Source organism: Priestia sp. ST2 (assembly GCF_055810735.1).
The window spans coordinates 288,357-346,027 of sequence record NZ_JBVVNT010000003.1; the positions used below are offsets into that span (position 1 = coordinate 288,357).

Here is a 57,671-nt window from a genome sequence, read left to right on the forward strand (position 1 = left end):
CAATTGACTTGCTAGATGAAGCAGGTTCAAAAATGAACTTACAGGCAGGCATTACAAATAAAGACGACGCGGCCGCTCGCTTAAAAGAAATTACAAAAGAAAAAGAGCAGGCGCTAAAGGATGAAAAATATGAAGTAGCGGCAAAACTGCGCGATGAAGAAGCTGCTCTTGAAAAACAACTAAACGAAGAACAGCAAAAAATGAATGTGGATATTGCTGACATTCAAGCAATTATTGAAAAGAAAACGGGTATCCCTGTTGGTAAACTTCAAGAAAATGAATCAGCAAAAATGAAGCATTTAGCAGAGCACTTAGCTCAAAAAGTAATCGGACAGCAGGAAGCTGTAGAAAAAGTAGCAAAAGCGATTCGACGTTCTCGCGCTGGATTAAAAGCGAAGCATCGCCCAATTGGTTCATTCTTATTTGTCGGCCCAACAGGTGTTGGTAAAACAGAGTTAACCAAAACATTAGCTGAAGAACTATTCGGCTCAAAAGATGCTATGGTTCGTCTAGATATGAGTGAATATATGGAAAAACACGCGGTGTCTAAATTAATCGGTTCACCTCCTGGCTACGTAGGTCACGAAGAGGCAGGACAATTAACAGAGAAAGTACGCCGTAATCCTTATTCCATCATCTTACTAGATGAAATTGAAAAAGCTCATCCAGACGTTCAGCATATGTTTCTACAAATTCTAGAAGACGGACGTCTAACAGATAGTCAAGGTCGCACAGTAAGCTTTAAAGACACAGTTATCATTATGACAAGTAACGCTGGTGTAGGTGAAAAGAAAATTACGGTTGGGTTTGACGCAGAAAATGACGCACTTAAACAGGCATCCGTTTTAGATTCACTTTCATCTTATTTCAAACCAGAGTTTTTAAACCGATTTGATACAATCATTGAATTTAATCACCTTGAAAAAGACAACTTAATTAAAATTGTGGACCTTATGCTTGCTGAATTAAAAGAAACATTACAAGAACAAAATATCACGCTGAGCGTAACAGATGAGGTAAAAGAAAAACTAGCTGAACTTGGCTATCACCCTGCATTCGGTGCTAGACCGCTCCGCCGAGCAATTCAAGAACAGCTTGAAGATCGAATTACAGACTTACTTTTAGATGACGCAGACGTATCGACATTGAACGTAACGTTAAATGAAGCAAGCGAAATCACCGTACAAAACTAATAGAAAAAGCGACTCTACTTGAGTCGCTTTTTTTTATAGAAATACTTACGTTTATTTACTTTCATCTGTTTTTTCGTCAGTACTATCCGTTGATTCTTCTTGATCATCAGATGCTTCATCCCCAGATGAATCATCTGCTTCGTCTTGCTTCATTGTTTCCTGTGAATCATCTGTAGTTGTGTCCTCCGCTTGAGTATCATCCGACTGTTCTGTTTGCTGTTCTGTGGCATCTTTTTCATCCGTTTGTGAGTTGCATGCTGTGATTAACATAATTGCTAGAAGTGATCCAAATAACTTGACTAATAAACTTTTGTTCATTTTACCGTCTCCTTTCGAATCATCTGAGCCTCTATGTAGTCACCATTCATATGGCTCTACTGGCAGTATAGCCTATCCAATTAGAAAAAAGTTCACTTTTACAAGGTTATCACAAAAGCTTTACATCCCCTTCATTTCGTTCATATTCCCCTCATATTTCCTTAATAGTTTATGACTAGCTGTATTCTAGATCTATCTTCCTTGGTCTAAGTGCTCAATTCAGCTATTCACACAGTTGTAACTATGCTAATATGAGTGATATATCACTACATCGTGCGACTAGCTGACTATAAAGTTATTCTCCTATGAAATTATTCACCATTTAAGAAAGGGATTTTTTATGGAATCACACAACCTCATAAAAAAACGAAATTTTATTCTTTTACTTATTTTTTGGCTGCTATATTTTGTCCACATTGTGTTATACCACTTTATTGCAGCTGATCCTCATATGATTGTTTTTATAAGCGGAGGAATTTTATTATTGGTAGTGACGGCTATGTACTACTTTCGTTTTCATCCTGCCATCATTATGTATTCTTTTTTTATATGCTATTATGCCTATATTGCGTACATGGCATCTATTGAACCTGCTGTTATTAATTATTTATTTTTGTTTCTTGGAATTATTGTTAGCTTTATTTATTATAGCTATGTCGCTATTGTAATTTCTACATTAATGTCCATAATAATTGTTTTGTACTTTTATGTAAGCAACACTCTTTTTACATCTGTGACTTTCGTGAAATTAGATATCGTTTATTTCATTTTGTTTACGCTGATCACAATGATTATTTTGTTGTATTGTGCTCATTTCTCTAAAAAACTGATTGCTATTACGAGGGTCAAAATGAACAAAACCGAAGATGAACTGTACTCAGCTCAAGAGTATTTGCAATCTTTTTTTACATACAATCGCGACGCCATTTCCGTGTTCAGTCTAGACGGCAAAGTGATTAAAGTAAACGATGCTTTTGAGCAAATATACGGATGGAAAGCGGAAGAAATTGTCGGAAAATCCATTCCATTCATTCCTGCTGGCTTAAAAGGCGACGCTGAAAGCCGATTAGAAAGGGTTAAAAAAGGAGAAAAGCTGGTAGCCTTTGAAACCCAAGATAAGCGAAAAGACGGAAAAATAATTGATGTAGAAATCACTGTTTCACCTATTTTTAATCGTGATCAGCAAGTCGTTGCGCTTTTTGGTATTTCACGCGATCTTACAGAAGAAAAGGAAACAGAAAAATTTCTTCGCCAAACCGATAAGTTATCTTTAGCGGGCGAAATGGCAGCGGGAATCGCTCATGAAATTCGAAATCCACTTACTTCTCTAAATGGATTTATTCAGCTTATTCATGAAGACAGCAGCCGCTATCATTCTTATACAACCATCATGCTGAGCGAACTGAATCGTATTAACTCAATCGTTGGAGAATTTTTATTGCTCGCTAAACCTCATGACACGGTTATGAAAAAGCACGCATTCTCTACTATTTTAAATGACGTTATTCTTTTGTATGAATCAGAATGTGTATTAAAAAATGTCGTAGTTAAAACGCAGGTGGAAGCCCCGCATACATACATCTGCTGTGATGCAAACCAAATTAAGCAAGTACTCATTAATTTGTTGAAAAATGCGCTCGAAGCTATGCCTAGTGGAGGAGAAATTCATTTAAACGTTACTCAGCATACTAAAGATCTTACTATTTTCATTAAAGATACAGGAGTCGGCATTCCTTCACATTTGCTTACGCACATTCAAAAGCCCTTTTTTACCACGAAGCCCTCAGGTACCGGTCTTGGACTTGTTGTGATTAAAAACATTTTGTATCAGCATAAAGGAACATTTGAGATTAAAAGCACTGTTGGCGAAGGAACCAGCGTTTCCCTTACGATTCCTTTATGGGAACAAGAAATTAATCATTAAAAAAAGAGGCTGGAACAAAAGTATGTTAGTTGAAGAAAGATTCGAACGAGTTTGTTCCTTGATTAAGAATCAAACTCATTCGAATTTTTTTATTATGAGGGTGAACGTAGATTTAATTTAGGTGCTTCTAGCTGTTGATTGGAGGGCAAGGCGAAGACTCCTGCGGGAAAAGCGGAATAGGTAAGACCCCGCAGGAGTATCAGCGCCGAGGAGGCTCACCGGCCGCCCGCGGAAAGCAAAGCCTTGCACGGAAATCAACGGCGGTGTAACAAGCGATTCATACTAGATTGTTTATCCCATTTGTTCGTCTTTACATTGGATTAATTTTGTTGTGTCTCAATCTCTTTTTTTATAGCTTTTTATCATCAATACTATTTAAATAGTTTTCAATTTCATCTACTACAGACTGCACGCAGCCCTCTTCGAATGGAGAGATCAAATTCGCTGCCTCTACTAATTCTAAAAACGGCTTACTTCCGCCAAGCTTACACAAATGAACGTAATCTTGCCATGCTTGTTCATGGTTTTCTCGATCTTTTTTCCAAAATTGAAATGCACAAATTTGAGCGAGCGTGTAATCAATATAATAAAACGGAGACGTGTAAATATGAAGCTGGCGCTGCCAGAAGCCCCCGCTTTCTAGATAGTGATGGCCGTCATAGTTTTTAGAAGGCATATATTTCTTTTCAATTTCTCGCCACGTTTGTTTTCGTTCCGAAGGCGTCATCTCAGGGCGTTCGTATACAGCATGCTGAAATTCATCTACCGCTACCCCGTAAGGCAAGAAAGTTAAGCCTGAGCTTAAATGAGAAAACTGGTATTTATCTTTGTCTTCTTTAAAGAACAACTCCATCCAAGGCCATGTAAAATACTCCATGCTCATCGAATGGATTTCAGCTCCTTCATGCGTAGGCCAGTGATACTCATTGGTTTCCATATCTCGGCTGGAATACACTTGAAAAGCATGCCCTGCTTCATGCGTTAACACATCAATATCCCCTGATGTTCCATTAAAATTCGAAAAAATAAACGGTGCTTTGTATTCTTCAATAAACGTACAGTAGCCTCCGCCTGCTTTGCCCTTTTTAGCGACTAAATCCATCAAATTATTTTCAAGCATAAATGAAAAAAATTCGTCCGTCTCTTTAGAAAGCTCTTTATACATAACCCGTCCATTTTCAATAATCCACTTTTCATCACCTTTTGGCACTGCGTTTCCTGTTTCAAACTGAAACGGTTCATCATAATAAGTTAAGCTCTCTACTTGAATTCTTTCCTGCTGACGCTTTTTTAGTTTTTCAGTAAGGGGAACAATATACTCTTTTACTTGTTTGCGAAAAGCGGCAACCATTTCAGCATCGTAGCCTATTCTAGACATACGAGCATAGCCCACTTCTACGAAATTTTTATAGCCTAATTTTTCAGCAAGCTTGGTCCGCACTTTTACAAGTTTGTCATAAATATCATCAAATTCCTCTTCATGATCGGTAAAAAATTGAAATTTCGCTTCTGCTGCTTTTTTTCTCATTTCTCGATCAGATGACTCCATAAACGGATCGAGCTGAGCTAACGTTCTTTCTTCTCCTTCAAATACAATTTTAGCTGACGCCACTAGTTTCGTATATTGAGACGATAGCTTATTTTCTTCCTGAAGCTCTTTTACTATTTCCGGAGAGAACGTTTTTAACTGCATTTCAGCAAGAGAGAACAGCTGCTTGCCCCACTTTTCTTCTAGTTGCTGTTTAAAAGGCGAAGAGATTAACGCTTTGTAAAATTTCTCTACATATCCTTCTAAAAGCGGCTGTGTTTCATCAAAATAGTCTTGTTCTTCCTTATAAAATTCATTCGCTGTGTCGATAGAATGACGAATATAGCAGATGTTCCCCATTGTGCTGTACTGGGAATACGCATCATTTGCTAGACGAATTGCCTCGTTTTGCTGACTGACTGACGCTGCTTCCGTAAAGTGTGTAATGGCCTTTTCAAACTGCTTTTCAATTTCATTCATATCAGGTCGCGTATATGTATAATTCTCAAATTTCATCATTTGTACCCCTTTCTCTATTGTCTGTATGTAACCTAATTCGTTTTTATCTAGCTGTATTCCTGTTAATTTCAATTTTTTGTAACTTTTTATTTTTTATGTCGATTGGTTATGAAAGAAGTCATAGAAAAAAACTCGTTTGTTCAACAGAAACAAACGAGCTTTCCTTAATTAATCAGTCGATTCCGGCAAAAATTCATCTGCATAGTGTCCTAATTTCTTAAGCATCGAAATAGCAACTTCTTTTTCTTCGCTAGACAGGACGGATAAAATATCATGAATTCTTTTTTCGTGACTCGGAAACATGCTTTCAATCATTTCCTTACCTTGCTTGGTGATAGCTGCATAGGTTACACGACGATCGTTCGGACAAGCAACGCGCTCTAAGAAGCCTTTTTTCTCAAGCTTGTCTACTACATACGTAATACTGCCGCTTGCGAGTAGAATTTTTCCGCCAATTTGCTGCAGAGGCTGCTGGCCTTTGTGGTACAATAACTCTAGGACAGCAAATTCGGTTGGATTCATTCCATGCTGTTGAATAAATTTATGCACATGATCATTAATTGAACGATTGGCACGAGATAGTACAATAAATAATTTAAGAGATTGGTCTAACTCTTCTCTAGTTACATCATTCGTCATTTTAATCAGTTCCTTTAATATTATCTTGATATCAAGATAATACTAAAATTTCCCTTCAAAGTCAATCAAAGCAGGCTTATTTCAGCGGTTATTCTCTCCGCTTGTACAATTTTTTTGATAAAAAATGTATATAAGTGGATTTATACATATGCTTTTAATACAATAAACATATGACCATTACATAAAAAGGTGAATGATTATGAAACCAACCCATTTATTATTTAATTCCGCGATTGGTTCACAAAAGCCTGAAACAATCGTTAACCGGCAAAATCCCTGTCCCTTTTGCGACGTAGAATCTCTTACAGGCATTATTGAAAAACAAGGACCTATCATTTGGCTGAAAAATAAGTTTCCCGTTCTGCAAGATGCTTATCAGACGGTTATTATTGAGACCGATGAATGTTCTTCGGAACTATCTATTTATCCAAAGGAACATCTGTACGCCTTGCTGAGCTTCGCTACTGAACGATGGATATCTATGATAAACAGCGGAGAATATGCTTCTGTTCTTTTCTTTAAAAACCACGGCCCCATGTCCGGAGGATCATTACGACATCCTCATATGCAAATTATTGGTTTAAATGAGATGGATGTAAATGAAAATGTGAAGCTAGAGCAGTTTGAAGGAGTCACAATTGCCCAAAATGAACACGTCACATTTAATTTATCTGCAAAACCTAGAATGGGCTTTTTTGAATTTAACGTGATAACGGATCAGCTTGACAAAGAGATGCATGCATTTGCAGATTATCTTCAAACGGCTGCTCACTATTTATTAAATCATTTTCATCGTAGCTGCACGAGCTACAACTTATTTTTTTATAATCTTAAAAACGGCAAAATTGCGGCGAAAATCATTCCTCGCTTTGCCACATCTCCTTTGTATGTAGGATATGGCATTCCTCAAGTTTCCAATAAGCTTGAGCACATTGCTAACCAAGTTCAGGAGCTGTACTTCACCTAAAAAGTTGAACCTTCACTGGTTCAACTTTTTTGTAAGGTTATTGCATAAAGCTATTCACTTTTAAAATAGTCATGCTCATAGAAACCCAAAAAACATACACTAAAAGAACGATGTGAATTGAGGATAAAAAGAAGAATACGTAAAAGGAGACGGTTTATGACTGAGGTACTAATTGGAAGCATTCTTTCTGCGCTATCGACTGGAGTAGGCGCTTTGCCTATTCTGTTTTTGAATCAAGAACTCACTCATCGCTGGAAAGATATACTTCTTGCGCTCACTGCAGGTATTATGACAGCAGCTTCTACTATGAGCTTGATTCCAGAATCTCTTCAAAGTGGCGGTTTTTTTTCCTTAGCCATTGGCTTACTACTTGGAGTTGTAACATTAACACTCTTGGAGCAGAATATTCCTCACATTGATCTTGAGCATTCTAAAACCGGCATTCAGTTTGATGAAAAAGCACTTTTAATTGTTTCCGCTATTACTTTGCATAACCTTCCTGAAGGACTGTCTGTTGGTGTTAGCTACGCTTCAAATGTTGAAAATACAGGGAACTTAATCGCCCTTGCAATCGGTCTTCAAAATGCACCTGAAGGACTGTTGGTCGCGCTATTTTTAGCTCAGCAAAATATCAGTAAAATAAAAGCATTTTTAATTGCTACCCTTACAGGCTCCGTTGAGATTGTAACGTCTTTACTCGGGTTTTATTTAACTAATTTTGTTGATTCTCTCGTTTCATATGGATTAGCTTTTGCTGCTGGAGCCATGCTTTTTATTATTTATAAAGAGTTGATTCCAGAAAGCCACGGCGATGGAAACGAAAGATTTGCTACTTATTCGTTTATTTTTGGTATTTTGTTTATGATCTTTTTAATTAACATTTTTTAAAGGTGAAGAGAGGCCACGGGCAGCATGATTGTTTTACTGCCCGATCCCGAATGCTTGTCCTGTATTACAGCTTTGAAAAAGATAAAAAGCGGCTAATCAGTGTGGCAAACGATGTCTTTTCTTCCTCTTCTTTTAAACGCTTCTTTTGATAAACGAGTAAGAGCTGATCAAGCTCTTGACTACAGGTAACGGTTTCTTCATTAGTCAAACCTTTTTCTTCTCCGAGCTGCACCATCTTTTGTCTTTTTTGGACGATTTCTACTAATAATCTCTCTGATTTCGTTCTATTTCTCACTCCAAACACAAAATCCTCTCCTATGACAAAGAAATTAGCTTATAACGCATTATTACAAATTCTACTAAATATGTAAATAGAGTCGCAATAATAGACATTTTTTTTGCAAAAAAATTATTTTGTCGGAATTTACAAACGCTTACATTACTATAGGAATACCATTTATCTTTTTTTTACAACTTGTTTTTCGACAAAAGATGCTGCTTGTCGAATCGAAAAAAGATTGAAACATAACGAAATCAATACAATCTAAAAACAAACAAATAGGATACATGAGCCGAACCGCTTGTCCCGCAGGAATTTTCGCCTTGCCCTCTAGTCAACAGCTAGAAGCAGCTAAATATATAAAACCTGCGTTCACCATCAGCATAAAAAAATCCGAATGAAGTTGATTCTTAATCAAGAATTACTTCGTTCGGATCTTCATACTTTTGTCACCGTATCTTTTTCTATTCAGCTTTCTGAGCAGCAATTTGTACAGCATCCCATACCGTAGCAAAAGGAGGAGCATACGAAAGATCTAGCATGGTTATTTCATCTGTTGTGAGGCGGCAAGTAATAGCTGTCGCAAATACATCGATTCGTTTTGCTACTCCTTCTTTCCCAATCATTTGAACCCCCAAAATCTCTTTTGTTTCAGGATGATAAACAAGTTTTATCACAATCTTTTCAGCTCCTGGATAGTAAGAAGCATGACTCGGAGCTTCGGCTGTGACGGCTTTGTATAAAAGAGAATTTTCCCTTGCTTCTCTTTCTGAAATGCCGGTTTTTCCGATTTCATAGTCCATCACTTTGACAATACTTGTACCTATAACACCCGGAAATTCTCGACTTTCTCCCCCTAATCGGTAACCAAGAACCCTTCCCTGCTTATTGGCAATGGTTCCAAGAGCAATATGAACATCTTTTTTTAATACGCGGTGATAGCTCGTTGCACAATCTCCTGCTGCGTAGATATGTGGCACGTTGGTTTCCAACTTCTCGTTTACTAAAATAGCTCCATTTTCAAGCATCCTTAGTCCGTTTCTTTCTAAGAATTGCGTATTCGGACGAACTCCTACATTTACAATCACTAAATCTGTTTGATACGTTTGACGGTTTGTTTGAACGTGAGTGACGGAACCATCTGAATGCAGCAATGCTTCCACTTCTTCTTCGAAATGAAATAAAATATCGTCATCTAGCTGCTTTTGTAAATGCTCTGCCATTTCTTGATCTAAAATAGATAGAATCTGCTTTCCCTGTTCAATAACCCGTACTTCTTTTCCCAAAGCCTTCATTGCTTCAGCTACTTCCATTCCGACATATCCTCCGCCGATAATGGTGACTTTCTCTACGGAGTGAGCCTGTAGATATGTATAGATTCTTTCGCTGTCTTCTAATGACTTTAATGTGCATACATTCGGCATGTGATCACTCATAAAATTGGGTTTAACAGCCCTTGTTCCAGTTGCAATGATGAGTTCATCATATGTTATCTCTTTTTCCGTTGACGTCTTTACATTTTGCACTACTATGTATTTTTTTGTATGATTTACTTCTTTAACTTCGTGGAAAAGATGGACGGAGATGTTCCGCTCTTCAAATTCTTGTTTCGTCCGAGCAATCAAATCGTCTTTTTCTTTTACAACTCCTGACAGATAGTAAGGCATGCCACATGCGCTGTAAGAGATATCTCCACCTTTTTCAAACACAAGGATTTCCACTTCTTCTTTTTCTTTCATCCGGCGAAGCTGTGAAGCTGCGCTCATTCCGGCGGCTACTCCTCCTATAATGACGACACGTTTCATCTATACTCCCTCTTTCTACATAAATAATAAGCTATACTATTGTTTTTCCTTATTCTTCCCGATTTCAAACGAAAAAAAACGGCTGTTTACACAGCCGTAGATGTTTGTTTCGAGCGGTAATATGTTAAAGCCAAGGCTCCTGCTAATACAGCTCCTTTAATAATGTCTTGCATATAATACGGAACATTTAGCATCGTTAACCCATTTAACAGCACACCAATTAAAATAGAGCCAATCAGTGTCCCGAATACATTCGGTTTCCCTGCTCCAAATACGGAAAAGCCAATGTATGTAGCAGCTACGGCATCCATTAAAAATGGTGAACCCGCGTTTACTTCTCCTACTCCAATACGGGCAGCTAAAACGACTCCTCCAATTCCAGCAAGCAAACCTGAAAACATATAGGCATACATACGGTAACGATTAACCGGTACGCCCGAAAGTCTTGCTGCTTCTATGTTCCCTCCTGTTACGTAGAAAAAACGCCCAAACTTCGTATAGGAAAAAACGATATGAACAAGCAGCACAGTCAGCAGCATAATGATAACAGGAACAGGAATACCTAGTAAGTGACCTTGCCCCAGCGCAAGGAAAGATGGAATAAAAATTCCCGGAGCTCTGTCTCCGCTTGGCAAAGGCATATTGGTATAAATAGCTGAGCCTTTTGTATACGTTAATAAAATCCCCTGTACGATGAACATCATGGAAAGAGTGGCTAAAATATCAGGAATCTTTACTTTCACTACTAAAAAAGCATTTATTAACCCGATAAGAAGCGATGCAATAATCGGAACAATGATAGCAACTGCAATTTCTTGTCTGTGTAAAACAAGCATAGAGGCTGATAAAATAGTGGCTAACCCAGCCGTAGACCCTACAGATAAATCGAGTCCGTTGACGGTTAACGATATCGTTACACCAAGCGCTATTAAGGTAACAATGGAAATAGAGCGCAGGATATCACTAATGTTTTCTCCTGTTAAAAAGTTAGGTGTGGCAATGGAGAAGATAATCATAATAACAAAAATCATTAAGACTGTCCCATATTTATAAAAAAAGTCGAAAACGCTTATTTTTCTCTTTGGTTTCGCTACAGGTTCTGTTACATACTCCGCACTCATCCTTTTACTCCTCCTGCTGTATAATAAAATAATTTTTCACTAGTTGCTTCTTCTTTGGATAATTCTTTCACGATTTTCCCGTTGTACATAACATAAATTCGATCCGCTACCCCTAGCAGTTCCTCGAATTCACAGGTTGCATAAACAACGCCTTTTTGCTGTGACACAAGATTTGTAATTAAGTCGAATATTTCTCGTTTGGAGCCCACATCGACCCCTTTAGTTGGTTCATCAAACAACAGCACGTCAGAGTCCGTAACAAGCCATTTTCCGATTGCTACTTTCTGCTGATTTCCACCGCTTAACGTTCCAACTGACTGCTCGATAGAATGAGACTTTATGCCAACTTGCCCAGTCGTTTTCTGCGCTTTTTCTTTGATCTTTCCTCGCTTTAAAAACGAATACTTTGTAAAGCGGGACAGACTTGGCAAAACTAAGTTATCGGCAATCGATTCATGAACAAAAATCCCTTCTTTTCTTCGTTCTTCAGGAACAAGAGAAAGACCTTGTGCAATATAATAATAAGGCTGTTTATTCAACTTTAGTTTCTTGTCTTTTAACCGCACTCTGCCGCTCACATATTGCTCTAAACCAAATAGACTTCGGCAAAGCTCCGTTTTTCCCGCTCCGACAAGCCCTGCAATACCGACTACTTCTCCTTCTTTCACATGAAAAGAGATATTAGAAAGGCGCCCTGGAAGAGATAATGCTTCTACATGTAAAAGTTCGTTTCCAAATTCTACTGATTTTTTGATCCACTGCTTTACAGAAGACGTTCCTAACATGAGCGTAATCACGTCTTCAATTGATGTATGTGCAGTTTCTTTTGTAGCTACATAGCGTCCGTCCTTTAAAACCGTTAAGCGGTCGCAAATATCAACCACTTCTTGAAGGCGATGTGAAATGTAAATAATGCCTACTCCGCTTTTCTTTAACTCTCTCATCACAGAAAACAATTGTTTCGTCTCTTCCACACTAAGAGGTGCGGTTGGTTCATCCAAAATTAAATAATCAACATTCTGTACAATTGCACGTGCAATAAGCACCTGCTGTTTTTCTGATAGAGTTAGGTCAACGACATTTTTTTTAACGGATAGAGAAGAGCCAAGTAAAGAAAGAGCTTCTTCCGCTTTCTTATAAATAGATTTCCAGTTTACAAATGTCTTACTTTTATTAGAAGTCTGCACGTCTAACACAATGTTTTCAGCCACTGACAGCGAAGGAATCAGCGCTACATCTACTTCTTGATGCACAATGCCGATGCCCTGGCGCTTAGCTTCTTTAGGAGAAGAAATGGAGATTTCTTCTCCGTCTTTGCAGATTTTCCCTTCGTACTCGTCGTAAGCTCCGCACAATATTTTCATCAGCGTACTTTTACCGGCACCATTGGCTCCCAATAAAGCATGGATTTCCCCTTTTCGAACAGTAAAATCAACTTTGTTCAGCGCTTGAAAAGAACCAAAGTTTTTTGTTATGTTCTTCATTGAAAGCTCGTTCGTCATATCTGTCCCTCCACTTCTATTCTTTTTTACCCCATTCTTCTACATACTGACTAAGCTGATCCATATTAATCGTTTGATTAGGCAAGTCTGTTTGTTTGACTAAAACCGGATCAAAGGAATAATAACGAGGGATCTCTTGACCGGAAATCTTTTTAAGAAGCAGATCAACTTGCTTTTCTCCTACTGAAGCTGGATTTACGGCAGCTGACGCTTTCCACGGACTGTTTTTTGCCTGCATCATTTGTAGATCTTCATCAGATAAGTCTACTCCGTACACTTTAATCTCGTCTCGTCCTGCTTCTTTAATCGCTCTTGTTACTCCTTTTGCAAATTCGTCCCAAGGTGCCCAAACGGCCGCGATGTCTCCTTTATTTGGATACTGCTTCAACACAGCTGCCATTTTATTTTGTGTGTCTAATGAGGTGTTGTCCGTTGCGCTTCCAAACGTAGCAATTTGTTTTACATCTGGATAGCGATTCATCATAATTTTATAAATGCTGTCGCGCTTTTCCATCGGCGCAAACCCTCCAACAAATGCATATACAATGTTTCCTTTTCCATTAATGTCCTGCATCATTTGTTTCAGACACTGCAGCGCAAGCATATAATCGTCTTGGTCAATTGTTGTAACGCCTTCTACTTTTAATTCTACGTCTGTTGCAATAACGGGAATTCCTTTTGCAATCGCGCGCTTCACGCCAGGTTCAAGGGTTTCAGCCCGGCCGTGGTCAATCATAATACCGTCAACATTTTGGTTAATAGCCGTGTCTAAATAAGCAGCCATTTTGGATTGATCATTGTTTGAATCAGAAACGGATAGCTGTACCCCTGCTTTTTTAGCCGCTTTTGTCACACCTGTTATGTACTGAGCAGCGTGAGTGCCTGACGTAAATTCAGAAATAAGCGCAATTTTTGTATCTTTCGTAACCTTTTTTCCTTCTTGCTGTACAGGCTTAGCAGAAGCCGCTTGCTGCGCTGGAGCTGCCTGTGCTTTCTCGTTTAGACTTGGCTGTTCTTTCGTGCAGGCAGCCAGTGCAAAGACTAGAAGCACGAGCAAAGTAAGTGGCCACAGCATTTTTTTACTCTTTTTCATGGTGTTCCTCCCATTAAACTTATTATTCATATAAAAATAGTTAGTTTTATAATAATCCAAAGAATACCCCGCTTTTAGATGTAAAAGCGGGGTGATGATGACCTATGCTTTACAAGTAATTGTTATGCGTAAATAGGTACCCATCCTTCAGTTGTCACGAAAATTCGGACAGCGACTACTTTACGATCTTCCATTAGTGTAAAGTAATGAAGAATATTTTCTGGTACTGAAATTAAATCGCCCGGCTCTAATTCAACATCAAAAAATTCGCCGTCTTTTCCTTGGATAACAAAGATTCCATGACCGCTTACAATAAAGCGAACTTCGTCATCTGTGTGAATATGCTTGCGCTGAAAGTTTTTTAACAATTCATCAATATTTGGTGTAGATTCCGATAACGAGATAACATCTTGAGCTTTATAGCCGCGGCGTTCAGAAATATCTTTAATATCCTCACCAAAAGCGTTTAAAATTTCTGTTTTTTCTTCATCAGTTAAATCATATTTTTCACGAAGATTTTCTGGAAGTTTTGTAATGTCCCAGTTTTCATAAATAACTTCATTGTTTGCCAGAAAAGCTGATACTTCCTCTTGAGTTTCAATTCTTTTATTGTTTACATGTAAGCGAATGTGCGCCATTGTTGTTTCCTCCTTTTATAAATGCACCTTTGGCTTAATGCCTTTAAGTGACAGTAATTTGACGTGGTAGCTAAATAGAAATTCATAGGCTTCTAGCGCTTTTTTTGTTTCAAATGCATTTTTCCCCCACACCGTAATCCCGTGGTTACGAATCAAAATCGCGCCTTGATCGCCTTTTATATGATGAGAAAACTCTTCTGCTAGTGTCGGAATATCTGCGTAATTCGGAATAATCGGAACAGTAATTTCCGCATCTTCTTCCCAAATACCTAGCGCCTTAATAATTTCTTGACCTTTGAATGAAATAATGCCTTCATCTCCGTACAGTTCAGAGATCACGTTGTTGTCGATTGTATGTACATGAAGGCTGCACCCAGCATTCGTTAAATTGTAAATCTTAACGTGCAGAAGCGTTTCAGCAGAAGGCTTTAAATGCGTGTCTTCTGCAGGCTTTCCGTATTGATCAACTAATAAAAAATCTTCATTTGTACGTTTTCGTTTATCTTTTCCACTTGCTGATACAAAGAAAGTTGTCGGGTTTTGGTCCACTTTAATTGCTAAGTTTCCGCTTGTACCAAAGAACCAATCGCGCTCTGCCAGCTCATCTTTTATATCCGCAAGCTCGTGTAATCGCTGCTGAGCCATGATACTCATGCTTTCACCTCTTCTGTTAATTCTTGTAAATGATGAATGACATCATAAAAAGTAGAAAAAGGACGATACGGTAGAGATAGCTCTTCACATTTTTCAATTAAAAAGTCACGTGCAATGACCGTATCAGCTAATTTGGCAGCCTGCAAATCCGTAATGGAATCGCCAATAACAACCGTATGATCTCTTTCATCTGCAAGATGGCGAATAATCGTTGGCTTACAGCAGCCGCAGTCATTTGTACACTGTTTATCACATGTATGAGGCCACGTAATGGAAATATGCTCACCGGAAAAATCAGATCCGTTGCAGTAGAGCATTTCCTCTGCAACTCGATTTCCCAAAAGTGGTTTTACAAAAAAGTCAATTCCTCCGCTTACAATATAAAGCGGAATATGGTGCTCTTTTGTATAGGCAATAAAATCATCAAATCCATCTCGAATAGCAGACGTCTCTAAAATATAAGAAATAATATCTTCTTTTAATTCCACGGGGAGCAAGGCAAACATTTGCCCTACTCCTTCTTGAATGGAGACGCGCTGTGCCAACACGTCGTCTTTAATACTTTCCCACTCCGGAGGAGCAAATTGTTTCATAATAGCAATAATGTTATCGCTATTTGTAATTGTTCCATCAAAGTCACAAAAGATTTTTAACGATGTCATGCTTTCACCTCTACTGTTCCCCATAGTTGCAAAGCTTTTTGCAACTCTTTTGATTCTTCAGCTTTTTCGGTTAGTGTTTGATGAGAGAGTACTGCATCTATCGCCGCACGGAAGGCTTTTCCTCCTCCGATAGCTCCGTCTGGATGACCGTGAACTCCGCCTCCTGCATTAATAATGCTGTCGATTCCAAAGTCCTTCACAAGCTGCGGTACCATTCCAGGATGAATTCCTGCTGAAGGAACCGGGAAAGACTGCTTATATTTGTATACAGGACGCGTTAATTCGTAGGCAATGCCTGTCGTATCTTCAAGAGAAAGCGCTACGCTTCCGTATGGTGATGGAAACAGTGAGAAATCTGCTCCGGCTAAACGCAATAGCTTTCCAAGCAGCAATGAATTTGAAAAACCGTAAAACTCTGATGGCGTAAGCGCTCCGCTAACAGCTGGGTGTGCCATAATCGGCAAGTTAATTTCATCGTCTTCTCGAAGTGCCTGCAGTACGTCTAACCCGTAAGCAAATACGTTGAATAAAAGAGCATCGGCTCCTAGCTCAGCTGCTTTTCTCGCTTTTTCTTTTAACTCAAACGTTCGTCCCGTTAAATTAACAGCATACAGCGTGCGGTGTCCCGTTTTTTCGTATACTTCATTCAGTACTTTTTTCCCTTCTGTAACGCGAGCTTCAAAAGGTGTTCGTTCACTATCAAACAAAATCTCGTCGTCTTTAACCAAATCCACTCCGCCAAGCGCTTGCTCACGCAGCTGAGTTGTTAAGTACGTCATACCTCTTCCAATCACGCCTTTAAAAATACTCATCACAAGCGGACGGTCATAAACGCCTAGTTTCTCTCGGATACCTTCTATTCCAAAGCGCGGTCCTGGGAATTCAGCTAATAATTCATCAGGAAAATCCAAGTCTAATAATTTCACTTTTCCATCAAGTGATAGTTTTCCGAAAACCGTAACTAAAATAGCCGGTAAATCTCTTGAAAAGTTGGCAGTTGGATAAGCAATTTTGACAATAGCCTGCTTAATTTCTCCGCCTAAATATCCGTTTACACGTTCGCAATCTTGAAGCTCAGTTACGGACACGACGCGCCCTTTATGCTTTTGAAGCTGCTGCTGATCTAAAAGCGGCAGATCTGTCCATGAGCCGACGGTTAGTCCTAAAGCAATTCCTTCCGCTTTTTTATGAAAATTTCCTTTATTATCATGTAGTAAGTAGCTTGCAACGATTTCGCTCATTATGCTAAAAACTCCCTTGCTGTTTAATATCGTTAATAAAAAAAGCCTCTTCTGTGATTAAGAAGAGGCTTTCGTTGCTCTTCTTATCTCTCAGCTGCTGCTGCAAGAATTAGCACCGTGCTTAACATGCGTTAAGTCGGTTGCCGGGCTTCATCGGGCTAGTCCCTCCACCTACTCTTAATAAGAAAGTTGCTATTTATTTAAATTGAATTCGTAGATTATATACTAAATAAAAAATACCGCTAGGATTTATCGGTTATTAATCTCGTTAACTTCTTACATATTAAGCCAACTCAAAAAGGATTGTCAATGCGTTTTTAAAATAAATTTAATTTTTTTATTCGAGATACAGCTTCTCTCATTCGTTCTTCATCCGTCAGCAGTCCTACGCGTACATAGCCTTCACCATATGTTCCAAAGCCTACACCAGGAGCAACTACAACGTGGGCTTTTTCAAGGAGTAAATCTGAAAACTGTTCGGAAGTATATCCTTGAGGAACTTTTAGCCATGCAAAAAAGGAGCCTGCTGGAGATGTAACATCCCAACCAATTTCTCGAAGCCCTTGAATAAAGGTATTGCGTCTAGATTCATAGCGCTTAACTAAATCATTCACACATTGTTGAGATTCCAACAGAGCTGCGGCTGCTGCCTCTTGAACCGCCCCAAAGAGACTGACATACATATGATCTTGAAGAAGATTAATAGCTTCTACTACACTTTCATTTCCTACAGCAAATCCAACTCGCCATCCCGCCATGTTATACGTTTTAGAAAGAGTATAAATTTCAATTCCCGTCTCTTTTGCACCAGGAGTCTGTAAAAAACTGATTGGCTTTTTACCATCAAACCCAATTGCTCCGTAAGCAAAGTCGTGTACCACACAAATATCGTGCTTGGCAGCAAACGCCACGGTGTCTTCAAAAAATTCTGCCGTTGCCACTGCACCAGTAGGATTATTCGGATAGTTTAAAAACATGAGCTTTGCCTGTTCTTTAGCACGTTCACTTATCTCTTCGTATACGGGTAGAAAATGATTTTCAGCCGTGAGAGGCATCACTTCCATCTTGGTTTTTGCAAGCTCTACTCCAGACCAGTAATCAGGATACCCAGGATCCGGAACCAGCACCGTATCTCCAGGATTTAACAAGCACTGCGGGATTTCAACAAGTCCACCCTTTCCGCCAAATAAAATAGCTACTTCTTTTTCAGGATCTACATCAACGCCATATTCTCGTTTATAAAAAGTCGCAACGGCCTCTTTTAAAAACTGGTGCCCCCGAAATGGAGAATACTTATGATGCATAGGATTAGCACTTGCTTTTTGCAGTGTTCCTACAATATGTGAAGGAGTAGGCTGATCAGGATTTCCCTGCCCTAAGTTAATAACGTCGTGCCCTTGGGCCATTACTTTTCCTACCTTGCCCACAAGTGATGCAAAAAATTGTTTTGGTAAACTTTTTAATAGTTCCGATTGCTCAAATTGTTTCATCATCGCACACCTTCTCAAAAAATTCTTGAAATTCTAGTCACAAATAATATATTGTAATACTCAACTTGTAAAGTCATTTTTTTCAACTACTAAAAAAAGGACGGATGATAAAGTGAGTGTAAAAATTACGTGTTTGCAGCTTGATATTGCGTTTGGAAACCCAACTAAAAACCGAAAATATATCGAACAAAAAATGACGGAAGCCCTGAAAGAAAACCCTGATATCCTTGTGCTTCCTGAGCTATGGGATACAGCTTATGATTTGACGCGGCTAGACGAAATTGCAGATGATGAAGGACAGCAAGCCAAGCAATTAATCTCTCAGTTTGCTAAAACGAACGAAGTAAATATTGTGGCAGGTTCGATCGCGAAAAAAACAGAGCAAGGCGTCACGAATACGATGTATATTTTTGACCGAAAAGGTCGTGAAGTATCACAATACAGTAAACTGCACTTATTTAAATTAATGGATGAACACCTGTATTTAGAAGCAGGAACAGCAAAAAATCTTTTTACACTTGAACAGTCACTGTGCGCAGGAGTTATTTGTTACGATATTCGTTTTCCAGAATGGATTCGGGTTCACACTAGCAGCGGAGCAGAAGTCTTGTTTGTTGTCGCTCAGTGGCCGGCTCCAAGACTTGCCCACTGGAAAGCCCTGCTCATTAGCCGTGCAATCGAAAATCAATGCTATGTAATCGCATGTAATCGTGTAGGCCAAGATCCTAATAACACATTTGCCGGACATTCCTTAGTCATCGATCCGTGGGGAGAAATAATCGCTGAAGCTGGCGATAGCGAAGAACTTTTGAGTGCTGAGGTTAACCTGGAACTTGTAAAAGAAATTCGTAAACAAATTCCCGTCTTTACAGATCGCCGTACAGAATTTTATTAATTATGTATTGACAGCCGTTTTTTTGCATGATACGATTTTCACCAGATATCATAAAATATTCAAACAAATCAAAATTGAATAAGTAATCGTACTCTTATCAAGAGTTGGCTGAGGGATTTGGCCCTGTGAAGCCCAGCAACCGACCGTCATTCCATCCTAAGATGGATCACACCCGTAAAACATGTTTTACAAAGGCACGGTGCTAATTCCAACAGAAAGTAATTTTTTCTGGCAGATAAGAGGTTTGAACACTACAATCAAGCCTCTTTCCAACGAAAGAGGCTTTTATATTTTCTAAAATTATAAAAGCCTCCATATATTCTTAAACCTATTAACTTAGTAAACAAATCAGTTTAATAAACTATGGAGGGATTCCGATGTCAACAACAAAAACAGAGAAATATCACCCTTTAACAGAAATTTCAGCAATCAAACTTGTGAAAAAGCTAGGTCTTTTTGATGCCACAGAAGCACTGACTGCCCGTGAAATTGGTGACGGCAACTTAAATCTCGTCTTTCACATCATAAATGATCAAACAAATAAATCCATTATCGTCAAACAAGCGCTTCCCTATGCAAAAGTTGTAGGCGAAAGCTGGCCTCTATCCTTGAACCGTGCCACAATTGAAAGCAATGCGCTCAAGCAATTCGGTGCATTTACGCCAGAACTTGTGCCCGCTGTTTATTACCACGATGAAACGCTTGCTGTTACGGTCATGGAAGACCTGTCTCATTTAACGATTTCTCGCGCCGGACTTATTCAAGGTGAAAGTTATCCTCTGCTCTCACAGCATATCGGTTCTTTTTTAGGACATATTGCGTTCAAAACGTCTGATTTCGCCTTAAAACCTCAGGATAAAAAAGAAGAAGTTGTTAAGTACAGCAACCCCGACTTATGCAATATTACGGAAGATTTAGTTTTTACAGATCCTTTTTTTGATATTGATACAAATGAATTTGAAAAAGCGCTGCGTCCTGATGTAGAAGAATTGTGGAATGATGGTGATGTAAAGCTACAAGCAGCAAAATTAAAATATAAATTTTTAACAAATGCGCAAACGCTAATCCACGGTGATTTACATACAGGCAGCATCTTTGCTAGCAGTCAAGAAACGAAAGTGATTGATCCAGAGTTTGCTTTTTACGGTCCGTTTGGATTCGATTTAGGGCAATTTGTTGCGAATTTATTTTTAAATGCTCTTTCTCGAGAAACAAATCGCGAACCGTTATTTGCACACATTACGAACACATGGAACGTATTCAAAGATACCTTTACGGCGCTTTGGCATTCTGAAAACACTGAACCTTTCGCTAAAGATGAGCGCTTATTACATGAAATTTTAACGCAAACGTGGCAAGATGCTGTTGGATATGCAGGATGTGAAATCATTCGACGTACGATTGGCTTAGCTCACGTGGCGGACTTAGACGAAATTTCTTCAGAGGAAAGAAAAATTAACGCTAAACGTACTGCGTTAAAAATTGGACGCTATTTGCTTCTGCACCAACAAGATGTTTCACCAAATGAATTTGAACATTTACTTCGATAACGAATAATGTACACAATGAAAGGATCGGTATCAGCATGACAAATACACTATCACTTCCGCGCTCAGTGGAATGGAATGAATCATATATTACTTTATTAGATCAGCAGCAGCTTCCTGGCAAAGTTGAATATATTAAGCTGCAAACCATTAAAGACGTATGGGATGCTATCACTACCTTGAAAGTACGCGGAGCTCCTGCAATTGGCATTACGGCGGCTTTTGGTCTTGCTCTTTCTGCGCTTAGCTATGACACAGATTCAGTCAAGGAATTTAACAAAAAACTAGCTCTTGATCAACAGTATTTAGCTAGTTCACGCCCTACTGCCGTCAATTTATTTTGGGCATTGGAGCGCGTAGCGAAAAGCGCTGAATCCGCTTCGTCCGTTAATGAAGCTAAAACAAAAGTTGTTCATGAAGCTATTCAAATTCAAGTAGAAGATGAAGAAACGTGCTACCGAATTGGAGATCATGCTCTTTCTTTATTTAAAAAGAAAGATAAAATCATGACAATATGTAATGCTGGTTCAATTGCTACAGCTTATTACGGAACAGCCTTAGCACCTTTTCACTTGTCTAAGCAGCGCGATATTCCGCTTGAAGTATTTGCCTGTGAAACAAGACCCGTTCTTCAAGGTTCTCGCTTAACAGCCTGGGAACTTCAGCAGTCGGGAGTGGACGTGACGCTGATTACGGATAATATGGCCGCTCATACCATTAAAACAAAAGGAATTAATGGGATTATTGTAGGTGCTGACCGCATTGCAGCAAATGGCGATACGGCTAACAAAATTGGAACATATGGACTTGCTCTTTTAGCGAAAGCATTCGGTATTCCATTTTACGTAGCAGCGCCGCAGTCCACATTTGATTTATCTATTCAAGACGGCAGCAGCGTCCCTATTGAAGAACGTTCACCTAAAGAAGTAACGCACATTGGAGATACACAAATTGCTCCAGACGGAATCTCTGTGTACAATCCAGCTTTTGATGTGACGCCAAGCGAACTGATTACGGCCATTATTACAGAGCATGGAATTATCCATTCCCCGTCTTTGGAATCCATTCAAAAAGTTTTGCTGCAATCTGCTCAATAAAAAAAGCCGCTGCTATGCGGCTTTTTTTTGTTGATCACTGGTTTTCACCTGCATTTGTAACACAATTGTAACAGTACTCTCTTCTTTTTCTACATATATTATAGGGGATTCTTTTTGAATAAGGGGGAGTAAATATGAGTTCAGAGCAAAAAACGGATAAAAACAAAGCGCTGAATCGTAAGCAGCACTATCAGCTATTCGATTTATCCAAAGATGAAGAACTAAATTCCCTTCCTTCTCCTCAGCAAATTGACGGTGTTTTTGTGCAGGGAGAAGGCTGGAAATTGGACGGTGAATAGTTATTTTAACTCCAGAGCGCCTTTTGCTACATTTCTTTCAAGCATTAATAGTTTCTCTTTTATATGAGTTTGGGAACCTGCATAACCTGTTAAAGCTCCATTTTTTCCAATCACACGGTGACAAGGTAAAATAATAGGCAGTGGATTTCGACGATTCGCTTGTCCCACAGCCCTTACGGCTTTAGAGCGATTAACAGACTCCGCTACATCACTATAAGACCACGTTTGTCCATAAGGTATACCTTTAAGCGTTAACCATACTTCTTTTTGGAAGTCTGTTCCTTTTATATCCAAAGGCAAATCAAATGTTAACGTGCGCCCTTCAGCATAATCCTGCAGCTGTCGCTTTGCTTCTTTCACATGATGATAATTTTCGTCATGGACAAGTTTTTTAAGCTGCTCGTTATGATCATCGCTATCAAACCAAATATGTTGAACCCCTTTTTCCGAGGCTACAATATAAATTTTCAAATCAGAAAATAAATTCATTTCTCCGTAGTACATATTTTTTATCCTTTCTAATTAAGCTGGAAGAATAACATGAAAAGCTGTGCCTTCTCCTATTTTGCTTTCCACTTCAATTCGCCCTTTATGTTCTTCGATAATTTTATATGAGACCATCAAACCGAGTCCCGTTCCTTTTTCTTTTGTCGTATAAAATGGTTCTCCTAAGCGCTTGATGCGCTCTTCGGGCATTCCGTCCCCTTGATCTCGAATGGAGACCGTCACGTAGTGCGGCTCTGTAGAGGAAACTTCAACAATAATTCTTCCTCCGTTTGACGTGACTTCAATTGCATTTTTAATGACATTTATTAGTACTTGCTTAATTTGGTTCGGCTCGCAGTATACCATTGGCAGCTGAGGAGACACACTTAGTTCAAACTGAATATTTTCTAAAAGCGCTTGAGCATTTAATAAATCAATCGTTTCTTTAACAACCCCAGCTAGATTTTTCTTTTCAAACTTTACGGCCTGTGGCTTAGCGAGTACGAGAAACTCTGTAATAATGGTTTCAATTCTTTTTAATTCGGATTTAATAATATCAAAATAAAGAGAGTGATCTTCTTGAATGCTGCTTTCTAACAGCTGCACAAACCCTTTTAAAGCTGTCATCGGGTTGCGGATTTCATGCGCAATCCCAGCTGCTAACTGGCCGACTACTTGAAGCGTATCCGATTTTCGAATCTGCTCTTGCATTTGATTTCGTTCCGTTACGTCTCTTAAAAGCGTCATATATAGACCTGGCAAGATATCTTTTTTCGTGGAAAATTCGATATTTTTAACTTTTTCGTTCCCCGTAACGTACGTAATCTCTCCTTCTGCTTCCCCTTTTTGCTCAATCGTTTCTTTATGCTCAATGACCGCATCTAAATTCGCTGAAGAAATAAAATCCTCCATGGAGTGCGCACAAATCTCCTCTTTGCTGAGTTCTAGAATATCACAAAGAGAAGAATTTACATCAATAATATTTCGCTTGCCGTCCCATAAAACTAACCCATCGATCGAACCATTAAAAATCTGTCTGAATTTCTCTTCGTTATTCCGAAGCTCCTGTTCGATTTTTGTACGTTCACTGATGTTTCGAAAAATCGTTAAATGGTCTCCTTCTATAATGCCTTTTTTCCCTGTGAATTCCAACTGTTTGATTTCTCCATTTGGCATGTAAAAAGGAAGCTGATTACGAATTTCTCCTTTTGTTTGAAACGTTTGGAGCACCTTTAACGCACTAAAGCTTTTTGTATCGATAAACGTATACAAATTGCTTCCAATTAATTTGTTTAACGGCAGCTCAAATGTACGCGAAGAAGCAAGATTAGCGTTCAAGATTTCACCATCATCTCTCCAAATCAAGATCGCTTCAATCGCATTTTCAAAAATAGCCCTGAAATTTTTTTCGCTTCTCAACAGTTGCTGCTCCATCAGCCGTTTTTCCGTCACGTCTCTCATAATGGACATATAGTATTGACTGTATATATTAGCCGTTGTGGTAAATTCAAAAAAAGTAACGTCTCCATTTTCGAGCCTGATCGGTAGCTCACCGCTTGTCTTTCCTTCTTGATGCAGAGTTCTCCATAATTTTTTCACCTTATAATGATAAGTAGGTTCTACAAGCTCTTCTAATGTTTTGGTTAGAAGCTGTGCTCTTGTATAATTTAATCGTTCGCAAAATGAAGGGTTCGCGTCGATAAGCTGACCCGTTCGATCAAAAATGACAATTCCGTCTACCGCTTCATTAAATACATCCATAAACATATGATGACTAATAAACCGTTCATTTTCCATCATTTTGTGCTGCGTAATATCCCGAAATGTACACACAATAATGCCCGACATGTGACTATGTTTGTGTGAAGTAAATTCAACATGTTTCATCATGCCGCTTCGAAGCGTCATCGCGCCTTCATATTTGAAATAGCTTTCTTCTAAGAGTGCTGGATAATACGCTTCAATCATGTCATACGGAAAATACATCAGAAAATCTTTCATTTGATACGTTAATAGCTCATCCTTTGTTTTTTCAAACAGCCCGCAGGCTGATTCATTTGCATTTATAACTTGAAAATACTCATCAAATACGACAATGGCATCTAATACGTCATTAAAAATAGCTCGTAGCTGCTGTAATTCACCTTGCTGCTTTTGCTCAGCTTCAGATGTTAATTCTCTGTGTGGTGACATGCTCATTGCTCCTTTCTTTTGCACTTCCCATTTCCCCACCTTTTATCTATAGACTTAGTATTCTACAAGATTTGCTTTTTACCTTTTTAAAATTAGCCACGTTTATTCAAAATGCGACATTTCTTCACATTATCCCGCTATTTAGAAATGGAGCATGAATAAAAGAGGCTGAGACATAACAAAATGAATCCAATCTAAAGACGAACAAATGAGATGCATGAGCTAGCTGAACCGCTTGTGACACCGCAGTTGATTTCCGTGCAAGACTTCGCTTTCCGCGGGCGGACGGTGAGCCTCCTCGTCGCTTCTGCTCCTGCGGGGTCTCATCTGTTCCGCTTTTCCCGCCGGAGTCTTCGCCTTGCCCTCCAATCAACTGCTAGAAGGAATGAAACAGCTAAAACCTATGCTCAACATAACAAAGAAAACGAACCGTGAATCAAACATGTTGATTCACGGTTCGTTTTTCACTTCGGCTAAAATACGTTTGTCCCAGTCTCATCGATCATTCACTACAATATAAGTGGCTTGAATAGGTCCATGCACGCCAACGACTAAATTCATTTCAATATCGGCTGAATTGCTCGGTCCCGTAATAAAGTTAATGCAAGAAGCAATCGTTTCTCCTCGCTCTACTTTTTCATGAATCATTTCAGCGGCTTGTGTCATGCGAGGAACAATTGAGCTTTGAGGAATGATTGCAATATAAGTGGCGGGCAGCAAACTGACCGATCGTCCTTTTTCAGCGCTGCTGAACAAAACAACTGTGCCGGATTCCGCTAGCGTCAAATCACTGAAGGTAATGCCAACATTTGCTTGTTCAGCTAGTTTAATATTCTCGTCGCCTTTTGCAGAATTCCATACATGAAGGCTACTGCTTGTTTCCCATTTCTCCATCAGCAGATTCAATCCATATTCGGAAAACCTAGGATCATCCCACGTGCTCACAAGACCATTTCCATAGTTCGCTACGGCTTCCTCAAGGACAGCTGGCAAGTGTTGTGATGATGTTTCTACATAGCGAGTATGAATACGTTCGCAATGGTTTTCAAGCTCTTTCTTTAATTGATCCGGCGAATAGCTGCGGTAGACCTCATGCTGAGGAGCGTGCTTCCATTGTGGCCTTACTACGCCGTTTGTTCGTCTGCTTCTCTTAAGATTAGCAGCAATATTGTCTAAAAAACTGTCTCTATTTTGAATGCTTCCGTTCATCATTATCACTCCTTTTATCAAACCAATCTCGTAAGCGCTCTTTTGTAGGCGCTGGAAACTCTCTGCTTTCCGTCCACGCTTTTAATGGACCAGGCCCCTTGGAAATACTGCTTCCTGACATAAAAGGAGTAAGAGCTGCCGGTGCTACTTTAGCGCCCACTGTATATAGAGAAGAAGAAGCTGCTCCCAAGCCAAATGCTTTCATCGCCAGCTTTTCCGAAATAGGTGCTTTTCCTTCTTTTTCGACAATTCGCTGACGGTGCTTGTGCAATAGCTCATGCAGCGGAATTTTGACCGGACAGGCATCTGTACAGGCTGCGCATAGCGTTGAGGCATATGGAAGCTCTTTGTAATCTTCATAGCCTCCAAGCAAAGGAGATAATACAGCTCCAATCGGACCTGAATAAATAGATCCATATGAATGTCCTCCAATATGGCGATACACGGGACATACATTCACACATGCCGCACAGCGAATACACTGTAAAACAGATTGAAACTCAGTTCCTAAAATCGCAGATCGTCCGTTATCTACAATCACTAGGTGAAATTCTTCCGGTCCGTCTACTTCCCCTGGAAGTCTAGGTCCCGTAAGTGCCGTTACGTAACTTGTAAGCCGCTGACCTACTGCACTTCTAGTTAAAAGGCTTACCAACACTTCAAATTCTTCAAATGTTGGCACAATTCGTTCCATTCCCATCACCGTAATCTGCGTTTTAGGGAGGGCGGTCGTTAGCCTTGCATTTCCTTCATTGGTAACAAGTGAAATAGATCCAGATTCTGCAATCGCAAAATTACATCCCGTGATGCCAATATCCGCTGATAAAAATTCTTTTCTCAGCATTTCCCGGGCATGAAGGGCTAGTTCTTCAGGTTTTTCTGTTTTTTTATAAGAAAGCTTTTCCTGAAATACATCTCTAATTTGTTCTTTATTTTTATGAAGTGCAGGAGCTACGATATGAGAAGGCGGATCGTGATCATCTACTTGCAGAATATATTCTCCTAAGTCCGTTTCAATAACTTCGCAGCCCAGTTCTTCTAATGCAGCGTTCATATGAATTTCTTCTGTAACCATTGACTTGGATTTAACCACTTTCTTTGCCTGTTTTTGCCTCGCTACATTTTTTATGTACTCATTCGCTTCTTCAGCTGTTTGAGCGAAAAAAACGTGGCCTCCGCGTTTAGCTACATTATCAGTGAGCTGTTCTAAATAGTAATCTAAATTTTCAAGCGTATGCTGACGAATTTCTTCCCCAAGCGCTCGCCATTCTTCCCAGTTTCCTAACTCTTCTGCCGCATCTAATCTACGGCTTCTTAAGCGCTCTTGAGCACCTGAAACCGCAAAGCGCATAAACGCATTATTGACTCCATCATCAACACGTTTTTTAAACTGATCGTTTCCTATTTTCATAGACATTTGGTATTCTCCTTTCTTTACATTCTGCTATTTAACACTTCAGCGATATGCATCACTTTTACGGGCTGTCCTTTTCGTTCAATTCTTCCTCCAATATTCATAAGACAGCCGCAGTCTGCTCCAATTAAGTACTCTGCGTTTGTCTTAGCTATACAACCCACTTTTTCATCGACCATTTGTTCGGAGATTTGCCCCATTTTAACCGAAAACGTCCCGCCGAATCCACAGCAGTTATGACTGTTTTCAAGGTTTTCCATTTCAAGACCCTTTACATTGTTTAATAGTGTAAAAGGTTCTTTTTTTACGTTTAGCAAACGCGTCATATGACAGGAAGAATGATAAGTGGCTTTACCATTTAAACTGGCTCCCACGTCTTCAACTTTTAAAACGTTTACAATAAAATTCGTTAGCTCATACGTTTTATCAGCAAGCTTCACGGCAGGTTCATGCCATGCAGCATCACCTCCAAAAAGATGAGGATACTCTTTGAACATTGTCACGCACGATCCAGACGGAGATACAACGTATTCTGCATGCTCAAACGCTTTTATCATGTTTTTCATCGCTTCTTTTGATTCTTTTACGTAACCGCTGTTATACGCAGGCTGCCCGCAGCAAACTTGGCTCTTTGGAAAATCCACTTCGCATCCTAATCGTTCTAACAATTCTACCGTCGCTTTTCCTACATTTGTTTGAAACATATCAATCAAACATGTCGCAAATAAAGATACTTTCATCATTTGCTCCCTCCAAGCTGATCATTTTACTTCTTTTAGTTAACAGGTCATCAGATGACTTAATGCTATTATACTCCTATGTTTTTCTAATTTCACTAGTTTTTCAAAAATACCTTTCTTTGTTTGCTATCTTTTTTCATAAAAAATAGGAAATTGAGATACGTGAAACCTACGTTTGCCATAACATTAAAAAAATCTGACCGGTGAAGATTCTCTATCAAGAATCTTCACCGGTCAGATCTTCCTTTAACTAAACTACTTTTGTCTTAGCTTCTTACTTATTTATTTCCAAAAATCATCAAATACTGTGATTGGCAATTGGCGTTTATGCTGCGTTTTTAAGAAGTGACCTTCAATGACGTTACTTGCATGTTCACCTACATCTTTGCCTTCTAAATAATCGTCGATTTGCTCATACGTTACGCCGAGTGCTTCTTCATCCGGAAGCTGTGGACGATCTTCTTCCAAATCAGCCGTTGGTTTTTTCATATATAGATGCTCAGGACAGCCTAATTCTTTTAGCATTTGTTTTCCTTGTCGCTTGTTCAGACGGAAGATAGGTACTAAGTCAGCTCCTCCATCACCGAATTTTGTATAAAACCCTGTAACAGCTTCAGCAGAGTGATCCGTTCCGAGTACGACTCCGCTGTACATGCCCGCTACCGTATATTGCGCAATCATTCGTTCACGTGCTTTTACATTTCCTTTGTTGAAGTCGGAAACTTTATCATCTGCCGCTTCTTCAACAGCAGAAAGCATCGCATCTACTGCTGGTTTTACGTTAATAGAAATAGATTTTGTTGGTTGAATAAAAGCAAGTGCATCTTGACAGTCTGCTTCATCTGCTTGCACACCGTATGGAAGACGAACAGCAATAAACTGATAGCGCTCTTCTCCGGCCTCTTCGTTCAACTCATTAACTGCTAGCTGCGCCAGCTTTCCCGTTAACGTAGAATCTTGGCCGCCGGAAATACCTAGTACAAACGAACGTAAAAAAGGATATTTGTTCATGTAGGATTTCAGAAAATCAACGCTGCGGCGAATTTCTTCTACGGGATTAATTTCTTTTTGGACGTGCATTTCTTCAATAATTTGCTTTTGTAGCTCTTTCATAAAAAAACTCTCCTCTCATTACTAGCTGACGGAATCTACACAAGTACGGTATCAGATAGTAACTTGCTTCTAGTCTCTTCAATATTTTGCATTTTGTTATCCCAGCAGTTTGTACTCAAGTCTACCGGATACTCTGTAGGACGAAATACATCTTCGTTCGATTTTGTAATGACTTTGTAGTCATCCCATAGATGCTTTAAGTTTTGTAAGCAGTAGGCTCTCATTTCTTCAATGGTAGGCTGCTCGTACACAAGCTTTCCCTGCGCAAAGATTGGCTGGTGAATTTTACGTGCGTTAAAGTTCGTGACAAACTTGCTGACGTGCGTATGAATCGGATGAAACATTTTTAAATGCTGCTCTTCATTCGGCACTTCGTCTTGCATCGTAATATAATCACCTTCCCATTTGTGGTTCACTTGATTTACAATTCGGTATACCTCTTTTAAACCAGGAGTGGAAATTTTCTCTGGATTTTCTGACAGCTTAATCGTATCCACCATGTTTCCATGATCATCTTCAATCGAAACCAGTTTGTACACCGCTCCTAGCGCAGGCTGATCAAAAGATGTCATGAGTTTTGTTCCAACTCCCCATCCATCAATTTTGGCACCTTGCGCTTTCAAATCTAGAATGCTGTACTCATCGAGATCATTCGAAGCAAAAATTTTCACATCATGATAGCCAGCTTCATCAAGCATTTTTCTTGCTTCTTGAGAAAGATATGGAAGTCTTCCGCTATCTAATCGAATACCGATAAAATTAATGCGATCTCCCATTTCTTTTGCTACTTTAATAGCATTGGGAATACCTGATTTTAACGTATTATATGTATCTACTAAAAAGATACAGTTACGGTGTGATTCCGCATACTTTTTAAACGCGCTGTACTCATCACGATAGACTTGAACAAGCGCATGAGCGTGAGTACCGGACACAGGAATTCCAAATACTTTCCCCGCTCTGACATTACTGGTTGCATCAAAGCCTCCAATATAAGCAGCTCTCGCTCCGTAAAATGCAGCATCCATCTCGTGTGCTCTTCTTGAGCCAAATTCCATAAGCTGATTCGTACCCGTATGCTCATATAAATTATCTTCTCCCGCGGCTAGGCGAATACGCGATGCTTTTGTCGCAATCAGCGGGTGGAAATTTAAAATATTTAAAAGCGGCGTTTCAATAAGCTGCGCTTCCGCTAAAGGAGCGTCAATTTGCAGCATAGGTTCGTTAGCAAAAATCATTTCGCCTTCTACAACCGAACGAACATTACCGCTAAAGCGAACTTGCTTTAAATAGTCGATAAACTCCGCTTCATAATGCAATTCTTCATATAAATAATCTAAGTCCGTTTCGCTAAACCTAAAATTAGCAATAAAATCAATTACTCTTTCTAGCCCGGCAAACACAGCATAACCGCTTTCAAACGGCATCCGACGAAAGTAAGCTTCGAATACAGAACGGCGTTTATGAATATGGTCTTTAAAATACGTATGTGCCATATTCAGTTCATATAAATCTGTATGCAAAGCTAAACTATCATCTCTATATTGCTTTTTCATACTTTGTAACCCTCCATTTGACAATCCTAGTTTCTATTATGTAAATCTTTTCACAATAGAGCAAGCATAAATTATCGGAAGGTGCTTGAATTTTAGTTTTTCTGTTATTTGGTGCACACTTTTCTACCTGAAATGGCATTATTTTTCTTCTGGTATGTATTTCATTAACACGTGTTCAACATTATCAAGATGACTCATCATAAAATGCTGAGCATCTTCTGCATGCTGAGAAAGAATAGCTTCATAAATTTGCTGATGCTCTTTATAAATCCGTTCAGCCGTTTTTTCTTCTGCATAAAGCCAGATGCGTCTTGTCTCTTTCATCGTTTCAATCATCATTTCTGATACGTTATTCATAAGCTTCACTAAAAGAGGGTTTTGCGATGCTTTGGCAATGGCTAAATGAAAAGCAAAATCTGCTTTCTCTCCCAGCTCTTCATTGCCAAACGCTCCTTTCATTTGTTCCAGGCTATCGGACAGCTGGTTAAGATCCGCATCCGTTCGCTTTTGAGCTGCCGCTCGAACAGCCCCAATTTCTAATACTTTTCTCACTTCAAGCAAATGTTCAATATCATTTTTATTCATTAATACAGCGCTAGTTACAGGCAAAGACAGCATATCAGAGTTAAATTCGCGTACAAATGTGCCTTCTCCTTGCTTCATCTCCAGCAGCCCCATCGCCCGCAAAGCGCTAAGAGCTTCACGAATAGCTGAGCGCCCTACCTGAAAGTTTTCTGCGAGCTGCTGCACTGAATCCAAACGGTCACCAGGCTTTAAGCTGCCTTCTTTTATATTCTCAAGAAGCGTTTCGGCTACTTCTTCATATATTTTTTTTGGCTTAATTCGCTTATATTCCACGTTTTCCACCTCATTTTTTTCGTTCACCAAGGTTTACATTAACCGAGACTCTTTCTTCTTTTACGTTTCTGTTACATTTTACCGAAATCCTTTCCCCTCCACAACAAAAGTGGCAAGGTATTTATACTTTATTTCTCAAATGTGCTAAAATAGTAAATTGATTTCATATTACGAGTTAAAAGGAGCTTTTTGAATGAACATTGTTGTCAGTACATTGAATGCGAAGTATATCCATACTTCTTTAGCCCTTCGATGTTTAAAAGCCTATGCAGAGCCTGACTATAAAGTGGATATGGCCGAATATACGATTAAAGATCCTGCTATGAACATTGTCACGGATTTATATAAACGCAACCCAGATATTATTGGTTTCAGCTGTTACATTTGGAATATTGAAGAAACGATTAAAGTCGCCCAAATGCTAAAAAAGATCAATCCCGAGCTCATCATTATATTCGGTGGACCAGAAGTAACCTATGATGTAACTCACTGGCTAGAGCGTATTCCTGAAGCTGACTTTATCGCTATTGGTGAAGGAGAAGAAACATTCAAGCAGCTGTTGGACGAACTTCATGGAGAGCGCCAGTTTGAAAACGTAAGCGGCGTGGCTTTCCGAAAAGAAGGAAAACCAGTTGTAAACCCGCAGCGCAATAAAATTGATCTGCGCGAAATGCCTTCTCCTTTCCGTTTTGAAGAAGACCGCCAAGAACTTTCAAAACGCGTTGTATATATTGAAACAAGCCGCGGCTGTCCGTTTAGCTGTCAGTTCTGTCTCTCTTCTATTGAAGTAGGCGTTCGTTATTTCGATAGAGAAAAGGTAAAAGAAGATATTCGCTATTTGATGGATAACGGAGCGCGCACGATTAAGTTCGTAGACCGCACGTTCAACATCAGCCGCAGCTACGCCATGGAAATGTTCCAATTTTTAATTGATGAACATCGTGAAGGCACCGTATTTCAATTTGAAATTACTGCCGATATTATGCGCCCAGAAGTTATTCAGTTCTTAAACGATCATGCGCCAAAAGGATTATTCCGCTTTGAAATTGGCGTTCAATCTACAAATGATGCTGTTAATGAACTAGTCAAACGCAAACAAAACTTTAAAAAGTTAACGCGTACCGTAACAATGGTGAAAGAAGGCGGAAAGATCGATCAGCATTTAGATTTAATCGCGGGACTGCCAGACGAAGATTATAACTCATTTAAGAATACGTTTAATGATGTATTTGCACTTCGCCCTGAAGAGCTTCAGCTAGGCTTTTTAAAAATGCTTCGCGGCACTGGCTTACGCTTAAGTGCGCCTCGCTATAATTATCAATACATGGATCAGTCGCCTTATGAGATTTTAAGCAATAACGTCTTGCCATTTTCAGATGTCGTACGTATTAAACATGTAGAAGATATTTTAGAAAAGTTTTGGAATGACCATCGAATGGATGAGACAATAGAGTTTTTAGTTGAGCACTGCTATGATACACCTTTTGATTTCTTCCAAAACTTCGGGACGTATTGGGATGAAATGGGCTGGGTTCGAATCGGCCATCAGCTTGAAGATTTATTCAGACGCCTTAGACAGTACATTGAAACAGAGAATTTTTCAAATGAAGAAATGATTGAAGGGTTTATGAAAATTGATTATTTACAAAACCAAAAGCATAAGCCTCGTAAACCTTGGTGGGACGATAAAGTAGAAAAACAAGTCCGCTCTCATTACTATCAGCAAATGCTTGCTAATCCTTCTATTATGGGACAGGCTTTTGAAGCTGAACAGCTTGCTGAAAAAGAATTATACAAGCACACTGTTTTAGAGATTCTGCCATTTGACTATATGTATTATAAACAAACGGGAAAAATAAATGAACAACCATCTGTTCTTCTTGCTTATTATGATCAAAAAGCAAACGATACAAAACTTTATTCGGCACCTGTAGAGGCATTTGGCCTTCCAGTTGTAAGCTAAAACCTCGGATACCCGAGGTTTTTTTCTTTAACATTCTTTTTTCTTTTCATGCTCTTTATCAGACTTTGTCTTTCCTAGGGATTCATATATTTTAGCTGCGTTGGGATCGCCCATTTCCGCTCCAAACTCTTCTTGCAGTAATTGTTTTTGCTTCGCTTCAGTGCTTGCGATATGCTTATTTTGTTGTTTATGTTTGCTCATTGTTACTTACCTTGCTTTCCTTTTTTGGAATTACGATTCGCGCCTTTAGCCGGCTCCTCGCCGCCAGCATATTCAGCAGCAAATTCTGCATCTGAAAGGCTCTCTTTTGGTGTATTATTGTTAGTCAGTGCTGATTTGTACCCTACTTTACGCTTTGCCATCATCTATCCCTCCTATGCTTGGAAGTCCATTGAACTTCCTTTTCTTAGAATGCACTTTCTGATGCGTAATATAAGCAGAAAAAGCTGTAAAAAAGCGGTTGAAACATAACGAAATTACTTTAATCTAAAGACAAACAAATGGGATAAATGAGTTCATCTGAACCGCTTGTGACACCACTGTTGATTTCCGTGCAAGGCTTCGCTTTCCGCGGGCGGTCGGTGAGCCTCCTCGTCGCTTATGCTCCTGCGGGGTCTCACCTGTTCCGCTTTTCCCGCAGGAGTCTTCGCCATGCCCTCCAATCAACAGCTGGAAGCAGGTAAAAATATGAGACCTATGTTTACCATCATAAAAAAATCCGAACGAGCTTGATTAAGAATTAAGCTCGTTTGGATCCTTCTTCAACTAACATATTTTTACCTCAGCCTCTTTTATCCAATAATAATACGTTCTTTCGGATAGTGATAATCCGGTCCAGACGTTGGACGGCGAAGCATTAAAATAAATGAAAACATGCCGATTCGGCCGATGAACATTAAAATCATAATAACGCATTTACCGATATCAGAAAGCCCTCCTGTAATTCCCATTGATAAACCTGTTGTCCCGAAAGCTGAACACACTTCAAAAATAAGCTCAATGAGAGAAAAATGTTCTGTAATACTTAAAATAAGAAGAGAACTCGAGCAAATGATTACGGCTAACATCGATACAGCTACTGATTTAATAATGTCGTCTTCATGAATTTCGCGGCGAAAGATTTTAATCGTCTTATTTCCTCTGACGTAATAAAACAGGAAAAGAATATTTAATGCAAACGTCGTCGTACGAATTCCTCCCCCTACTGAGCTCGGTGAAGCACCGATAAACATCATCGCACTCATCATAATTAACGTAGGAAGTGAAAACTCATTAATATTCATGGTCGCCACTCCTCCGCTCCTTGTGGCAGCGGATTGGAAAAACGCATAAAAAAACGATTCATCCCAAGACTTATCTGCTAGAAATCCTGAATGCTCTAGCACAAGAATCAAGATTGTTCCCCCTGCTAACAGCAGAAAAAACATAATGGTCGTTAGCTTCGTAAATAGCGAAAATTGAAATTTACGCTTATCTTTAAATGTTAAAAAATAGTGCTTAATTTCAATTAATACAGGGAATCCAATCGCTCCAAGCGTAATTAAAATAACGGTTACCACTTGGACAAAATAATCATGGGCATACGGAATAAATGAAGATCCTGTAATATCGAAGCCAGCATTTGTTGTAGCGCTGACAGAAGCAAAGAAACCATGCAAAAACGCATCTGTCCAGCTCGAATAATAACGGAGAAAATGTAATCCTAAAACAATGGCGCCAACTAGTTCAATGGCAAAAATAATAAATAAAATATTTCTCATCAAGTCAACTAATCCTGATAAGCGGGATTGGTTATGGTCTGTCATAATGAGCTGACGTTCCTTTAAACCGATTTTTTTACCCAAAATCATCCAAATAAATGTACTGAGTGTCATTACACCAATACCACCGATTTGAAAAATAAAAGCGAGCAAAAAATAGCCCGTCGTACTAAATGTATCCGGAGTAGAGACAGGTGTCAGCCCTGTTACACTTACCGCACTAACGGCAATAAATAAGCGATCAATAAATGCTAACTTCACTCCCGGCTTTAAAGCTTCTGGAATACTAAGTAATAGAAATCCAAGCGTAACAGCCACTATGTAAAATGTAACAATAATTTGAGCTGAAGACATCTGCCTTACTCGTCGTTTCCATGGTTGCGGCATAATCTGACATTCCTTTTTGTTATAATACTAATAGTTTTCTTCTTTCTTCTCAAAGCATACTCATTGTTACACGGATTGCAATATCCATGTAAAAAATCCCATGTTCAAGAAGGTGACTACATTAGTATAAAAGAAGTCACCTCACTTGTCATTAGATATCATATATTCCAGCAGCCCGCATAAAGAACCGTCAATCAATATTATCTGTTTACAAAAAAAAAGAGGTTGAGACATAATTAAATGAATCCAATCTAAAGACGAACAAATGGGATCCATGAGCTGAACCGCTTGTAACACCGCTGTTGATTTCCGTGCAAGACTTCGCTTTCCGCGGGCGGCCCGTGAGCCTCCTCGTCGCTGACACTCCTGCGAGGTCTCACCTGTTCTGCTTTTCCCGCAGGAGTCTTCGCCTTGCCCTCCAATCAACAACTAGAAGCAACTATATATTTGAAACCTACGTTTACCATAACAAAAAAAACGAACCACTAATATCAGTGGTTCGTTTTTCACTTCGGCTAAAATACTTTTGTCCCAGCCGCGTCTTTATTTTATTTAGAGCGTTTTTCTAGCCAATCGCCGATTGAAGGATATGTTTCCTTCACTGCTTTTGGCCCAAATACAACAGATACGTGACCTGTTTGCAACAATTTGTACTCTTTATCTTCACTTGAAACAGCGTCCATTAAAGCTGCCACTTGATGCGGCATCGCAATATGATCACGGCTAGCAGCAATGTTTAAAATATTAGCTTTAATATTTTTCAAATCTACTTTGCGTCCGCGAACTTCAAGTTCACCATTGATTAATTTATTTTGTTGATAGAAGTCACGAATCCACTGACGATAAGCTTCACCAGCAAATGGGATTCCGTCAGCAACCCACTTTTGCATTAGCTTCCAGCTTTCAACAAACCGCTGATTTTCCGAACGGTCCACCAACGTTACATATGGGCCATAGAAATTCGTGATTGGCTTTAACATCTTGTTTCCAAAGTCAATCATCTCTGGAGGAATGTTTCCGAATGTATCTACTGCTTTATCTAAATTAAAGTAGCGATCGTCTAGGAATGCTCCGTATAAACCTGTATCCGAAAAATCAAATGGACTTGTCATAAAAATTAAGTTTTTAATCGGCAAGTCTTCATTTAATGCAGCAAAAATAGATGTCATAGTTCCGCCCATGCAGTAACCAAGAACAGACAAATCAGGAGATTTAGAAGTGCGCAGCACCTTTTTCGCTGCTTTTGGAATATAATCTACAATATAATCATCTAGCTTCATATTGCTGTCTTCAAGCCCAGGAGTTCCCCAGTCAAGCAAATACACGTCAAAACCGCGGTTCAATAAGTATTCAACAAGGCTGTTTCCAGGTGTTAAATCCAAAATATACGGTTTATTGATCAATGCATATACGAGTAAGATTGGTGTTTTATGCAGGTTATCTTTTACTGGCGTATAGCGGTATAATTTCGCTTTGTTCTTTTTCCAAATAACCTCTTTTGGTGTTAATCCAACTTCCGGTTCCGCTTCTGTTGTCATAATTTCATATGCACGCTTAAAACGTCTTGCAGAACTTTTATATTCACTTGGCATTGATTTGATTAATTTTTCCCACTCTTGCACGTAAGGAATTGCCACGAATATACACACCCTTTCATTCCATTAGTAGTTAGTTAACAAGCACAGCCCCGACAAAAGTCAGGGCCAGCATTTATTACATGTATAAGCCGCCGTTGATGTTTAACTGTTGTCCTGTAATATACGCGCCGTCTTTTGCTAAGTAAACAACTCCACGTGCAATTTCTTCAGCGTGGCCTAAGCGACGAGTTGGGATTTTTGCTACAACTTTTGCACGAACTTCTTCCGGCATTGCCATTACCATTTCCGTTTCAATAAATCCTGGGCAAATTGCATTAACTGTTACACCTGACTTAGCTAGCTCAAGAGCTAATGATTTAGTGAATCCTAGCATACCTGCTTTAGCAGCTGAGTAGTTTGTTTGACCAAATCCGCCCGCTTGACCAATAATTGATGAAATATTGATAACACGACCACCTTCAGATTCTAAAAGGTGCGTTAGCGCAGCTGATGTTGTGTTGTATACGCTATGTAAGTTTACATCAATTACTTTTTTCCAATCTTCTTCACCTAACTTCTTGAATGAACGGTCGCGCGTAATTCCAGCATTGTTTACTAGAATGTCTAATTGACCAAACGCAGCTTTTGTTTCTTCGATTAGGTGTTTTGCTTGATCTACATAAGACACGTCAGCTTGAACCGCAATAGCTTCTCCGCCGTTGTCTTTAATTTCTTTTACGATTGCTTCTGCAGATTCTTTACTGCTGTTATAGTTTACTGCTACTTTTACTCCATTAGAAGCAAGCTCACGTGTAATTGCTGCCCCGATACCTTTAGATCCGCCTGTTACGATTGCTACTTTACCTTGTAATGTTGTCATGAAAAATTTCCCCCTTGCTTCTTCAGCTATGATTTTTACTGTAAATACAGCAGTTAATGTTGTTATAAAATCCCCTATACCTTACTTGCGAGCTGGCTGCTCAGTTTTTTGAGCGTTTGATGGTTTTGCTTCAGATTTAGCTTCTGCCTTTGGCTTTTCAGCTAATTTTTCTTGTTTTTCTAACAGCTGAGCCTGAAGCTGCTCACCTTGAGTTTTAATTTGTTTTTGAATAGTTTCTTTTAACTCGTCTTGTGTTTTTTGCTGCCCTTCAAGAAGAGATAAAACTTTGTCGAGTTTTTTGTCTAACGATTTGACATCAGATTTCAGCTTAGTTACATCTTTTTTCAAAGCAGATGCACTTTCTTGCTGTGCTTCTAATTCATCAAAACGATCGTCAAATTGCTCTTCTAATAATTCTACTTTTTCTTCCACATTGATGACTAATGACGCAACGTTTGCTACATCTTCTTTTGTTGGTACATTTACTTGGTGCAGATAGCGCCCCGTTACTTCATTTACTGCTTGTTGATATTGAAGGTTCATATTTAGCACATTTCCCATGAGCTGGGAAAATTCTTCACGATTCATATTGTCCCCAATAACTTTACCCCAGTAAGATTCGGTTTTGTCATATACGTCTTTCCATGCTTGAAACGGATCAAATACTTTTTGCTGTTCCAAAACTCCATCTCCTTTCTTGTGTACGTTAAAAGTGATGGCTTTCAATATAGACACTTAATGTGACAAGCGACATATTAGAAGCTCTAAGTAAACGCAACCAATTTTGCGTTTATTTATTGGATAATGTAAATCTTTTCACAATTCACTTACCAACAAATTATAAATGTTATAAAAATTACCTACATGTACTATTATAAATACGTTTTCCAAAATAAACAATTCTAAATCTTTGTTTATTTTTGAATTTTTTTGACGCTTTTTGTCGAAATCCAAAAAATCGTTCTTTTTTCCTGTATTTGAAAGACCTGTTTTAAAGTGTTGACAATTTTTTCATCTAGGTGTAAATTACACATATGGAAAACAAATTCTCTTTTTTCGAAGGGGTGATTACCTTGGGATCAAGTGAAAAAGATAACACCTCTAATTCAAACAACTTAGAAAAATCGATTAGCGGTGCACCAAAAAACTTGATGGTTCCTTTTCTTCTTTTAAGTTTAAGAGGTTGGAATCTACATGGTTACAAGCTCATTCAGCAACTAATGAGCTTTGGATTCACATCAGTTGATCAGGGAAATGTCTACCGCACGCTGAGACAGCTTGAAAAAGACAACTTGATTACATCGCAATGGGATACGTCAGCTGAAGGACCTGCACGCCGGATTTATTCATTAACAGATGCCGGCGAACAATATTTAAGCATGTGGGCTAATTCACTTGAACAGTATCAAAACATGTTAGATTCATTTTTTCACATGTATACCGACATGTTGTTCCCTTTTAGCTCTTCTTCTTCTAAAAAGTCAAAAGAATCAAAAGAGGAAGAAAACGATTAAAGGGATTCACGCAGTACATCTGCGTTTCCTAATATAATGTTAAATTTCACGGTCAACCAGCGAGCGCGGAATGTTAGGTTTATCACACAACTACGAATTTCTTCTTTAACGTTTTGTTCATTACGATAACTGTTCGCCAGACCAAATTATTCAAGGAGGAATTTGATTATGTCAACAGTAAAGTATGATACAGTAATTGATGCAATGTGGGAACAATGGACAAAGGGGTTACAAAACATTGCAGACGGAAACAAACAAATTGAGCAATGGACGTTAAAAGCACTTGAGCAACAGCAAGAATTTGTAACAAAAGCAGTTGAACAACTTCAAGCAACAGACAAACAATGGAAAGCTGAATTAGAAGATCTTCAACAAAAAACAGTTGAAAACTTACGTAAAACAGCTGGAAACGCTGTTGCCGATTCTTATGAAGAATGGACAAACCGCACGCATGAAGCATTAAATAAATTACAAGAGCTTTCTCTTAACCAAAGCAAATCAAGCTATTCTTTAGTAAAGCAAGCTCAAGAACAATATCATCAAGTAGTAACACAATTAGTAGAAGAGCAAAAGAAAACGCGCCAAGAATTCCAACACGTATCTGATGCATACGTAGAACAAGTAAAATCTCTTCAAAAGTCATTTGCTCAGTCTCTTGAGCAATATGCAGTTGTAAAATAATATATAAAAAAGCCCAGCTTCTTTGAAAGCTGGGCTTTTTTATACTTTCTTGCAAACCATTACCAGTATGCAAAATAGGAAACAACAAATAATACAGGTACAGCAGTGAACTGCTGTACCACTAAAAAAGGAGATGACTAATCATGGCTAGAACAAATAAACTATTAACACCAGGTGTAGAACAATTTTTAGATCAATATAAATATGAAATCGCTCAAGAATTTGGGGTAACTCTAGGTTCTGACACTGCTGCACGCAGCAACGGTTCAGTAGGCGGAGAAATCACAAAACGCTTGGTGCAACAAGCTCAAGCTCACTTAAGCGGCAGCACACAAAAATAAAACATAACTTCATAACATGGCTAAAAAAAGGCACCTGCGTGTGCCTTTTTCTTACATAATATAGTCTTTTAAATACACGTAGTCCCCCGCTAATATAATAACCATCGCGATAATATATTTACGGTTTCTTTCAATTGTTTTCCGGCTCACTTTGACATGTTTTTCAATCAAGCGAATAGGAAGCTGCCGCTTTAAAAACAGCTTATCTTTTAATTCTTTTTCATTGACGATAAATGATGCAACTTCGACTGCATTTCCCCTTGCATCCTTATGTTTAGGAGACGTCTCGATAATGTCTTCAAGAGTTAATTTAAACAATTTTAGCGCCTGACAAAAATAAGTCATTTCCTCTTGAATATATGAAGTTTCACTTTGCCTTTTATAGTTAGAAAGCGATATATCCCTTTCTACCTTGCCTTGAATAAAACCTTCATTTTCAATTCGGCTATAGAGCAGCGTTTGATTTCTCTTTTCTTTTCGAATATAGTCAATTACTCTTCTTTTAATAATAAGTTCCGCAAATGCAAGAAGAGATCGTCCTTTTTGGATTGTGTAATTCTCAATGGCTTCATTAAATGCAATCAGACCAATGCTAAATTCATCGTCAGCTTCACTTATATAACGTTTACATACAGCTGAAACAACTTTAGCAATAAACGGTTTATATTGTTGAATCATTTCGTTATGTAATTGTTTATCCCCTTGCTGAATCGTCAGTACAAGCGTTTCAAGCGATGGAGGCGTTTGAACTTTTGTGAGCATTGGCTTCACCTCTTTTACTATACTCAGTTGCTTTATACCATGTTAATATCCATTCTTTTGATGACGAACAGGGTTGAGAAGCGCTCTGCTCCTTTTAATTTCCCTTTATTATAACCCATAATAGCTCAATTTTACCAATTAACATACATTTGAAATATATGTTTATAAACTGAAATAAACTTCATTGAACTGAATTACTCACGGTTGCTTCTGTTCTCTACAGAATATGAACGAAAAAGCAAAACATTCGGATATAAAATAATTAAACATTAGTTAGTTCTTTTACCCTTTATCTAAACAATCCAAACTAGGTATTTTGTCTTGATATAAAAAAAACGCGCCTTCAACTAGCATTGAAAGCGCGTTTTTTTGTTATTGATTTTCAATTTTTTTTAACGATTCTTTTTCTTTCTCTGAGCCTTCGAGATCAGTTTGTTCTTTATTTTTAGATAGAAACCAGCCTGAAGCTGCTATGCCAAGTAACACAATCCAAAACGTAATTTTCCACACTTTTGATTCAGGGAAATGTTCATTAATAATACCCAACTCCGGATGAGCAAGGGTATAAACCGCTAACTTAACTCCTACCCAGCCTACAATAGCAAAAGCCGCCGTTTCTAGGCCTGGGCGCGTATTTAATAGCTTGACGAACCAAGTTGCAGCAAAACGCATAATAATTAATCCCATAATTCCTCCGGCGAAGATCACCAAGAACTGTCCTCCGTCTAGTCCGCCAATTTGAGGAAGATTTGTTGTTGGCAATGTAACGGCGAGAGCCACAGCGGCCAAAATTGAATCAACGGCAAAAGCAATGTCCGCTATTTCTACTTTTAAAACCGTCATCCAGAAACTTGATCCCTTTTTCTCATCTGCTTCTTTCACTTTTTCACGATCGTCTTTTTTCACATATCGCTTCACAATATGATTAATGGAAATGAACAATAAGTAAATGGCTCCTATAGCTTGAAGCTGCCATACGTCGACTAAAAATGAAATCAAGAACAATGAACCAAATCTAAAAATAAAGGCACCGGCTAATCCGTAAAATAATGCCTTCTTGCGTTTTTCTTCCGGTAAATGTTTGACCATAATGGCCATCACAAGAGCATTATCTGCCGCCAAAATTCCTTCTAATGCAACCAGCACTAGCAATACCCATCCATACTCTAATAAAAGTGATGCATCCATAAAAATCCCCTCTCGTTTCTTTGTATAAGTTTATTTATCCTCATTACCGGAATAAAACACAAAAAGACCTTTGCCAAATATGGCAAAGGTCTTGCTAAGCATAATCATTATGCCAACAAAGCCGATGGAATACTCCATGTAATGACGACTTTGTTTCAGGTTTCCCTGACGCTACTCCCCTTTACTCCTTAAGAAGTAAATGTATTAAGTTGTTTTTATTTTACAAAGAGTCCACTAATAAGTCAATTAAAAGCCCTCTAAACTTTTGTTAAGCTTTTGTTAAGCGTTTTAATACATTCAAAAACGTTGCAATATGAATAGGCTTTGTTACGTATTCACTAAAACCGACTAAAAAAGCTTGATCGATATCGCTTTGCATCGCGCTTGCACTCAGGGCGACTCGCGGAATATGCTTCAACTCTTTTTCCAGCTGAAGCTGTGTGCATACCTCAAAACCATTCATATCAGGCAGATCAATATCAATTAAGATTATATCCGGTGAAATAGACCTGATTAGCCCGATGCCATTTTCTCCTGTTTTAGCAATTAAAAGCTTAACGTTTTTATATGGAGAAAGAATCGATTGCATAAGCTCGATATTTGTATCGTTATCCTCAATATACACAATTGAAATTGGCATGGAAAAACCTAAAAACGGCTCGGCTTCTCCTTGATCGGATAATCGTTTAGGAACAGGTGGATGGACTATGGGAAAACGCACCCAAAATGTACTGCCTTTGCCTTCTTCACTTCGGACTCCGCACGTTCCATTCATTAATACAACAAGCTGTTTTACAAGCGCCAACCCAATTCCTGTTCCGTCTTTTTCTAGTCTATTTACACGGTAGAAAGGCTCAAAAATCCGATTTAATTCTGAAGCTGGAATTCCAAAGCCCTTATCTTCAATCGATATAGTTACGTGATGCTGAGTGATGTCAGTATAGATAGTGATATCGCGATAAGCGGGCGAGTATTTAATGGCGTTTGTAAGCAGATTTAATAAGATCTGCTGAAACCGAAGTTCATCTACTTCAACAAAGACTTCTTGGTATGCGTGAAAGCGAGTATAAAGTATACTATGCTTATTTTTTGCTAGTGGTTTCATAATTTTAAGCGCGTCTTCAATTGCCTCTTTTACCGACACCGGTTCAAGATTAATCGCTAAGTGACCTGATTCAATTTTCGATAAATCAAGCGTTTCATTTATCAAATAAAGAAGATGATTACCAGCTTTTAAAATTTTTCGTATACGATTCAATTGTTTTTCTGTTAAATCTTTTTCCCCTTGCTCTTCCAATATCTGTGCATAACCTAAAATACTGTTTAAAGGCGTACGAAGCTCATGGCTTACTTTTGATAAAAATTCAGACTTGGCTTGATTTGCTTTTTCGGCTTCTTCTTTTGCTATAATCATTTGCTGATTGGAATGAAGCAAATCTTGTTCTTGTTCCTGCTGTTTTGTAATATCATAAAATGTGACAACTACGCCCTTATAATATTTGCTTTCTTGAAGAGGTTCAGCATTCACCGAAATCCAAGTCAACTTTTTCTCATTTAAATAAATGCCCATAACCGTGTTTCGTACGGGTTCTTTTGTATGAAGACATCGAACAGATGGAATGTCTTCCAGTGCAAAAGCTGTTCCATCAGGATGAATAATTTCCCAGTCTAAACCAAAGGGGTTAACCGATAACATTTGGTCGTAAGGCACGTTTAGAATTTTAGCAGCGTAGGCATTGGCAGCAATTAGATTTCCTTCAAGGTCATGAAACACTACACCTTCTGACATTGTAGAGAGAACGGAGCGATACATGCTTTCACTTTTAGCCAGCTTTTCTCTTGCTTCGTGAAGATCAGTAATATCTACTATAGAACCAATAACTTCTTGTACTTCTCCTTTGTAGATATGAGGTATTAACTTCGTATAGTAAGCAAAGTCGTTCAAAAGTACTTCATAAGACACTTTCTCTCCCGCCCATGCTTTCTCATAGTATCTCTTATTTTCTTTCGCGTAGGATTCAGGCAAAAATTCTTCAAGTGTTTTACCAACAACATCTATTTCCTCATATCCCATTTCACGAACCATTTTTCCTTCGCACATGGTATGAATATACCCTTTATCGTTTTTCACAAATTTAAAAATAGCGCCATCTTGTTGTGAAAGCGTGCGTTTTAAATCTTCTTGTAAATCCAACAGCTGCTGTTGAGCCTTTTTTCGGTCTGTCACATCTTTGGCGATGACGTAACTGCCTTTAATTTGATCATGAACAATAATAGGCATTTGCGTTACTTCAACATATACAGGCTGATTATCTTTGCGAATGAGCGTTGCCTCATAATAAACAGAGTCTCCGTTCAGAGATTTCCACATATATTCTTCAACTTGTTCAGCTTCTCTAAACATATAAGGAAACGGAATTTTCTCCATTTGATGCAACGTGTATCCCGTTAGCTCGATTCCTTTTGGATTAATCGTTTGAATATTGCCGTACAAATCAACCGCACACACAATATTGGGATTGTAGTTAAAAAGAGATTGATAATACTCTTCTTTTAATTGACTCTCCCTCACTTCTTCCTGACGCTTAAAAGCAGCAACGAGCAGGAAGACAATGAGTAGCGTAATTGTAATACTTGCAATAATATTGGAAAATGGCGCTTGATACGGCAGCCACTGCCCCCATTTTCTAGCAACTGAGTGTGCAATATGCAGCTTCATTCCATACATACTGATGAAATGCATAACTGAAATTCCAATGCCCAGTAAAATAGAGCTAACAAGTTTAAGAAAGGGATTAGCTTTCACGCTTTTCGAGCGAAAAAACAAGTGCATCGCATAAAATGCAACGACCAGGGCGATGATGATGGAAAGCAAAACAGATAGCAGGGCATAATGAATGCGTGCTTCTGTTTCGATTGCTGCCATGGCAATGTAATGCGTACCCAGAATACTGCTTCCTAAAATAAGCCCTGACCATACCGACGTGCGCCATTTCCAGAAGGTCCAAAACGCAACTAATGATCCGCTAATCGCTATTATTAAAGCAAGGACAGAAAGTACAGCATCAAAATGAAAGCTAACAGGAACATAATAAGCAAGCATAGCAATATAATGCATCGCTCCCACTCCAAGCCCCATTGAAATTGCTGACAGCGTAAGCCACAAATAATTGTTCCGCTGTTTTTTTATCATTTTGCTCATAATATCAAGTGCTGTATAAGAGGCAAGAATCCCTACAATGACAGCAAGAAATACGGTAAATTCATTATAGTGACCAGTAATTGAAATCATTTGCTTTCCTTTCAATTTAACGTTACTTCTTCTATCTAACTCTTCTTATAAGAACTATATTACGATCATTTGCTCCGAAAGCAGACACATGAAATAGACGAAACTTGCATAAGCTTCGTCCTTTCATCAACATAGCTATTTTAGAAGCAGCAGCATCTCTTAATTGGTCATTAACTGATGCAGCTGTTTTTGAACGTCTTGGATTTTTAATTTTGAGATATGAGCATATTCATCAATTTCTAAGAAATAAACAAGATATGTTTCGTTTTTTGGTGTGATGTGCGAAACTTTCTGTAAATTCACGATATAAGACCGGTGTGTTTGACTAAATACAGAAGGGTTCAAATACATATAGATATCACTAATATTTTCATATGTCTCATAGATACGTGATTGAGTATAGATCAAACATTTTTTTCCGGATTTTTCAATAAAAATAATTTGATCAATTGGAATGTAATAAGTAGATCCATTAAATTTTACAGGCAGTCTTTTTAATTGCTGACCTGGCTTTTTTGACTGATTTTTATCAATTCCAATGGAGTTTTTTGCCCGCTCTAACGCCATATAAAGCCTGGTTTTTTCAATCGGTTTTACAATATAATCCAGTGCTGACAGCTCAAATGCCTTCACAGCAAATTCATCGTAACCGGTGATAAAAATGAAGTTTAAATTCGGCTTAATGCGCAGGCACTTTTTTATGGCATCTACACCGTTAATCGTAGGCATATTAATGTCTACGAGCAAAAGGTCTGGACTCTTGGCCATCACTTCCTGTACAAGCTGCTCTCCGTCTTTGCAGATGCTAATCACTTCAAATTCCGGAAGCTGTTCTATAAAATAATCTAAAATTTCAACCGAATCTTCGTTATCATCGGCAATAATTAAGTTAATTTTGTTCATCCTGACTCCCCCTAGGATACAATGTTAAAGTATAGTACGAACTATTGCCCATTCTGTTTTATGCATGTCTACACATCGTTATAGTGTTTTTATGTTGAGATGAATGATCTACACGGACGCTAATCGTTAATGAACACACAACGATTGTTCATGGGGAATATTGCAATAATTGTAGGTTTTCTAGAAGAAGACATAAAAACCGTTTATCTATTATCATTTATTTTCCTAACAATGATTTAATACCCTTTTTATAATCTGTAAATCAGCATGTCAAAATCTTTATTTAACATTTTCGATAAAGGCGACACGCTCTTTTCAATCATTTTGTTTTCTCTTACTATTAAAACATGTTCTACGCTCTTTCACCCGTACTTTTGTTAATTTTTTTACTTTTCATTAAAGGTAATTACTTACATATTATCCTTAACAACCCTGATTTTGTGATTTAATCCAAAAGAATTTATGTATTTTTTATTCATTTTATTATAAAAATTCTAGCATACAAAGGTATGAACTTACATATGTATTCCGAACTAGTTCCTTTTAAAACTATGATTATTATACCATTTCATAGTATAAATCACATATAGTTAAACGTGAAGACTTTCCATTTCTTTAAGTGTTCAAAGCTATTTATTTGTAAAATAAATAGCTTCATTCCTCTATAAAGGCTACATAACTTAATTAACCATCTATTATTTGTAAAAAAACAGGCCTAAAGTTATAACCCGGCCTGTTTTGCATTCATTTCTTATTTTTCATTTTTTACAATTTGCTGTGCTTGTTTTGATACAAAGAAGCGATTCTTTTTATCCTGTATCACTACGCTGTCCATTTGAATTTCTCTTCCATTTACAATAGCAATATTTTTATTTACTGGAAAACGTACCGTTCGCTTATTGTTTGTAACAACCAGTACAGGGTTGTTTTTGTCTTTTGAGTCAACCGCTACCTTTGAGCCTTTAAAAGCTTTATTTGCTTCAATAAATAATTCATTTGTTAACTGGTTTAAGTTAATATTCATTGATTTAGCCATATGTTTGGCAATATCCGTATTATCAAAGTGTCCCGTTGGTCGATTTACGCCGTATGAATACAGAAATACATCCTCACCCGTATGACCGCCTGTTGTGAATCCAAGGTTTGCTCGGTTGGCTAATAACTTCGATAGTGTAGCACTGATTTCTTTTTTATCTCTTGCTTTAGTCAGCTGTGCTTTTTCCTCTGAAGTTAGATTTGATAAACCATACAAAGCAGCTACTTCTTCTTTATTTGATAAATCTTCTTTTAATTTAGACGTAGCACCTTCTAACGTCATTTTTGCTTTTTTTAATGGATCAATATAAGCAGAAACAGGTGTGGTATCGTATCCTTTTGTTGTATTTGCATTACCGATTGAAAGACCGCTGTTTCCGTGATCGGCAATCGCAATAACCATCGTATTTCCATCTTTTTTAGCGAACTCTACTGCTTTGCCCACTGCTTCATCAAACGCTAGTACATCGCTAATCATTCCTACTGGATCATTCGCATGAGCTGCCCAATCCGTTTTGCTTCCTTCAACAAATAAGAAAAAACCGTCTTTATCTTTGGATAGTGTTGTTATTGCTTTATTTGTCATCTGGGACAACTTTGGCTGTTCTGCTTTTGTCTGCGGTCGGTCCATATCATATGCTAAGTCTCGGTCGGCGAAGCTCCCCCAGATTTTTTTGGCGTGTGACTGCTCCAATTCGCTTTTATTTTCTACAAAGTCATATCCTCTTTTATTCAATACATTGACTAAGTTTTCACCGTCTTTCCGGCTTTTTTCTTCTTTTCCTGGAAGAAGAGATTGCTTACCTCCTCCAAGCACTACATCGATGTTTTGATACACTTGCTGCTCCGCTAGCGTTTGAAAATCATCACGGCTATAGTTGTGGGCTGAAAAACCAGCTGGTGTGGCGTGCTGGATTTCAGAGGTAGCCACAATTCCTGTCGCGCGCCCTGAAAGCTTTGCTCCTTCTAGAACGTTTGCTACGGGACGAAATTGATCTTCTTTTTCTACGGGTTTAATTCCAGGTGTATTCACTACTGAAGGAAGCACACCTACATAACCTGAATTTGATTTATTTCCTGTTGCTAAAGCAGTAGCTGCCGGAGCGGAATCTGTAATAGCAGATTCTGCCGAATACGCACGTACTCCTCCGGCCATCAGCTGATCCATATGTAACGGTTTTCCCTTGTACCATCTTGCGAGTGTAGTAGCATTTGAACTCGTCCCGTCCATTACCATCATAATGACATTTTGAGGTTTCTTAGCTGACTTGTGCTCCACTTTTGCTTCCGTTTGAATAAGTGAGTTTCCTACACCAAACGAGGCCAATGCTACTGCTCCTGCCAGTGTAATACCTGCTAATTTTTTCTTCATATAAATGTACCCGCTCCTTTATTTAATTGTCTTCGACATGTCTAAAGTTACCATTCAAACGTAAACCCACTGTTTATCCACTGTAAAAGAGTGTAAAGTTTGTCTTTATATCCTTCCTTTCTTCGTGAGAAAAAATAGTCGAATAAAAAGGAAGTACATGAACAAACTACCAGTAATAGAAAGTCATACGAGGGGCACGGTTATGTTTAAACATTTATTTAAAAAAAAGAATGCAGAGGATCAGCCCAAAAAAACATTGGATGAACTGATTAAACAATTAAAAAAATCAAGTGATTTCACAACATTAGCCATTGGTTCGCAGCATAGAAAATACATTATTACTTATTTTAAGCAGCTCGTAAACATGCAAAGTGTTGAAGATAAAATACTTGAGCCTTTTCAAAAATTAGACTTCACGTTAAGCAGTGTATATGAAGTCGAAAATGTTCTGCCGATTGAAGATATTTCCGTTACAAAAGATACAAAAGAAATTTTAGAAAAGCTGCTGCGCGGCTATGTGATGTTTCAATTTCATAAAGACGATAAGCTAGTAGCTCTTATTAAAGTTCAAAGCTTTGATACAGGGTTTCGAAAAGAAAATGAAACGGAAAATGAGTTCAGCGTCGTTGGTCCTAAAATTGGTTTTGTAGAGGATTTAGATGTCAACCTCTACTTAATGAGAAAAACGGTCATTTCCGAAAATCTTATTTTTAAAGAACTCACCGTAGGAAATAAATCCAAAACGCGCGTCGTTCTTGTTTATTTAGAAGGCGTAACGAACCCTCAGCACGTAGACACTATGACGCAGCGCCTGGAAGATATAGATTTCGACGTCATTTTTGATAGTACGATGCTTGATCAGATGATCTCAGATAATTCGTCTACGGCGTTTCCACTCTTTTTAACAACAGAGCGGATCGATCGAGTCTTGTTCAGTCTGTTAAACGGGCAAGCTGCCTTCTTTTCGAGCGGTTCACCCTACGCAGTTACAGGTCCGTCAACGCTGCTTGACTTCTTTATTTCACCTGAAGACTACTATTTACCGTGGGTTCTAGGGTCATTTTTCCGAGTTATTCGTATTTTTGGCGTCTTTTTCTCTATTTTTGCTACGCCTCTTTATGTAGCGATTGTTACGTATCATTATGAAATGCTTCCAAAAGATCTGCTGGGGCCTATTATCTTTTCAAGGACAAACGTTCCTTTTCCACCGGTCATCGAAGTACTTTTTTTAGAAATTACCATTGAACTGCTTCGTGAGGCCGGAGCCAGACTTCCAACAAAAGTAGGTCAAACACTTGGAATCGTAGGCGGGATTGTTATTGGGCAAGCAACAGTAGAAGCTGCATTAACAAGCAATATTTTGCTTATTATTGTTTCACTGACAGCTTTAGCTTCTTTTACGACGCCTATTTTTAAAATGTCTAACACGATCCGGCTGCTACGTTTTCCGTTTATTTTGTTTGCCACTGCGTTTGGTTTAGTCGGCATCACCTTTGGTTTTTGTTTCTTGCTGGTTCATTTGCTTCGTTTAAAATCTTTGGGCATGCCTTATCTTGTTCCGCTTTTTCCGTTTCGGCCCACAGAGTATAGGGATACCTTTCTGCGATTGCCCTATAGTCATACAGCCAAGCGGCCAAGCTACTTGCGTCCTTTAGAGCGATTCCGCTATAACCCCAATAAAGCGAATAAAGGTAAAAGAAAAAGTAATTTAGATAATGAGTAAAGCGGGGAAACGTCATGAAGAGAATACTTATTTTATGCACTTGCCTTACTTTTTTAACGAGCTGTGCAGACCGTGAAACGATTGACGAAATTCAAGTAGTCAACTCCATAGGGTATGATTATATTCCTCAAAGCAATAAAGTCAGAGGAACCATTTTATATCCTATCTATAAATATGGACCAACGGAAGAACCAAGTATTATTGCGGCTACTGCTAATTCATCATTTGATATTCCACTTCGTTTAAACAATAAATCATCTCTTCCCGTTGCTTTCGGGCAGCTGAGGAGCATCGTTATTGGAGAAAAATTTGCAACACATGGAGTAGATGAATTAGTAAATACAATTGCTAGAAATCCAGACCTTGGACGTAATATTAAATTAAGCATTGTAGATGGCAACGCACACGAATTATTGAGCTCCGTTACAAAAAAGAAAATTAAAGACTATCAGTTTATTTCGAATTTAATCGAACAAAATATCCGCACAGAAAATTTGCCTAACACCAATTTACAAATTTTTTTATTCAGTTTTTTTAGCGACGACCGTGACCCGTATCTTCCTGTTTTAGCCCAAGAAAAAGATGCTATTAAATTAAAAGGACTGGCGCTTTTCAAGCAGCAAAAAGTCGTTACAACCATCGGAATGAAAGAAACGTTTTTATTTAAGCTGCTAACAAGCGGAACAAAGCACGGCCGCTACTCAGTAAAAATTAAAAAAAGTGACCATAAAGGCGAAATTATACTGCAAAACTTGCGCACTAAAACAAAGTATGAAATTAAAGGAAATCATCAGCATCCAAGTATTATTGCGCACTTAACTGTCGACGGCCTTGTAAAAGAGTTTCCCGGATGGATAGATTTAACAGACCCCGAGCATATTAAAATGGTTGAAAGAACGCTTCAAAAAGACATTGAAAAAGATGGAAATGCTTTTATTAAAAAGCTTCAGCAACACAAAATCGACCCCATTTGTTTTACAGATTATGTGCGAAGTAAAACACGAGGGTTTAACAGTGAAGAATTCAAAGCGCAATATCCGGATATGAATATTGAAGTAAAAGCTCATGTTCATCTTATTCAAACCGGTATTAGCAACTAGGAGGAAGAAAAGATGCACAATACAATTAAAGAAGAAAATCAAGTTTCCCCTTCTTTTCTTTTTTTCTTAGTTCACTCTACTCAGATTGGCGTTGGAATACTAGGATTTCAGCGTTATATTATTAAAGGTGCTGGATATGAAGCGTGGATATCTATCTTCCTCGCTGCGATCAGCGTCTGTATTTTATTAGCGATGATTTTTAATATCTTAACCCGTGAAAACAGCGATATTATTGATATTCACCGGCTATATTTTGGAAAATACCTTGGAGGGGCTTTAACCCTTGCCGCTTCGATTTATTATTTTATCTTTGCATTAACGATTTACCGAACGTATGTAGAGATTTTACAAATATGGATGTTTCCACAGCTGGAAACATGGATCGTATCACTTGTATACCTGCCTATTATTTACTACACAGTTTCCGGTGGGTTTCGTGTGATTACTGGAATTGCCTTTTTTGGGGTAATGCTTCCTTTGCCGCTCGTGTTTGCCTTGGTTTATACATTAAAATATGGGCACCTTAACAACTTATTTCCTTTGTTTGACCATACGATATGGGAATTTTTAATTTCAACTAAACTGATGACCTTTGAGAATTTAGGATTTGAATCCGTGCTTTTTTTCTATCCATTTATAAAAAATGGCGCTACTAGCCAAAAGTGGGGGCAATATGGCGTTTTGTTCAGCACTTTTTTATATTTTTGCACAGCATTAGTGTCATTTGCTTACTTTAGCCAAGGACAGTTAGGCCATACCATCTGGCCAACTTTAACGATGGCTAAAATTATTGAAATCCCATTTTTACAGCGTTTTGAATATATTTTAATTTCTCTGTGGCTTTTAGTTGTTCTTCCTACTATTGCTGTCAGCGTATGGTGTACAATTCGTGGATTCAGTAAAACATTTAATAAGCCGCCTACGATTTTTCTTATATTAGTTCTTATTGCCCTTCTTGGTTTTTCTATTTTCTTTGATGATCGGGAAACCATTGATCAGCTTAATACACGATTATCCATGACGGGCTTTTACTTTATTTATGGCTACATTCCTTTTCTTTTTCTCTACAGCCTCATTCGAGCCAAAATAAAACAAAAGAAAGCACAAAAAGAAGAGCGTGAGCCAACTTTAAGTTGAATCACGCTCTTTTTCTCATATTATTTTATTTGTTAAATAAAACAGCGTATTCTCCGTATCCTTCTTTTTCTAAATCTTCCTTCGGAACAAAGCGAAGAGCTGCTGAGTTGATACAGTAGCGCAAGCCGCCTGCATCTTGCGGACCATCATCAAATAAATGACCTAAATGAGAATTAGCCGTTTTGCTTCGTACTTCTGTACGAACCATATTATGACTAACGTCCATGTTTTCTTTTACTTCATCTTTATTAATCGCTTTTGTGAAAGACGGCCATCCGCATCCGGCATCATACTTATCAGTTGAACTAAACAACGGCTCTCCTGATATGATATCTACATAAATACCATCTTCTGTATGATCCCAAAATTCATTGCGAAATGGAGGTTCCGTTGCATCGTTTTGAGTAACTTCATACTGAATAGGCGTTAATGTCGTTTTCAGCTGGTCGTCGCGTCCAAAGTCTTTCCAGTTTTCTTTAATAAAACGATCACGTCCAGACCCACGTCGATACATAGCATAGCGGAATTTATTTTTCTTATAGTAACCTTGATGGTATTCTTCCGCTTCATAAAACGGTTTTGCCGGTAGAATTTGTGTAGCAATCGGCTCAGAAAAACGACCGCTTGCTTCTAATTGCTGCTTCGATTCTTCAGCTAGTGCCTTTTGATGTTCATTGTGATAAAAAATAGCTGTTCGATACGAGTCGCCTCGATCCGCAAATTGTCCCCCTGCATCCGTTGGATCAATTTGAGGCCAGTATAGTTCTAAAAGCTTTTCATATGGAAAAATCTCTGGATCAAATGTAATTTGGACCGCTTCATAGTGGCCCGTGTTTTCTGAGCATACTTCTTTGTACGTCGGGTTCTCTTTGTGACCGCCTGTATAGCCAGATACAACTTTTATAATGCCTGGCTGTTCATCAAAGGGCTTCACCATACACCAAAAACAGCCGCCCGCAAAAGTTGCTACTTCATATTGTTCTGTCAAAAAGATGACCTCCTTCATGTGTTCTTTCTATTATTATACGCTGATTTTATGTTCTCACCAACTAACTTGCCTTTCATACTCTTTGCGTTTTAAGACAAAAAAATAATCAGTGAAAGCCATGTTCACTGATTATTCTTCCGCACTTAAAGCGCTTTATTTTTGATCGCCTTTAATTTTGTGAAACAGTTTATTCACCGTTTCAATTTCTTTATCTGTAAAGTGCTCAAAACGCTCAAGGAAATAGGCTCGTTTCTTCTCTTGAATAGCATTAAAAATATCCTGTCCTTCCTTGGTCAGTTCAATATCAATAATACGCCGATCGTTTTCAGACCGTTTGCGTGCAATGTAGCCTTTTGATAAAAGCAAGTCGGTTACCGCCGTAATGTGGCTTGCTGACACTTGAAGATACTTTGATAAATCAGTTGATCGCTGCCTGCCGGAATCAACCAGCATACGAAGCACCATAAATTCATTTGTTGATAGCTCTGAATTGTATACTTCATTAATTTCTTGGCGAAGCTGTCTGAACACAAAGCGAAACAGCGTCTCCATTTCTTGAACGAGCTCTTCTCTTTTTTTCACTTGTCACTCTCCTTAACGCTATCACATGATAACGAATATGTATTTACGAAAGTATTTCACTTTCTTAACTTAATTAGTTTTATCAAATTACTAAGCGTTTCGTCAACTATTATTGAGATTTTTTTCCACAAGTCTGTACGAATTGATGTATTTTTCATAAAATTCCATAAAAAAAGCGATTTACCGTTATGGTAAATCGCTGCTAATAGCTAAAAATACCGGTTAAAAAGCTTCTCCATCTCGGAACAGGCTTTTTACCTTTTAAGCTGTCTTCACTTTTTAACTGACTTTCAAGTTCCACTACTCGATTCTCTAATTTCGTAATAACTTTATTTAATCGATCGATTTCTGAACGATGCTCTAAAATTTGAAAAGTCACTACTTCTCCCGCTTTTTCTTCTGTACGCTTTTCATTTTCAATTAGCCTTAAAAAAAGCTGATCCAGCTGCTTTTGCATGTCTTGTGCACGTTCATCAGATATAACGACTTCCTCTTTTTCCACTACTTTTTCTACCACTTTGACGACGGCTTGACGATTGCGGTTTTTTTGAAAGTTTCTAAGTGCTTCAACATTTTCTTCTGTAAACTCACAGTGTCCCGATTCATTTCTCTCTAGCTCGATATCCGCCATTTTGACCCACTTTAATACCGTACTTGGATGTATTCCCAGCGCTTTTGCCACATCTACCGTTTTCATCGTCATGTTCCATCCCTCCATTTTTTTCATTTACTAGCCATTTCGAGAGAAATTTTTAAATCCCTTCATGCGTGACAAAACTAGTATGAATTCGTCAAAGAAAGTGGACGTTCAACAAATGAAGAAAATGATGTCATTATTACTTAGAAAAACTCGTACAATCCTTCTGCAAAATAACAAAATTCGTGCTGTGAAATCTGCTTGCCATATCCCTTAAAAAAAGACGCGCGCTCTTTATCTGTAAAAATTCCGTCTTCAAAGCGCACAGCAAGCGCCATATCATAACGAGCGTCTCCGCAGGTTCCTCCGCTCCAGTCAATAACAGCTGTTTGAACGAATTTGTAAGCACTAGGGCTTTGAAAGTCCGCCAGTGCCCGTATATTTTTTAATACATAATATTACCTATATAACCATTTTCTGTACTTTCCCCCTTTTGCTCTCTTTAAAACCTATCTCCCTTTAGCCGTATGAAGGATCCCAACATCCGATGTACACGATGTACACCCTTGCTTTGGAAACGTCACTTTTTCGATTTACTTTACATACTTTTTATCGAATGGGGAATTTCTTCTACTATAATAGGATGCAACTGTCTCACTCTCCTTTCTTCCTACATTCTCTTTTAATTGCTCTTTCCCTACACAAAAAGTTGAGACATAACGAAATCAATTCAATCTAGAGACAAACAAATGGGGTAAATGAGCTATTTATGAAGCGCTTGTTACCCCGCTGTTGATTTCCGTGCAAGACTTCGCTTTCCGCGGGCGGCCGGTGAGCCTCCTCGTCGCTTCCGCTCCTGTGGGATCTCACCTGTTCCGCTTTTCCTGCAGGAGTCTCCGTCTTTCCCTCCAATCAACAGCTAGAAGCAGCTAACTACATACTTGAAACCTACGTTCACCATTCCCATAAAAAAATCCGAACGATTACTCGTTCGAATCTTCCTTCAACTAACATACTTTTGTCCAGTCTCTTAACCTTTACCAAGCACCCAGCGGCTTTTGGTAAACATCGTATAACCAACCGCAAATAAAACAACCGTACAAACCGATAAGCTTCCTATTGTATAGGCAAGACTCTGCATGTCATAGACACCGTAGAGAAGCTGTTTCATAAGTGCAAATACGTTATAAATAGGAATTAAGAATCCGCTTGGCTGCAGTTCGTGTACGGATTTTCCCATCAGTAAAAAGTATGGAAGTATCGCTACCATCATAATCTGGGATGTGTAGCTTTGCGCTTCTTTAACCGAACTTGCTAAAAGGCTAAGAATACATAATACCATAGCTCCTAGAAGCGCTAGTAAAGTAAGACTAACTAAAAATGAGAAAATAAAGGTTGTAAAATGCCCCTTAAGCTGCAGTGCATTATTTAATACCGTTGTTAAATAACGCACAGACAAAACAAAGGCCAATGTCGACAAAAGACCGCTTATGATACCGAATGTAGAGATAGTCAGCCATTTCCCAACTAATAATTGAGTTCTTTTGACAGGAGACATCAATAAAGCTTCCATCGTCTTTCGTTCTTTTTCACCTGCAAAGATATCATTTGCAGAGGGAAGAATACCACCTAAAACGCCCATAATGATAATCATTGGGGCAAACATCGCAATCATAGTTAAAGAGCCGTCATCTTCCTTAGACTCTCCTTTTTCAACCACATTAAACGGAGCAATCATTTGACTATTGACATTTAATTGACCTAAGCGTTCGTTAACTATAGCTTCTCGATGTTTATTTAATATATTTTGTATATAATCCGCCGTAGCGCCTGAGTTCATACTGGACGAATCAATATAAACAGTAACTTTTGGCGATTTCATGTTACGCATTTCTGAAGAAAAATTACCTGGTATCTTTAACGCCGCTAACGCTTTCCCTTGTTCTACAGCGCTGAGTGGATTTTTACTTTCAATTACTT

Annotated in this window: 57 protein-coding genes and 3 riboswitches (2 of these 60 cut by a window edge); of the genes, 16 read left to right on the forward strand and 41 right to left on the reverse strand. The window is 38.5% G+C overall.

Features of this window, described 5'->3' with window-relative positions; genetic code table 11:
• Positions 1 to 1,193, forward strand: the 3' portion of a protein-coding gene (locus AC0KUU_RS13965; RefSeq protein ID WP_322551870.1) for an ATP-dependent Clp protease ATP-binding subunit. 922 nt of this gene lie to the left of the window's left edge; only the last 1,193 of its 2,115 coding nucleotides appear in the window; the start codon falls outside the window, past its left edge; it ends in the stop codon at positions 1,191 to 1,193.
• 51 nt (positions 1,194 to 1,244) lie between these two features.
• On the opposite strand, the gene AC0KUU_RS13970 is transcribed toward AC0KUU_RS13965, so the two are convergent.
• On the reverse strand, positions 1,245 to 1,511 hold the full coding sequence (locus AC0KUU_RS13970; protein WP_043979643.1) for a hypothetical protein: 267 nt from the start codon (positions 1,509 to 1,511) through the stop codon (positions 1,245 to 1,247).
• Positions 1,512 to 1,851: 340 nt separating this feature from the next.
• Here AC0KUU_RS13970 and AC0KUU_RS13975 point away from each other — a divergent pair, with 340 nt between their 5' ends.
• Positions 1,852 to 3,435: a PAS domain S-box protein gene (locus tag AC0KUU_RS13975; protein ID WP_322551869.1), complete on the forward strand. Its 1,584-nt coding sequence runs from the start codon at positions 1,852 to 1,854 to the stop codon at positions 3,433 to 3,435.
• Between the two features lie 134 nt (positions 3,436 to 3,569).
• Complete coding sequence (locus AC0KUU_RS13980; protein WP_255255728.1) at positions 3,570 to 3,704, forward strand: hypothetical protein; 135 nt, start codon at positions 3,570 to 3,572, stop codon at positions 3,702 to 3,704.
• 80 nt (positions 3,705 to 3,784) lie between these two features.
• On the opposite strand, the gene AC0KUU_RS13985 is transcribed toward AC0KUU_RS13980, so the two are convergent.
• Positions 3,785 to 5,479, reverse strand: coding sequence for a M3 family oligoendopeptidase (locus AC0KUU_RS13985; protein WP_043979646.1), 1,695 nt, complete (start codon positions 5,477 to 5,479; stop codon positions 3,785 to 3,787).
• A 171-nt stretch (positions 5,480 to 5,650) separates the two neighbouring features.
• Positions 5,651 to 6,121, reverse strand: a complete 471-nt coding sequence (locus AC0KUU_RS13990; protein ID WP_025749435.1) for a MarR family winged helix-turn-helix transcriptional regulator — start codon at positions 6,119 to 6,121, stop codon at positions 5,651 to 5,653.
• 199 nt (positions 6,122 to 6,320) lie between these two features.
• Here AC0KUU_RS13990 and AC0KUU_RS13995 point away from each other — a divergent pair, with 199 nt between their 5' ends.
• Positions 6,321 to 7,088, forward strand: coding sequence for a DUF4931 domain-containing protein (locus AC0KUU_RS13995; protein WP_322551868.1), 768 nt, complete (start codon positions 6,321 to 6,323; stop codon positions 7,086 to 7,088).
• A 156-nt stretch (positions 7,089 to 7,244) separates the two neighbouring features.
• Complete coding sequence (locus AC0KUU_RS14000) at positions 7,245 to 7,976, forward strand: ZIP family metal transporter (RefSeq protein ID WP_016763389.1); 732 nt, start codon at positions 7,245 to 7,247, stop codon at positions 7,974 to 7,976.
• Positions 7,977 to 8,040: 64 nt separating this feature from the next.
• Here the strand turns inward: AC0KUU_RS14000 and AC0KUU_RS14005 are convergent, their stop codons facing one another.
• The 10 genes from AC0KUU_RS14005 to AC0KUU_RS14050 all read right to left on the reverse strand — a co-directional run bounded on the left by AC0KUU_RS14005 (position 8,041) and on the right by AC0KUU_RS14050 (position 18,462).
• The gene (locus AC0KUU_RS14005) at positions 8,041 to 8,280 is read right to left on the reverse strand and encodes an aspartyl-phosphate phosphatase Spo0E family protein (protein WP_016763388.1); all 240 of its coding nucleotides are present in this window, start codon (positions 8,278 to 8,280) and stop codon (positions 8,041 to 8,043) included.
• A gap of 440 nt (positions 8,281 to 8,720) precedes the next feature.
• Positions 8,721 to 10,061 (reverse strand): CoA-disulfide reductase, encoded by a 1,341-nt coding sequence (locus tag AC0KUU_RS14010; RefSeq protein ID WP_043979653.1) that lies wholly within the window; start codon positions 10,059 to 10,061, stop codon positions 8,721 to 8,723.
• 86 nt (positions 10,062 to 10,147) lie between these two features.
• Complete coding sequence (locus tag AC0KUU_RS14015; protein WP_028407894.1) at positions 10,148 to 11,182, reverse strand: ABC transporter permease; 1,035 nt, start codon at positions 11,180 to 11,182, stop codon at positions 10,148 to 10,150.
• Positions 11,179 to 12,684: a sugar ABC transporter ATP-binding protein gene (locus AC0KUU_RS14020; protein WP_322551867.1), complete on the reverse strand. Its 1,506-nt coding sequence runs from the start codon at positions 12,682 to 12,684 to the stop codon at positions 11,179 to 11,181. The genes AC0KUU_RS14015 and AC0KUU_RS14020 overlap by 4 nt, the downstream gene beginning before the upstream one ends.
• A 16-nt stretch (positions 12,685 to 12,700) precedes the next feature.
• Positions 12,701 to 13,777, reverse strand: a complete 1,077-nt coding sequence (locus tag AC0KUU_RS14025) for a sugar ABC transporter substrate-binding protein (RefSeq protein ID WP_322551866.1) — start codon at positions 13,775 to 13,777, stop codon at positions 12,701 to 12,703.
• Between the two features lie 122 nt (positions 13,778 to 13,899).
• On the reverse strand, positions 13,900 to 14,415 hold the full coding sequence (locus AC0KUU_RS14030; RefSeq protein ID WP_013082223.1) for a 1,2-dihydroxy-3-keto-5-methylthiopentene dioxygenase: 516 nt from the start codon (positions 14,413 to 14,415) through the stop codon (positions 13,900 to 13,902).
• 15 nt (positions 14,416 to 14,430) lie between these two features.
• The gene (locus tag AC0KUU_RS14035; protein ID WP_322551865.1) at positions 14,431 to 15,069 is read right to left on the reverse strand and encodes a methylthioribulose 1-phosphate dehydratase; all 639 of its coding nucleotides are present in this window, start codon (positions 15,067 to 15,069) and stop codon (positions 14,431 to 14,433) included.
• Positions 15,066 to 15,731, reverse strand: coding sequence for a 2-hydroxy-3-keto-5-methylthiopentenyl-1-phosphate phosphatase (locus AC0KUU_RS14040; RefSeq protein WP_028407890.1), 666 nt, complete (start codon positions 15,729 to 15,731; stop codon positions 15,066 to 15,068). Before AC0KUU_RS14040 ends, AC0KUU_RS14035 begins: the two co-directional genes overlap by 4 nt.
• Positions 15,728 to 16,972 (reverse strand): 2,3-diketo-5-methylthiopentyl-1-phosphate enolase, encoded by a 1,245-nt coding sequence (gene mtnW / locus AC0KUU_RS14045; protein ID WP_162213836.1) that lies wholly within the window; start codon positions 16,970 to 16,972, stop codon positions 15,728 to 15,730. Before mtnW ends, AC0KUU_RS14040 begins: the two co-directional genes overlap by 4 nt.
• 80 nt (positions 16,973 to 17,052) lie before the next feature.
• A riboswitch (SAM riboswitch) is annotated at positions 17,053 to 17,159 on the reverse strand.
• A gap of 130 nt (positions 17,160 to 17,289) precedes the next feature.
• Positions 17,290 to 18,462: a pyridoxal phosphate-dependent aminotransferase gene (locus AC0KUU_RS14050; RefSeq protein WP_237074791.1), complete on the reverse strand. Its 1,173-nt coding sequence runs from the start codon at positions 18,460 to 18,462 to the stop codon at positions 17,290 to 17,292.
• Positions 18,463 to 18,574: 112 nt separating this feature from the next.
• On the opposite strand from AC0KUU_RS14050, the gene AC0KUU_RS14055 reads away from it, so the two are divergent.
• The 4 genes from AC0KUU_RS14055 (at position 18,575) to AC0KUU_RS14070 (ending at position 22,300) form a co-directional block, all read left to right on the forward strand.
• A complete protein-coding gene (locus tag AC0KUU_RS14055) occupies positions 18,575 to 19,357 on the forward strand; it encodes a carbon-nitrogen family hydrolase (RefSeq protein ID WP_043979671.1) in 783 nt (260 codons plus the stop codon).
• Between the two features lie 91 nt (positions 19,358 to 19,448).
• Positions 19,449 to 19,599: riboswitch (SAM riboswitch) on the forward strand.
• A 135-nt stretch (positions 19,600 to 19,734) separates the two neighbouring features.
• Entirely contained in the window at positions 19,735 to 20,907 is a 1,173-nt protein-coding gene (mtnK, locus tag AC0KUU_RS14060; protein ID WP_116371925.1) for an S-methyl-5-thioribose kinase, read from the forward strand.
• A 35-nt stretch (positions 20,908 to 20,942) separates the two neighbouring features.
• Positions 20,943 to 22,001 carry an S-methyl-5-thioribose-1-phosphate isomerase gene (gene mtnA, locus AC0KUU_RS14065; RefSeq protein WP_322551864.1) on the forward strand — a complete coding sequence of 353 codons (1,059 nt, stop codon included), beginning with the start codon at positions 20,943 to 20,945 and terminating at the stop codon, positions 21,999 to 22,001.
• A 134-nt stretch (positions 22,002 to 22,135) separates the two neighbouring features.
• Positions 22,136 to 22,300: a hypothetical protein gene (locus AC0KUU_RS14070; RefSeq protein WP_013082215.1), complete on the forward strand. Its 165-nt coding sequence runs from the start codon at positions 22,136 to 22,138 to the stop codon at positions 22,298 to 22,300.
• On the opposite strand, the gene AC0KUU_RS14075 is transcribed toward AC0KUU_RS14070, so the two are convergent.
• The 9 genes from AC0KUU_RS14075 to AC0KUU_RS14115 all read right to left on the reverse strand — a co-directional run bounded on the left by AC0KUU_RS14075 (position 22,301) and on the right by AC0KUU_RS14115 (position 31,869).
• Positions 22,301 to 22,804: a methylated-DNA--[protein]-cysteine S-methyltransferase gene (locus AC0KUU_RS14075; RefSeq protein WP_116515939.1), complete on the reverse strand. Its 504-nt coding sequence runs from the start codon at positions 22,802 to 22,804 to the stop codon at positions 22,301 to 22,303.
• 18 nt (positions 22,805 to 22,822) lie between these two features.
• Positions 22,823 to 24,979, reverse strand: a complete 2,157-nt coding sequence (locus tag AC0KUU_RS14080; protein WP_322551863.1) for a PAS domain S-box protein — start codon at positions 24,977 to 24,979, stop codon at positions 22,823 to 22,825.
• A gap of 124 nt (positions 24,980 to 25,103) precedes the next feature.
• Complete coding sequence (locus AC0KUU_RS14085; RefSeq protein ID WP_377569183.1) at positions 25,104 to 25,352, reverse strand: hypothetical protein; 249 nt, start codon at positions 25,350 to 25,352, stop codon at positions 25,104 to 25,106.
• A 122-nt stretch (positions 25,353 to 25,474) separates the two neighbouring features.
• Entirely contained in the window at positions 25,475 to 26,188 is a 714-nt protein-coding gene (locus AC0KUU_RS14090) for a LutC/YkgG family protein (protein WP_097824030.1), read from the reverse strand.
• Positions 26,166 to 27,605: a LutB/LldF family L-lactate oxidation iron-sulfur protein gene (locus AC0KUU_RS14095; RefSeq protein ID WP_318331098.1), complete on the reverse strand. Its 1,440-nt coding sequence runs from the start codon at positions 27,603 to 27,605 to the stop codon at positions 26,166 to 26,168. Before AC0KUU_RS14095 ends, AC0KUU_RS14090 begins: the two co-directional genes overlap by 23 nt.
• A gap of 17 nt (positions 27,606 to 27,622) precedes the next feature.
• Positions 27,623 to 28,342 (reverse strand): (Fe-S)-binding protein, encoded by a 720-nt coding sequence (locus AC0KUU_RS14100; protein WP_322552489.1) that lies wholly within the window; start codon positions 28,340 to 28,342, stop codon positions 27,623 to 27,625.
• A 282-nt stretch (positions 28,343 to 28,624) separates the two neighbouring features.
• A complete protein-coding gene (nadE, locus tag AC0KUU_RS14105; RefSeq protein ID WP_013082209.1) occupies positions 28,625 to 29,455 on the reverse strand; it encodes an ammonia-dependent NAD(+) synthetase in 831 nt (276 codons plus the stop codon).
• Between the two features lie 35 nt (positions 29,456 to 29,490).
• Positions 29,491 to 31,011 (reverse strand): nicotinate phosphoribosyltransferase, encoded by a 1,521-nt coding sequence (locus tag AC0KUU_RS14110; RefSeq protein WP_043979686.1) that lies wholly within the window; start codon positions 31,009 to 31,011, stop codon positions 29,491 to 29,493.
• Between the two features lie 138 nt (positions 31,012 to 31,149).
• Positions 31,150 to 31,869 (reverse strand): FadR/GntR family transcriptional regulator, encoded by a 720-nt coding sequence (locus AC0KUU_RS14115; protein WP_014461089.1) that lies wholly within the window; start codon positions 31,867 to 31,869, stop codon positions 31,150 to 31,152.
• A 193-nt stretch (positions 31,870 to 32,062) separates the two neighbouring features.
• Between AC0KUU_RS14115 and AC0KUU_RS14120 the strand changes: the two genes are divergently transcribed.
• The gene (locus AC0KUU_RS14120; RefSeq protein WP_060746702.1) at positions 32,063 to 33,832 is read left to right on the forward strand and encodes a B12-binding domain-containing radical SAM protein; all 1,770 of its coding nucleotides are present in this window, start codon (positions 32,063 to 32,065) and stop codon (positions 33,830 to 33,832) included.
• Between the two features lie 27 nt (positions 33,833 to 33,859).
• Here the strand turns inward: AC0KUU_RS14120 and AC0KUU_RS14125 are convergent, their stop codons facing one another.
• The 8 genes from AC0KUU_RS14125 to phaR form a co-directional block, all read right to left on the reverse strand.
• Complete coding sequence (locus AC0KUU_RS14125; RefSeq protein ID WP_164797379.1) at positions 33,860 to 34,033, reverse strand: hypothetical protein; 174 nt, start codon at positions 34,031 to 34,033, stop codon at positions 33,860 to 33,862.
• A 2-nt stretch (positions 34,034 to 34,035) separates the two neighbouring features.
• Positions 34,036 to 34,194, reverse strand: coding sequence for a hypothetical protein (locus tag AC0KUU_RS14130; protein ID WP_025749458.1), 159 nt, complete (start codon positions 34,192 to 34,194; stop codon positions 34,036 to 34,038).
• 124 nt (positions 34,195 to 34,318) lie between these two features.
• Entirely contained in the window at positions 34,319 to 34,498 is a 180-nt protein-coding gene (locus AC0KUU_RS14135; RefSeq protein WP_116733217.1) for a hypothetical protein, read from the reverse strand.
• Between the two features lie 125 nt (positions 34,499 to 34,623).
• Complete coding sequence (locus AC0KUU_RS14140) at positions 34,624 to 35,979, reverse strand: TrkH family potassium uptake protein (RefSeq protein WP_043979693.1); 1,356 nt, start codon at positions 35,977 to 35,979, stop codon at positions 34,624 to 34,626.
• Between the two features lie 141 nt (positions 35,980 to 36,120).
• Complete coding sequence (locus tag AC0KUU_RS14145) at positions 36,121 to 36,405, reverse strand: hypothetical protein (RefSeq protein ID WP_237074659.1); 285 nt, start codon at positions 36,403 to 36,405, stop codon at positions 36,121 to 36,123.
• 122 nt (positions 36,406 to 36,527) lie between these two features.
• Positions 36,528 to 37,616, reverse strand: a complete 1,089-nt coding sequence (locus AC0KUU_RS14150) for a class III poly(R)-hydroxyalkanoic acid synthase subunit PhaC (protein WP_013055939.1) — start codon at positions 37,614 to 37,616, stop codon at positions 36,528 to 36,530.
• Between the two features lie 76 nt (positions 37,617 to 37,692).
• Positions 37,693 to 38,436, reverse strand: a complete 744-nt coding sequence (gene phbB / locus AC0KUU_RS14155; RefSeq protein WP_014461095.1) for an acetoacetyl-CoA reductase — start codon at positions 38,434 to 38,436, stop codon at positions 37,693 to 37,695.
• Positions 38,437 to 38,517: 81 nt separating this feature from the next.
• Positions 38,518 to 39,117 (reverse strand): polyhydroxyalkanoic acid synthase subunit PhaR, encoded by a 600-nt coding sequence (gene phaR / locus AC0KUU_RS14160; protein WP_013055937.1) that lies wholly within the window; start codon positions 39,115 to 39,117, stop codon positions 38,518 to 38,520.
• Positions 39,118 to 39,470: 353 nt separating this feature from the next.
• Here phaR and phaQ point away from each other — a divergent pair, with 353 nt between their 5' ends.
• The 3 genes from phaQ to AC0KUU_RS14175 all read left to right on the forward strand — a co-directional run bounded on the left by phaQ (position 39,471) and on the right by AC0KUU_RS14175 (position 40,972).
• Positions 39,471 to 39,950 carry a poly-beta-hydroxybutyrate-responsive repressor gene (gene phaQ / locus AC0KUU_RS14165; protein WP_013082201.1) on the forward strand — a complete coding sequence of 160 codons (480 nt, stop codon included), beginning with the start codon at positions 39,471 to 39,473 and terminating at the stop codon, positions 39,948 to 39,950.
• 168 nt (positions 39,951 to 40,118) lie between these two features.
• Positions 40,119 to 40,631 carry a polyhydroxyalkanoic acid inclusion protein PhaP gene (phaP, locus tag AC0KUU_RS14170; RefSeq protein WP_014461097.1) on the forward strand — a complete coding sequence of 171 codons (513 nt, stop codon included), beginning with the start codon at positions 40,119 to 40,121 and terminating at the stop codon, positions 40,629 to 40,631.
• 143 nt (positions 40,632 to 40,774) lie between these two features.
• A complete protein-coding gene (locus tag AC0KUU_RS14175) occupies positions 40,775 to 40,972 on the forward strand; it encodes an alpha/beta-type small acid-soluble spore protein (protein WP_013055933.1) in 198 nt (65 codons plus the stop codon).
• A 51-nt stretch (positions 40,973 to 41,023) separates the two neighbouring features.
• On the opposite strand, the gene sigI is transcribed toward AC0KUU_RS14175, so the two are convergent.
• The 5 genes from sigI to AC0KUU_RS14200 all read right to left on the reverse strand — a co-directional run bounded on the left by sigI (position 41,024) and on the right by AC0KUU_RS14200 (position 49,524).
• Complete coding sequence (sigI, locus tag AC0KUU_RS14180; protein WP_043979696.1) at positions 41,024 to 41,734, reverse strand: RNA polymerase sigma factor SigI; 711 nt, start codon at positions 41,732 to 41,734, stop codon at positions 41,024 to 41,026.
• 372 nt (positions 41,735 to 42,106) lie between these two features.
• Positions 42,107 to 42,922 (reverse strand): TerC family protein, encoded by an 816-nt coding sequence (locus tag AC0KUU_RS14185; protein ID WP_043979698.1) that lies wholly within the window; start codon positions 42,920 to 42,922, stop codon positions 42,107 to 42,109.
• 96 nt (positions 42,923 to 43,018) lie between these two features.
• Positions 43,019 to 43,114: riboswitch (yybP-ykoY riboswitch) on the reverse strand.
• A gap of 76 nt (positions 43,115 to 43,190) precedes the next feature.
• Positions 43,191 to 46,229 carry a PAS domain S-box protein gene (locus AC0KUU_RS14190; protein ID WP_322551862.1) on the reverse strand — a complete coding sequence of 1,013 codons (3,039 nt, stop codon included), beginning with the start codon at positions 46,227 to 46,229 and terminating at the stop codon, positions 43,191 to 43,193.
• 144 nt (positions 46,230 to 46,373) lie between these two features.
• Positions 46,374 to 47,117 (reverse strand): LytR/AlgR family response regulator transcription factor, encoded by a 744-nt coding sequence (locus AC0KUU_RS14195; protein ID WP_043979705.1) that lies wholly within the window; start codon positions 47,115 to 47,117, stop codon positions 46,374 to 46,376.
• 751 nt (positions 47,118 to 47,868) lie between these two features.
• On the reverse strand, positions 47,869 to 49,524 hold the full coding sequence (locus tag AC0KUU_RS14200) for an alkaline phosphatase (RefSeq protein ID WP_322551861.1): 1,656 nt from the start codon (positions 49,522 to 49,524) through the stop codon (positions 47,869 to 47,871).
• Positions 49,525 to 49,726: 202 nt separating this feature from the next.
• Between AC0KUU_RS14200 and AC0KUU_RS14205 the strand changes: the two genes are divergently transcribed.
• Genes AC0KUU_RS14205 through AC0KUU_RS14215 form a run of 3 tightly spaced genes read left to right on the forward strand, consistent with a single transcriptional unit; the run spans position 49,727 to position 53,484 of the window.
• On the forward strand, positions 49,727 to 51,247 hold the full coding sequence (locus AC0KUU_RS14205) for a spore germination protein (RefSeq protein WP_043979711.1): 1,521 nt from the start codon (positions 49,727 to 49,729) through the stop codon (positions 51,245 to 51,247).
• 14 nt (positions 51,248 to 51,261) lie between these two features.
• Complete coding sequence (locus AC0KUU_RS14210; RefSeq protein ID WP_322551860.1) at positions 51,262 to 52,347, forward strand: Ger(x)C family spore germination protein; 1,086 nt, start codon at positions 51,262 to 51,264, stop codon at positions 52,345 to 52,347.
• A gap of 12 nt (positions 52,348 to 52,359) precedes the next feature.
• On the forward strand, positions 52,360 to 53,484 hold the full coding sequence (locus AC0KUU_RS14215; protein WP_043979717.1) for a GerAB/ArcD/ProY family transporter: 1,125 nt from the start codon (positions 52,360 to 52,362) through the stop codon (positions 53,482 to 53,484).
• A gap of 25 nt (positions 53,485 to 53,509) precedes the next feature.
• On the opposite strand, the gene msrA is transcribed toward AC0KUU_RS14215, so the two are convergent.
• The 6 genes from msrA to AC0KUU_RS14245 all read right to left on the reverse strand — a co-directional run.
• A complete protein-coding gene (msrA, locus tag AC0KUU_RS14220; RefSeq protein ID WP_322551859.1) occupies positions 53,510 to 54,472 on the reverse strand; it encodes a peptide-methionine (S)-S-oxide reductase MsrA in 963 nt (320 codons plus the stop codon).
• A gap of 153 nt (positions 54,473 to 54,625) precedes the next feature.
• Positions 54,626 to 55,054 carry a MarR family winged helix-turn-helix transcriptional regulator gene (locus tag AC0KUU_RS14225; protein ID WP_013082191.1) on the reverse strand — a complete coding sequence of 143 codons (429 nt, stop codon included), beginning with the start codon at positions 55,052 to 55,054 and terminating at the stop codon, positions 54,626 to 54,628.
• Positions 55,055 to 55,256: 202 nt separating this feature from the next.
• Complete coding sequence (locus tag AC0KUU_RS14230) at positions 55,257 to 55,757, reverse strand: MerR family transcriptional regulator (protein WP_034653601.1); 501 nt, start codon at positions 55,755 to 55,757, stop codon at positions 55,257 to 55,259.
• Positions 55,758 to 55,894: 137 nt separating this feature from the next.
• Positions 55,895 to 56,029: a hypothetical protein gene (locus AC0KUU_RS14235; protein ID WP_406884896.1), complete on the reverse strand. Its 135-nt coding sequence runs from the start codon at positions 56,027 to 56,029 to the stop codon at positions 55,895 to 55,897.
• 443 nt (positions 56,030 to 56,472) lie between these two features.
• Positions 56,473 to 56,607 carry a hypothetical protein gene (locus tag AC0KUU_RS14240; protein WP_256720429.1) on the reverse strand — a complete coding sequence of 45 codons (135 nt, stop codon included), beginning with the start codon at positions 56,605 to 56,607 and terminating at the stop codon, positions 56,473 to 56,475.
• A 114-nt stretch (positions 56,608 to 56,721) separates the two neighbouring features.
• A protein-coding gene (locus AC0KUU_RS14245; RefSeq protein WP_322551858.1) for an ABC transporter permease crosses the window boundary here: on the reverse strand, positions 56,722 to 57,671 show its 3' portion. Its footprint extends 217 nt past the window's final position; only the last 950 of its 1,167 coding nucleotides appear in the window; the start codon falls outside the window, past its right edge; it ends in the stop codon at positions 56,722 to 56,724.

Bases quoted from the DNA above. Each gene is read 5' to 3' on its own strand.
- AC0KUU_RS14090 (WP_097824030.1), bottom strand. From the start codon at position 26,188: ATGAACGGAAGCATTCAAAATAGAGACAGTTTTTTAGACAATATTGCT.
- AC0KUU_RS14125 (WP_164797379.1), bottom strand. From the start codon at position 34,033: ATGAGCAAACATAAACAACAAAATAAGCATATCGCAAGCACTGAAGCG.
- mtnA (WP_322551864.1), top strand. From the start codon at position 20,943: ATGACAAATACACTATCACTTCCGCGCTCAGTGGAATGGAATGAATCA.
- AC0KUU_RS14010 (WP_043979653.1), bottom strand. From the start codon at position 10,061: ATGAAACGTGTCGTCATTATAGGAGGAGTAGCCGCCGGAATGAGCGCA.
- AC0KUU_RS13970 (WP_043979643.1), bottom strand. From the start codon at position 1,511: ATGAACAAAAGTTTATTAGTCAAGTTATTTGGATCACTTCTAGCAATT.
- AC0KUU_RS14040 (WP_028407890.1), bottom strand. From the start codon at position 15,731: ATGACATCGTTAAAAATCTTTTGTGACTTTGATGGAACAATTACAAAT.
- AC0KUU_RS14030 (WP_013082223.1), bottom strand. From the start codon at position 14,415: ATGGCGCACATTCGCTTACATGTAAACAATAAAAGAATTGAAACTCAA.
- AC0KUU_RS14175 (WP_013055933.1), top strand. From the start codon at position 40,775: ATGGCTAGAACAAATAAACTATTAACACCAGGTGTAGAACAATTTTTA.
- AC0KUU_RS14015 (WP_028407894.1), bottom strand. From the start codon at position 11,182: ATGAGTGCGGAGTATGTAACAGAACCTGTAGCGAAACCAAAGAGAAAA.
- AC0KUU_RS14205 (WP_043979711.1), top strand. From the start codon at position 49,727: ATGTTTAAACATTTATTTAAAAAAAAGAATGCAGAGGATCAGCCCAAA.
- AC0KUU_RS14235 (WP_406884896.1), bottom strand. From the start codon at position 56,029: ATGGCGCTTGCTGTGCGCTTTGAAGACGGAATTTTTACAGATAAAGAG.
- AC0KUU_RS14215 (WP_043979717.1), top strand. From the start codon at position 52,360: ATGCACAATACAATTAAAGAAGAAAATCAAGTTTCCCCTTCTTTTCTT.
- phbB (WP_014461095.1), bottom strand. From the start codon at position 38,436: ATGACAACATTACAAGGTAAAGTAGCAATCGTAACAGGCGGATCTAAA.
- AC0KUU_RS13995 (WP_322551868.1), top strand. From the start codon at position 6,321: ATGAAACCAACCCATTTATTATTTAATTCCGCGATTGGTTCACAAAAG.
- mtnK (WP_116371925.1), top strand. From the start codon at position 19,735: ATGTCAACAACAAAAACAGAGAAATATCACCCTTTAACAGAAATTTCA.
- phaQ (WP_013082201.1), top strand. From the start codon at position 39,471: ATGGAAAACAAATTCTCTTTTTTCGAAGGGGTGATTACCTTGGGATCA.
- AC0KUU_RS14110 (WP_043979686.1), bottom strand. From the start codon at position 31,011: ATGAAAAAGCAATATAGAGATGATAGTTTAGCTTTGCATACAGATTTA.
- AC0KUU_RS14035 (WP_322551865.1), bottom strand. From the start codon at position 15,069: ATGAGTATCATGGCTCAGCAGCGATTACACGAGCTTGCGGATATAAAA.
- AC0KUU_RS14025 (WP_322551866.1), bottom strand. From the start codon at position 13,777: ATGAAAAAGAGTAAAAAAATGCTGTGGCCACTTACTTTGCTCGTGCTT.
- AC0KUU_RS13990 (WP_025749435.1), bottom strand. From the start codon at position 6,121: ATGACGAATGATGTAACTAGAGAAGAGTTAGACCAATCTCTTAAATTA.
- AC0KUU_RS14200 (WP_322551861.1), bottom strand. From the start codon at position 49,524: ATGAAGAAAAAATTAGCAGGTATTACACTGGCAGGAGCAGTAGCATTG.
- AC0KUU_RS13975 (WP_322551869.1), top strand. From the start codon at position 1,852: ATGGAATCACACAACCTCATAAAAAAACGAAATTTTATTCTTTTACTT.
- AC0KUU_RS14120 (WP_060746702.1), top strand. From the start codon at position 32,063: ATGAACATTGTTGTCAGTACATTGAATGCGAAGTATATCCATACTTCT.
- AC0KUU_RS14080 (WP_322551863.1), bottom strand. From the start codon at position 24,979: ATGTCACCACACAGAGAATTAACATCTGAAGCTGAGCAAAAGCAGCAA.
- AC0KUU_RS14100 (WP_322552489.1), bottom strand. From the start codon at position 28,342: ATGAAAGTATCTTTATTTGCGACATGTTTGATTGATATGTTTCAAACA.
- AC0KUU_RS14070 (WP_013082215.1), top strand. From the start codon at position 22,136: ATGAGTTCAGAGCAAAAAACGGATAAAAACAAAGCGCTGAATCGTAAG.
- nadE (WP_013082209.1), bottom strand. From the start codon at position 29,455: ATGAAAGAGCTACAAAAGCAAATTATTGAAGAAATGCACGTCCAAAAA.
- sigI (WP_043979696.1), bottom strand. From the start codon at position 41,734: ATGCTCACAAAAGTTCAAACGCCTCCATCGCTTGAAACGCTTGTACTG.
- AC0KUU_RS14230 (WP_034653601.1), bottom strand. From the start codon at position 55,757: ATGACGATGAAAACGGTAGATGTGGCAAAAGCGCTGGGAATACATCCA.
- AC0KUU_RS14195 (WP_043979705.1), bottom strand. From the start codon at position 47,117: ATGAACAAAATTAACTTAATTATTGCCGATGATAACGAAGATTCGGTT.
- AC0KUU_RS14185 (WP_043979698.1), bottom strand. From the start codon at position 42,922: ATGGATGCATCACTTTTATTAGAGTATGGATGGGTATTGCTAGTGCTG.
- AC0KUU_RS14000 (WP_016763389.1), top strand. From the start codon at position 7,245: ATGACTGAGGTACTAATTGGAAGCATTCTTTCTGCGCTATCGACTGGA.
- AC0KUU_RS14050 (WP_237074791.1), bottom strand. From the start codon at position 18,462: ATGAAACAATTTGAGCAATCGGAACTATTAAAAAGTTTACCAAAACAA.
- phaP (WP_014461097.1), top strand. From the start codon at position 40,119: ATGTCAACAGTAAAGTATGATACAGTAATTGATGCAATGTGGGAACAA.
- AC0KUU_RS14140 (WP_043979693.1), bottom strand. From the start codon at position 35,979: ATGCCGCAACCATGGAAACGACGAGTAAGGCAGATGTCTTCAGCTCAA.
- AC0KUU_RS13985 (WP_043979646.1), bottom strand. From the start codon at position 5,479: ATGAAATTTGAGAATTATACATATACGCGACCTGATATGAATGAAATT.
- mtnW (WP_162213836.1), bottom strand. From the start codon at position 16,972: ATGAGCGAAATCGTTGCAAGCTACTTACTACATGATAATAAAGGAAAT.
- AC0KUU_RS14075 (WP_116515939.1), bottom strand. From the start codon at position 22,804: ATGTACTACGGAGAAATGAATTTATTTTCTGATTTGAAAATTTATATT.
- AC0KUU_RS14020 (WP_322551867.1), bottom strand. From the start codon at position 12,684: ATGACGAACGAGCTTTCAATGAAGAACATAACAAAAAACTTTGGTTCT.
- AC0KUU_RS14130 (WP_025749458.1), bottom strand. From the start codon at position 34,194: ATGGCAAAGCGTAAAGTAGGGTACAAATCAGCACTGACTAACAATAAT.
- AC0KUU_RS14095 (WP_318331098.1), bottom strand. From the start codon at position 27,605: ATGTCTATGAAAATAGGAAACGATCAGTTTAAAAAACGTGTTGATGAT.
- AC0KUU_RS14210 (WP_322551860.1), top strand. From the start codon at position 51,262: ATGAAGAGAATACTTATTTTATGCACTTGCCTTACTTTTTTAACGAGC.